Here is a 56,474-nt window from a genome sequence, read left to right as displayed (position 1 = left end):
GCATCCGCGCCGACAGCCGGTTGGCGGCGATGGCGGCGAGCAGCCCGGCGTCGTGCTCACCCTTGCTCGCTTCTTCGGCCTGATCGAGCCAGCGGAAGTTCTCCTCGACCGGGATCGTCCCGATATGCGGCAACGCCAAGGTGACCAGTCCCCTGGCGAGCAGCGCCTGCCGCCTGCCGAGGTCGGCGGCGCCCAGTTCGATCTCGAGCCTGCCCGCTTCGACCTTGCCCACCTGGTTGATCAGCACCTGGCCGAGGTGGACCCGGATCTCTCCCCGCGCGGCCTTGCTCAGCGGCCATTCGCGCAGGATCTCGCGCAGCAACCGGACCGTTCCGGCGTGGGCGATGCTGCGCGGCAGTTCCCTGCCGAGCCGGACGGCGAACGATTCGCGCGCGGTCCGCGGCAGCTCCGTGTCCCGCAACGCGGTTTCGAGCAAACGGCTCGCTTCCTCGGTGCGGCCGTCTTCGATGGCGTTGTCGACCGCGACGCCGGTCCACTGTGTCCACGCGGTGAGGTCGCCTGCCAGCCGCGCGTGCCGGGCGATGAGTGACGCGAAAGGTTCGGCACCGGCGGCGAGCCGGGAGGCGGCGCGGCCGTGCATCGCGCACCGCTGCGGGCCGGGCAACAACGCGTAGACCGCTTCCGCGAGCAGGGGGCTTCCCGAGACGTATCGGCCACAGCCGAGATCCCGGAGCAGTCCCGCTTCGACCGCTTCGGTGACCGCGCCGGAGGTCTCTCCCGACGATCTCGCCGCTACCGCGCCCAGCTCCGGTTCCCCCGCCGGGGAACCCAGCACCGCGGCCGCGCGGACGACGTCCCGGGCGGCCGGGCCGAGCGCCGCCATCAGCTCGGCGACGCGGCCCCGCACGATCGGCGGCACGGTCGCCGACGCCAGTCTGTCGGCCGAAAACGCCTCGGCCGTGTCGCCGAGGCTCCGCACCAGCGCCATCAGGTCGACGGCTATCCCGGACGTCCGCCGGTGCACCGCTTCGGCGAAATCCGGCGCACAGCGGCCGAACGAGGTGTCCAGCAGCTTGCGCACCTGTCCGGCGGTGAACGCCGGAAGCGACAGGCGCGCCGCGATCTCCCGCATCGGCGGGAACCGCCGCGGTCCGCACGCCACGGAACTGACCACCACGCTCAGCGGGATCGCCGGTGACGCCGCGAGTCCGCGCACGAACTCCCACGTGTCGTCGTCGGCGGCGTGGACGTCGTCGAGGACCAGTACCGCCGGGCCGCAGCCGGTCAGTATCTCGCGCACGGCGCGGAACTCGTGCTGCCGGACGGTCTCGGCGTCCGCGTTCTCCGGGAACGGTGGCAGCCATGGCGACCACTCGGGGATCAGCCGCCGCAGGACACCGGTGACCGGCGAGAAGCCCGCCGCGTGGGCGGCGGCGACGTCACTCTTCCCGAGCAGCGCGTCGACCAGCGGGGCCAGCCGGCACGGGCGGACGAAGGAGCCGCAGCGCGCGGACCAGACCACGCGTGACGCGATCCCGGGATGGGCGACCAGTTCTTCGAGCAACCGGCTCCGGCCAACACCCGGTTCGCCCTCGACGACGGCGACCGACGGCGGGCTCGAGGTGACGCGCACCAGTTCGGCCAATGCGGTGTCGCGGGCCACGAACACCGGTGCCGCACCGAGCGTCGGCATGGTCACCGACCATACCGATCGGACACCCGCCGAAAGGCGGGAATACGGACAGTGACCGCCAGCGGTCCGTATCCGTCGCGCCGACCTGCGCGACCTGATCCACCGCACGCGCAATACGGACCCTTACGTATTGCCTCACGCCTTGCCACGGATGCCACCAGAGGGTGAATCTCATTCTGTTCGCAGTGCTCCTCTGTTACCTCGCCACAGCACAAGTCCCCCGCTCGCGCCGGACGGTCACCCGGTCGGGTAGCCGCGGTCCCCATCCGACCCTTCGGGTAGCCGCCCGCGCGTGCTTCGCGTTTCGACCATCCAGTTAGGAGTGTCCCCACGGTGAAAACCTCATTCAGGCGCGGGCTGGCCACGGCCTGCGCCGGTGTCGCCGCGATGGTCGCCCTGCAGGCGCCCGCCGCCGCGGTCCCCACGATCACGGCGGCCACCACGATCCCGATCAAGATGCAGGCACAGGAGAAGAGCAACTGGTGCTGGGACGCCAGCGGCAACACGATCGCCGCCTGGTGGGGGCACACCCTGTCCCAAACGAAGTTCTGCCAGGTCGCGCACAACGAGTCCGGTACGGACTGCGCCAACAACCAGGGCTACCTCAGCGATCAGCAGCGCGTGTTCCGCTGGCTCGGGTTCGGCAACGTCGGCACCTACAGCTCCTCGGGCCAGACGTTGAGCTTCGCGTCCATCAAGGGCCAGGTCGACGCGCGGCAGCCGATCGGCACCCGGATCGGCTGGCGCAACGGCGGCGGCCACATGCACGTGCTCTACGGCTACGACAACACGAACGGCGCGACGACGGTCTACTACGGCGACCCGTGGGGCTCGAGCCCCCGCTACAACCAGATGAACTACAACGCCTATCGGTCCAACAACTCGTTCACCTGGACCCACACCGTCTACGGGATCAAGGACTGAAACCATGAAGCGAACCTTCCTCGGCGCCACGATCCTCGCTCTCGGCCTGTCGCTCGCGCTCGGCGGCCAGGCGTCCGCCTCCGACGCGCCCAGCGGCGCGCCCACCGCGACCGACCTCGCCGCGGTGTCCACAGTGGTCACCAGCGATGCGACCACCCAGCGGCTCGCGAAGGCGGTGTTCCCCGGGGCCGCCCAGGCCGACGCGGCCGTCGCGGCCCGTACCGCCAAGGCCGATCCGCGTACTCCGGTAGCGGTTTACCAGCCGACCGCGGCCTTCCTCGCCGGAAAGCCCGGTGCCCCGGCGGAACTCGCCTACATCGCCACACCCGCCACCCTCGGAAACGGTGCCGCGGCGACCGTCTGGTCCCAGCGTGAAGGCACCGGCTGGTCGGTGTTCAACGTCGCATCGGGTGACGTCGAGAAGCGCCTCGCGGCGTTGACCGGCAAGGGATATCTTCTGAGCGAGCCGCAGGCAGGCGCCTGGTACGCCGTCGACGGGGACACCGTGACCGTCCTCGACGGCTCGTCGGTGGCGAAGACCGGCGAGAAGATGACGCTCGCCGCCTACCGCGAGGCCCTGCAGAGCCGTTACGGCGACAAGCTGCCCGGCTCGACCTACGACCGCACCGGTGCCGCCGGTGGTTACGGTGCTTCCCCGGTGGACGACACCTCGGTGCTGTGGTGGCCTTACGCGATCGGCGCGATCTTCCTCGCCGCGGCGGGCGCGGTCGTCACGCTCCGGCTACGCAGGCAGTGACCACAGGGTGCCGGGATCGCGCGGGATCCCGGCACCCGTTTCCCTACGCGAAGGTGTAGTCCTCGACGGGGAAGCTGCCCGCCTCCTTGATGGCGTTCAAGGTCGAGGACGGGCGGAGCAGGGTCGCCTCCCCGTGCGGGTTGAAGTAGTAGCTGTTCGCCGGAGCGCAGTTCCCGAGGGTGAAGATCGAGTCGCCGAGGCGTTCGGTCATCCGGTCGAGAAACGCGTCGTTGGCCTCCTGCGTGACCTCGAACTCGGTCGCGCCGCGTCGTCGCATCGCGGTGAACAGCCGGTCCATATGCCGCATCTGTGTCTCGATGGTGGTGAAATAGGACAGACCCGAGTAGGAATACGGGCTGTTGAGCGAAATAAAGTTGGGGAATTTCGGGATCGCGACCCCCTCATAAGCCTGGAAGCGGTTCTCCCGCCACCACTTTCCGAGGTTCCGGCCGTCGCGGCCGATGATCTCTATCGCCGGGAAGTTCGCCTCCCACAGGTCGAACCCGGTCGCGAGCACCAGGACGTCGATCTCCTGCCGCGCGCCGTCGGCCGTCACGATCCCGGTTTCGTCGATCCGCGCGATCGACGTCGTCTCCAGCCGAACGTGGTCCTTGGTGAAGGCCGGGTAGTACTCGTTGGAGAACGTCGGGCGCTTGCAGCCGAACGAATACCGCGGCGTCAGTGCCGCGCGCAAACCAGGATCCCGCACCTGACGGCGGAGATGCGCCTGGCACCACAGCTTGCCGAGCCGGTTCGCCATCGGCAGCTGCTTGTAGTGCAGGACGCCGGAGACCATCATCAGTTCCAGCACCGCCGTGCCGGTCAGCCGGGCGATCCGCTGGGTGAGCGGGACGGCGGCGAACGCGCGGCGGACCGCCTTGGGCACCGGGAAGTCCAGTTTCGGGCTCACCCAGATCGGGGTGCGCTGGTACACGGTGAGTTCCCGCGCGATCTTCGCGATTTCCGGGATCAACTGGACGGCGGTCGCGCCGGTGCCGATCACCGCCACGCGTTCGCCCGCGAGGTCGTAGTCCTCGTCCCAGGCGGTGGTGTGGATGACCTTGCCACCGAACGAGTCGATTCCGGTGATTTCGGGTTTCTTGGGCTGGGACAGAAATCCGGTCGCGGTGAGGAGATACTTCGCGGTGACGGATTCACCCTCGGCGAGGGACACCGTCCAGTGCGCGTTCGTCTCGTCCCAGACGGCGCCGGTGACCACGGTGCCGAAACGCATGTAGCGCCGCAGCCGGTACTTGTCCGCGACGTGTTCGGCGTACCGCTTGAGTTCCGCCCCCGGCGCGAACAGCCGCGACCAATGCGGGTTCGGCTCGAACGAGTACGAGTAGGTGGCCGACGGGATGTCGACAGCCAGGCCGGGATAGTGGTTCACATGCCAGGTGCCGCCGAGATCGGACTCGCGTTCGAGGATGAGCAGGTTGTCGTAGCCGAGCCGGTCGAGCTGGATCGCCGCGCCCATCCCGCCGAAACCGGCTCCGACGACGACGGCGTCGTATTGCGCGTTCATGCGTTTTCCTCCCGATGGGTGTCCTGGTCGAGGCGGCTGCGATAGTCCGCGCGCTCAGGTGAGTCGGGGCGCAGGGCCCGATCGTCGCGCATCAGGCGGCGGAACGCGTTGAGCGCCGGTTCGGGCGTCACGCCCGCGAGTGCGGCGAGCGCGCCGACGTAACCGGGCACGGCGATCTCGGCGGCGCGGGTGCGGACGGAAGTCACGACGGCGTCGGCGATCCTGCCCGGTTTCACTTTCGGGATCGGCCGCATGTCGAGCCCGGCAGCGAGCGCGGTCTCGACCGCGGACGGCAGCACGGCGGAGACGCTGACTCCGTGGGGCGCGTATTCCAGCCGCGTCGCCGCGGTCAACCCGACGACGGCGAACTTGCTGGCGTTGTAGATCGCTAGCCCCTTGACAGGGAACTTCCCGGCCAGCGACGCGACGTTGACGATATGTCCGCGCCCGCGTTCCAGCATGCCGGGCAGTGCCAGCCGCATGCCGTGGACGACGCCGAAGACGTTGACCTCCATGGTCGCCCGGTTCAGCGCGTCGGAGAGGTCGAGGAACCCGCCGTTGGGCATGATGCCGGCGTTGTTGACGAGTACCGCGAGCGGTCCGCTCGCCTGTTCGGCGTCGCCGAGAAAAGCGGCGAAAGAAACCGGATCGGCGACGTCGAGCCGATAGGCCGTCCCGCCGATGTCCGCGGCGGTGCGTTTCGCGGCTTCGAAGTCGAGGTCGCCGATGGACACGCGCGCGCCGCGAGCGGCCATCCGTTCCGCGATCGCGCGGCCGATGCCCTGCCCCGCGCCGGTGATCGCCACATGTGCCCCGTCGAGGTCGAGGGCCGGGTACTTGCTCACGCGCGCACTCCTTCTCGTGCGAAGGCGGCGGCGACCAGGTCCGGCGCCGTCCTCACCGCGGTGGCGAGCACATGCTCCCGCCGCCGCCCGTCCATGAAGTTGGCGCCCATGGCGGCCAGATCGTCCGGAGCCGGTTCGATCCTGACCACCCGCACGCCCGCCGCGCGCAGCCGTCGCACCTCGTCGTCCACACGCCGGGTCATCGCGCTCCGCAGCAAACGTTCCAGCCTGGTCAGGCCGCGCGCCGGAGCCCCGCCTTCACTGCTCATCGGTGCGATCAGCACGACCTCGCCGACGTCGTGGCCGAGCAGGAGATCGGCCGAGGTCGGGGAAACCGTCCCGCCGTCGAGCAACGGACGTCCGTCCACGAGAGATGGAGGGAACCAGCCGGGAATGGCCCATGACGCCGCGATCGCCTCACCGAGCCTGGCGGGCGGCGCGCCCGGGGAACCGAGCGCGACCCGCCGGCCCGCTGGATCCGCGGCCACCAGCCAGGTCGCGGGATGCGGGACCCAGCCATCGGGCGCCAGCGCGTCCCCGAGGTCACGGAGCCAGCCCGCGTCTCCCCTGCCCTGCGGAAGCAGCCCCGCGAGGCCGGCGAGCGTGTCGACGTCCCGGCGCACCGCGGCCCGCACCAGTCCGGCGGCAGGCCACCGCGGGTACGGCACCGGCGGGAACCGGTTCGGCACTCGCTGGACGTGAGCCGCGACGACGGGATCGCCGTCGGGCGTGCCGGCCAGCGCCCCGAGGATCGCCTTCCCCGGGATACCCGTCCCGAGCATGGCCACCGCCTCGGCCCCTGCCGAGGTCCCGACCAGGACGTCCGCCTCGCGCGGGTCCCAGCCGGCCCGTGTGTGCAGCGCGTCGAGGACCGCCGCGGTCCAGCCGAAGCCCAGGGTGCCGCCGCAACCGAGCACCAGAGCCCTCGCGGAATGACGTGTCATTTCCGGAACGGTATGTCATTCGAACGCGTCAGGCAATAAGCTGACCGGCATGACGACGGAGACCCCGGTCAGCAGGGCCGCACGGAAGAAGCAGGAGCTACGGCGCGAGATCGTGGAGACCGCGTTCGACTGCTTCGCCGAACGCGGCTACCACGCGACCGGTATCGCCGACATCGCCGCGCGGCTGGGCATCGGGCACGGCACCTTCTACCGGTATTTCCAGAACAAGCGGGACATCGTCGACCACGTCATCACCGACCTGGTCGAGAAGGTGGTCGCCTCGCTGGCGGCGGACAATGCCCCGGACGCGGTCAGCAGCCTGGCCGAATACCGCAAGCAGAGCGCCAGGATCGGCGACGCGCTCGCGCAGATTTTCGGCAGCGATCCCCGGATGGCCCGGTTCCTCCTGCTCGAAGCCGCGGGTATCGACGCGGAGATGCGGGAGCGGGTGCTGGACTTCTACGAGACCGCCGCCGACCTCACCGCGGGCTACCTGCACCACGGCGTCCACCTCGGCTACCTGCACGCGGATCTGGACGTCGACGCCACCGCGCGGGCGATCAACGGGATGATCCTCGCGTCGATCCTCTCCGGGCTGCGTGATCCGTCGCCGACGGGGCAGGCGGCGATGAGCAGGGCCGTCCGCCGCGTCATGTACGACGGGATCGCGTCACGTCACGACCGGACAGGAGAAGGATGACCACCCTCCCCCGCACCGGCCACGCCGTCGCCGCCGATGGCACGCGACTGGCCTACCAGTGGCGCGGCACGGGAAGGCCGCTCGTGCTGCTGGCCGGGCAGGCGAACGACCATACGTGGTGGAACCGCACGCGCGGGGACTTCCCGAGCACGATCACCATGGACTACCGCGGCACCGGCGCCAGCGACGCGCCCGATGTTCCTTACTCCACAACGGGTTTCGCGGACGACGTGATCGCGGTCCTCGACGAATTGAGGGTCACCGAAGCCGACGTCTACGGCACCTCCATGGGCGGGCGCGTCGCGCAATGGGTCGCCGCCCGGTATCCCGGCCGAGTTCGCCGACTCGTCCTCGGCTGCACCTCGCCGGGTGGGAAGCACGGCATCGAACGCTCGAACGACGTCCGGCTGGCACTCGCGAAACGGCATTCGACCGAAGCGCGGGAAGCTTTGGAGGACATGATGTACAGCCCCGCCTGGCGGGCCGCGAACCCCGGCCCGTACACCGTCCTCGGCGCCCACGGAATGCTTCCGCACGCCGTCCGCGGTCACCTCGTGGCGAGCAACACGCACGACGCCTGGGACGCCCTGCCCCGGATCACCGCTCCTACCCTGGTCCTGCACGGAGACGACGACATTCTCGCGCCGCCCGCGAACGCGCCCTTGCTGACCGAGCGGATCCCTGGCGCGCGGATGCACGTCTTCGCCGGGGCACGGCATGCGTACTTCGACGAATGCCGTCCTGAGTCGAGCGCGCTGGTGAACGACTTCCTGAAGTAAGCCCTAGCGGCCGTCGCCATTCCCCGGCGACGAGGTCCATCCCCGCCTTTGCAGACCACGCACGACACACCCCCCCTCGACGAACGCCGACCCCAGTCGAGCGCGCTGATAAACAACTTCCTGAAGTAAGCCCTAGCGGCCGTCGCCATTCCCCGGCGACAGGCTCACGACGATGGTGGTTGGACGGCTTTGCGTGCGGGTCCGTGACGCCATCCCCGACGCGCGGACACGCATCTTCGCCGAGGCACGGCACGCCTCCTTCGACGAACGCCGTCCTCGCACCGCGCGGGAACGAGACTCGCACCACTCCGAGGGCTACCGGCCGTCGCCGGTTCCCGGCAATAAGCCTCAGAACGGTGGTGGTTCCTCGCCGGGCGGGGTGTGTGTGCGGGGTTCGTGGAGAGGTGGTGGTGTGCTGTCGTAGGTGTGTCCGGTTGGGGTGGTGACGGTCAACGTGCCGTCAGCCGCGAGCCGGTAGGTCCAGCCGGGTTCGTCTTTGAGCCGGTGATCGCGGCGGCAGAGATCGACCAACTCGTCGGCGGCGGTGTGGCCGCCGAACTGCCACGGCACCACATGATCCAGATCGCACGCCTGCGCCGGACGCCCCCACCCCGGTCTTCGACATTCACGATCCCGCACCCGCACAAACTCACCCAACCCCGCCGTAGGCCGATACCGACCCCGCCCCAAATCCAGCACCTGCCCCGACAACGGATCACTGATGATCCGCCGCAACACCGCGTCCGACCCCGTCACGATCCGCCGCGCCAACCCCGCCGGAACATGCCCATGCCCAGCCAACTCCGCCGGATCATCGTTGAGCCCGAGATAAGTGAACAGGTCCATGTACAGGAACACCTCCGCACGTTCACTCGTCCCGCCCTGCCCACCCAGCAGCAGATCAAGCGCGACATCCGCACGGAGCTGATCCAACGTCCGGGTCTCCCCACCCCTCCGCAAAGCACGGGCCTCACGATCGATCCGCCGGTAAGCCGCGGTCACCTTCTCCACGGGCCCGCCTTCGACCTCAATCGACGCCACACCCGTCTCACCCTGCCGCACAGTGAGCCGACGCCCTTCCCGATGATGCGCGGTACGTTTGCCCGCACCGTCACGGTCGACGGCGATCGCCGCATGGCTGGCCGCTTTCCGGATCTGATCGGCATTCTTCTCCGGTAACCGATCCTCCACCACAGCATCCGCGGCCCGCGCGTTCTCATCCGAGAGCCACGCCGTCGCGGCGGCGACCTTCAACGCACCGAAACCACACACCTTCCCCTGATCCATCAAACCCAGGGTGCGCGGCAGACGTGTCGCCAACGCCTCCGCCGCGGAGACCATCGCACCCGCGTGATTGTCCACAAGAGACAACTCGACCGCGACCTCCTGCACCACACTCCGCGCACCCCCACGATGCCGACTCAACTGCGCCAACGCCCGAAACCGCACCGCCTCCAACCGCGCGATCCCCACCGACACCGCCTGTGCCACCGCCACCGAATCCTTGGCATCCAACGAATCTATACAAGCATTGACCAACTCCAACACATCAGGATCCGAAAGTTCTTCCAAAAGCGCCACCGAAGCGGCCTTGTGCGTTTCCACGCCAAAAACCGTACAACCAGCCACCGACAGTTCTGGATCAGGCGAACACCACAGCCGTTACCGAAATCCGGCGACAATCCTCCAGGCAGAAACGCCGCCGAAACGCGACAACGACATCCCCCAAGAACGCCGAGAAAACTCCAACGATCGACCACGGCACCAAGTACAGGCACTGATCACGGCGGAACCGACCTCCGAACGAAAACGGACGTGAACCCTCTTACCGCAACCCGGCACCGAAACCCCAGAGCCGACACTCCAGCACCCCCAAGGAATCTCACCGGACAAGAGCGTCATCGTGCGAATCAAGCAGCCCAGCAGCCCCACCTTCGAGCTGTCGAGCGATCTCGACCGACCGCGGCACCATCGTCTTCTCATAGGCCGCAACACCTTCGCCGATCGTGGCGGAACCAGCCAACGCGAGAGCGAGTTCGCAAGCGTCGAGCATGGCCAGATTGACACCGACGCCCAGGGGCGGCATCAGGTGGGCGGCGTCGCCGAGCAAGGTCACCGTCGGCCTGTGCTCCCACGTATGCGGCACGGGCAGGGCGAACAACGGACGATCGACGTAGGGGCCGTCGTTGTCGGTGATCATCCGGAGCATGCTCGGCGACCATTCGGCAAAGGCGTCGAGCAGCCGTGAACGGATGTCACCGGGATTCAGCCGGGCCGCGGCGATCCAGTCCACGGGCAGCCGCTGGATGATGTACACGCGGATATGGTCTCCGCTGTTCCGTTGCGCGAACACGCATCGGTCGCCGTCGGCGGCCATGGCGCTGCCCTGACCGACGAGGGCGGCGAGGTCGGGGTGCGCGTTCTCGACGTCCTCGAACCAGGCTTCCAGGAAAGTGATCCCGGTGTACTCCGGGACGGCCGCCGACACCGCCGGGCGAACCCGAGAGAAGGCGCCGTCGGCCCCGATGACCAGGTCCGTTTCGACCGTCGCCCCATCCGTGAAACGCAACCGGCTCTCGCCTTCGACTCTCTTCAGGGTCCGGCCCCAGTGCACGGTGCCCGGTTCGAGTGAGCCGAGCAGCAGATCACGCAGCTGGCCTCGGTCGATCTCAGGTTTGAAGAACTCGCCTTCGGCCGGGAAGTGCCGTTCCAGCAAGCGGCCCTCTGGATCCAGCTTGCGCGTCTCCTGGCCTTCCGGCCGCGCCAGGGCGAGGAACTCTTCGGTCAGGCCGGCTTCGCGCAGGGCCAGTTGCCCGTCGTCCGCGTGGAGGTCGAGGGTGCCGCCCTGATCGCGCGCGTGAGGATGCGGGTCCCGGTCGTAGACCGTCACGGGGACGCCGTGCTTCTGCAGGATGCGGGCGCAGGTCAAGCCGCCGGGGCCCGCGCCGATGATGCTGATTCTCGAAGTCATGACCCCAGAAAAGCAGAACGAGTTAAAAAGTGCAACGAGTCAACTTAGTGACTCCGACAACCACTGCGCTAGAGTGCGTTCATGGAGACACTGGGACGGCGCGAACGCAAGAAGGCCGCGACCCGTCAGGCACTCGCGGACGCCGCGTTGGAGCTGTTCCTCGAGCGGGGCTACGACCAGGTGAGCATCCGTGACATCGCCGAGGCGGCCGACGTGTCGACGACGACGCTCTTCAAGCACTTCTCCGGTAAAGAGGCGTTGGTCTTCGACGAGGCTCAGGACCGCGAAGCGAACCTGATCGCCTCAGTGCGGCAACGCGAGGAAGGGCAGAGCGTGGTCGAAGCGCTGCGCGAGTACGTGCTCGCCTCGTGGCTTTCCATAACGGCTCATCCGCGGTACACCGAATTCACCGCCTTGGTCAGCGGCACCCCGGCACTGCGGGAGTACGGCGAGCGCATGTGGACCCGGCATGCCAAAGCCCTCGGCGCGGCCATCGCCGAAGACGCCGGCGTCGACTCCGACGACATCGCCTGCCACGCGCTCGCGCGCTTCGTTCTGGACATTCCGGCGCTCACCAGGGGAAGGCCGGATCCCCGTGAGGACGTCGAGCGGATCTTCGATCTCCTCACCCACGGCTGGCGTTAGTCCTCTTCGGGGCGGGAGCCGCGTAGCGAACCCGGATGTGCTTTGGCGGTGGGATTTTTGCGGGTCTTGAGCAGGCTCGCCACCGTCACCACGACGAGGATGCCGATGATCACCGCGAGACTCACCGGCGTCGAGATCTCCGGAACGCTCTCGTCGATGTCGACGTGGGCCCAGTGCAGGATCAGCTTGATCCCGATGAACCCGAGGATGATCGCGAGCCCGGCCGACAGGTACACCAGACGGTCGAGCAGGCCCTTCACGAGGAAGTACAGCGCGCGCAGGCCCAGCAGGGCGAAGGCGTTGGCGGCGAAGACCAGGTACGGCTCGTCCGTGACACCGAAGACGGCGGGGATCGAGTCCAGGGCGAACAGCAGGTCGATCCCGCCGATCGCGAGCAGCACCACCACCAGCGGCGTGCCGACCCGCTTCCCTTCGACGCGGGTGACCAGCTTGCCGCCGTCGTATTCCGTGGACAGCGGCAGCAGGCGGCGTGCCGTCCGCACCACCACGTTGTTCTCGACGTCCGGATCCTCGTCGCGATGCCGGAACAGCTGGATGCCGGTGTAGATCAGCAGCAGGCCGAACAGCAGGAACATGAAGGAGAACAACGAAAGCAGCGTGGCGCCGAGCGCGATGAAGATCGCGCGCATGATCAGCGCGACGACGATGCCGAACGTGAGCACCTTGTGCTGGTGCTCGTCGGGCACCGCGAAGGTGGTCATGATGATCACGAAGACGAAGAGGTTGTCGACCGACAGGCTCTTCTCCACGATGTAGCCCGCGAAGTACTGCTGCCCGAAGTCCCCACCGTGCGCCAGCGTCAGCCAGACGCCGAACGCCACCGCGACCAGGATGTAGCCGACCGACCAGGCCACCGCTTCACCGAAGCCGACCTTGTGCGGCCGCACGGCCGCGAGGATGAGGTCGAGTGCCAGCAGGGCGAGCACCAGCCCGATCGTGACGGTCCAGGTCAGGCCATCGATCTGGAGCATTCGCGCCCTGTCTTTCTTTCGACGGCTGGTTTCCCAGATCCTACGGGCGCATTCCCTGGTCCGCATTCGCATGCCGGGGGGCCGCTTCCAACAGGGCCGCGAGGACGGTCTTGAGCAGCGGGTGATCCGCGCTCCCCAGCCGGACCGCGGCGAACACGCGGCGCAGCGGTGGCTCGCCACGCAACGGGACGGCGACCGCGCCGGGCACGGCGGTGAAAGCGTTGCGCGGCACCAAGGCCACCCCTTCCCCCGCGGCGACCAGGGTGGTGATCGCGTGGAAATCGTCGGAGACGTGCCGGATCTCCGGATTGGCGCAGGCGATTGTCAGCACGTCGCGGCAGGGGTTTCCCGGTTTGGGCGCGATCCACTCGTCGTCGGCGAGTTCGTCGATGTCCACTTCGGACGATCTGGCCAGCCGGTGCGCGGTGGGCAGCACGACGTCGAACGGCTCCACGTACAACGGGAACCGGCTCAGCCTGCTTTCATCCGTTCGAGGCGAGAGCCGGTACTCCTCGGTGATCGCCAAGTCGATCTCTCCGTCGAGCAGCAGCGGGATGCTCGCGTGCCCTTCGACGTCCTGCACCCGCACCGAAACGCCGGGCGATCCGGCGCGCAGCGCGGCGATCGACGGCGCGACGACCATGGTGATCGCCGAAGCGAAGCTCGCCAGCCGCACCTGCCCCTGAACCCCGGAATCCAGCGCCGCCAGGGTGGCCTGCGCCCGTTCCAGTTCGGCGGCGACGGCGTTGGCGTGCACCACCATCAGCTCACCCGCGGAGGTCAGTGAGACCCGCCTGCCCCACCGCCTCAACAGCTGCTGGCCGCACTCGGCTTCGAGCGCGGCCAGCTGCTGGGAGACCGCGGACGGCGTCAGGTGCAGCGCGTGGCCCGCAGCCGTCACGGTGCCGTGGTCGGCGAGAGCGCGCAGTACCCGCAGCCGTCGCGGATCGATCATTCGTCCATCATGGACCTTGCGGTCACGAACGCGTCGACCGCACGGTGGATGTCCTCGATCGAATGCGCCGCCGACATCTGCGTCCGGATCCTGGCTTTGCCGTGCGGCACCACCGGGTAAGAGAAACCGACCACGTAGATGCCCTGGTCGAGCAGCAGATCCGCCATCTTGCCCGCCTTGGCGGCGTCGCCGATCATCACCGGGATGATGGGGTGCTCACCCGGGAGCAGATCGAAGCCGGCCTCGGTCATCCGGCGCCGGAACAGCTCGGTGTTGGCGCGCAGCTTCTCCAACAGCTCACCCGAGGAGTCCAGCAGTTCCAGTGTGGCGAGCGCGGCGGCGGTGATCGACGGCGCGAGCGAGTTCGAGAACAGATACGGCCGGGAACGCTGCCGCAGCATCTCGACGATCTCCGCGCGGCCCGAGGTGTAACCGCCGCTCGCCCCGCCCAGAGCCTTGCCGAGGGTGCCGGTCAGGACGTCGACCTTGTCCTGCACCCCGAACAGCTCGGGCGTGCCGCGTCCGGTCGGGCCGGTGAAGCCGACCGCGTGCGAATCGTCCACCATCACCAGCGCGTCGTAGCGCTCGGCCAGCGCGCAGATCTCGTCGAGCGGGGCGAGGTAACCGTCCATGGAGAACACGCCGTCGGTGGCGATCATCCGGTATCGCGCGCCGGAGGACTCCTTGAGCCGCTGCTCCAGGTCGGCGACGTCACGGTTGCGGTAACGCATCCGCTTCGCCTTGCACAGCCGGACGCCGTCGATGATCGACGCGTGGTTGAGCTCGTCGGAGATGATGACGTCCTGGTCGGTCAGCAACGTCTCGAACAGCCCGGCGTTCGCGTCGAAGCAGGAGCTGTAGAGGATCGTGTCCTCGGTGCCGAGGAACTCCGACAGTTTGGCTTCCAGCTCTTTGTGCGGTTGCTGGGTCCCGCAGATGAACCGCACCGACGCCATGCCGAAGCCCCAGCGGTCCAGCGCCTTCTGCGCGGCCTTGACCAGCACCGGGTGGTCGGCGAGACCGAGGTAGTTGTTGGCACAGAAGTTGAGGACTTCGCCGTCTGCGACACTCACCGAGGCCCGCTGTGGCCCCCGGATCACCCGCTCGCCCTTGTACAGCCCCGCTTCCCGGATCTCGGCGAGCCCGGCCTTGAGGTCGTCGCGCATCGCGCCGTACATCAGTTCTCCGTCCAATCCAGAATGACCTTGCCGCAACGGCCTTCCCTGGCCGTCGCGAACGCCTTCGCGTATTCGGTGTAGCCGAACCGGTGGGTGATCACCGGCGAGATGTCCAGCCCCGCCTGCAGCAGCACGGACATCGAGTACCAGGTCTCGTACATCTCGCGGCCGTAGATTCCCTTGATCTGGATCATCTTCAGCACGACGGCGGCGATGTCCACGGAGACGTCGGAGGCGGGCAGGCCGAGCAGCGCGACGCGACCGCCGTGCGACATGTTCGCGATCATGTCCCGCAGCGCCTCGGGCCGTCCGCTCATCTCCATGCCGACGTCGAAGCCTTCGGCCATGCCGAGCCGCTCCTGCGCGTCGGCGATGGTCGCCGACGAGACGTCCAGCGCGAGGTCGACGCCGACCTTGCGAGCCAGCTCCAGGCGGTGCTCACTGACATCGGTGACGACGACGTTGCGCGCGCCGGCGTGGCGGGCGATCGCGGCGGCCATGATGCCGATCGGTCCGGCGCCGGTGACCAGGACGTCCTCGCCGATGACCGGGAAGGACAGCGCGGTGTGCACGGCGTTGCCCAGCGGGTCGAAGATCGCGGCGATGTCGAGGTCGACTTCGCTGCGGTGCACCCAGGCGTTCTCCTCCGGCAGCACGGCGTACTGCGCGAAGGCTCCGTCGGTGTGCACGCCGAGCCCCTTGGTCCGAGCGCACAGGTGCCGTCGCCCGGCCTTGCAGTTGCGGCAGCTGCCGCAGACCAGATGCCCCTCGCCACTGACCAGGTCACCGACCTTGACACTCGTCACCGACCGGCCGATTTCGACGACCTCGCCGACGAACTCGTGCCCGATGACCAGTGGCGCGGCGATGGTGCGCGCCGCCCAGTCGTCCCAGGAGTCGATGTGCAGATCGGTACCGCAGATACCGGCGCGCAGCACCCGGACGGCAACTTCCCCGGGACCGACGGCGGGGTCCGGCACGTCGGTGAGTTCCAGCCCGGGTGCTCGGTCGGCTTTGACCAATGCCTTCATGGCGCGAAGTCTTACCGGTGCCCGCTGTGCGGTCCATCGCGAGTTTCTGAAATCCCTCGTTAGCGTGGCTTCACAAGGACTCCGTCCCCCGCGATGCGCAGCGCTTCCACCAGCTCCCGGTACAGCGTGTCCGTGGCGAGCAGGTGTTCATGGGTTCCGCTCGCCCGCACCCGGCCTCCCTCCATCACCACGATCGTGTCCGCGTCGATCACCGTGGACAGCCGGTGCGCCACGGTGACCACGGCGCCCTCGCGCGCCCGCCGCCGGATGCAGTCGTGGATCGCGCTCTCGGTCCGGCCGTCCACCTGCGCGGTCGCCTCGTCCAGCAGCACGACGTCCGGTGTGCGCAGGATGGCCCTGGCCAACGCGATCCGCTGGCGTTCCCCGCCGGACACCGACGTCGACGACAGCGGCGTGTCCAAGCCTTCGTCGAGGGCGGCGATCTTGTCGCTCAGGCGGACTTCACCGAGTGCTCGCAGCACCTCCTCCTCGGTCGCGTCCGGATGGGTGAAGAGCAGGTTCTCCCGGATCGTGCCCGGCACGATCGGCGTCTCCTGCTCGACGTAGGCCAGCCGTGTCCGCACCGAGGCGTAGGGCAGGTCCGCGTACGGCCGCCCGTCCAGCAGCAACGTTCCCGACGACGGCTGGACGAAGCGCATGATCAGCGACAGCATCGTGGTCTTGCCGGCCCCGGACGGCCCGACGATCGCGGTGTGCCCGCGTCTCGGGATCTTCAGCGAGACGTCCCGCAGTGCCGGTTCGCCGCCGTAGCCCGCGGTCACGCCGCGCAGTTCCAGTACCGGGCCGTCGTGCTCGCCTGCCGGATCCGGCGGCGTGGACACCTCGTCCTCCTCGACCTCCAGAGCGTCCATCTCCCGGATCCGCCCAGCGGCGGCGATCCCCGCCTGCAACGCGGTCATGTTCTGGCTCAGTTCGGTGATCGGCTCCATCAGCGCGAACGCGTACAGCAGGAACGCGATGAGGCTCGACACTTCGAGCAGGCCGGCGTCGACGCGCCAGGCGCCGAGGCCGAGGATCACCAGGATCGCGCCCTGGATGCCCGACCACGCCACCACCCAGGCGACGGCCTCGCGCCGCACCGCGCGGACGCCGTGCACGGTGGCCGCCTCGGCGTCGACCAGGACCCGCTCGGACTGGCGGGCTTCGGTGCGGCTGGCCTTCACCGTGCGGATCGCCCGCAGCGCGCCCTCCAGCACGCCGCCGAGATGGCCCACCCGGTCCTGCGCCTTCTCCTGTTCCTTCGCGATCGCGGGCATGAGCCACGCGAACAACGCGATCACCACGACCACGGCGGCGACCGTCGTCCCCAGCAGCACCGGGTCGAGCACGCTCATCAGCACGAGCGTGCCGACGAGCATCACCACCCCGTTGATCAGGCCGATCACGCTCGACGAGGCCGCCTCACGCAGCAGGACCGTATCCGAGGTGACGCGCGTGACCAGTTCTCCCGTCGGCCGTTGGGTGATCGCCGGGATCGTCGCGCGGAAGAACCGCCGCACCATCGATTCCCGCGCCTTCAGCACCACGCGCTCGCCGACCGTGCCGAGCAGGATCCACTGCCCCAGCCAGACCACCGAGCCAGCCAGGATCAGGCCGAGCAGCGCCAGTATTGGTCCCGCCAGCGACGCCGACGAACCGAGCGAGTCGAGCACCCACTTCGTGACCATGGGCGTGGCGAGACCGGTCGCGGAGCCGAGCAGAGCGAGCACCAGGCCGATCGCGAGTGCCCCCTTGTGCGGTCTGGCGAAAAACCACAGCACCTTCAATCGTGGAGTATCCATGGTTCCCAATGGAACACGTGTGTTCCAAAATCGTCAAGCGAGTTCCGAATCGGGGAGCGAGGTACGGTACGGCCATGAGTGAGGGTGTGGTCACCGAGACGGGTGTCCGGGCGAGGACCCGGCGCGCGATCCTGGACGCGGCCATCGAAAAGTTGACGAAGCAGCCGAGCGCGACTCTGGCCGACATCGCGGCGGCCGCGAACGTCGGGCGCACCACCGTGCACCGCTATTTCCCGGAGCGCTCGGATCTCATCGACGCCATCAGCCTCGACGCCCTCGACAAGATCTCCCAGGGCACCAGGCGGGCCCGGATCGACGAGGGCCCCGCCCCGGCGGCGCTGGCGAGGCTGTGCCAGGAGTACTTCGAATTCGGCGACATCTTCCAGTTGCTCTTCACCATGCCGGATCTGGTGACCCGCCCGGAATGGCAGGAAGAGAGCGACGACGACCGGTCGCTGCTGAACCTCGTCGAGCGTGGGCACCGCGAAGGCACGATCGACCCGGCGATGCCGAAGGAATGGCTGCTGCAACTGCTGTGGAGCCTGCTCTACACGGCGTGGGAAATGACGCGCGAGAAGACGCCGAAGCACGAGGCGCTCGGTTTGTGCCTGCGCAGCTTGGAAAAGGTCATCGCGGTCGGCTGAAGTCCTCCGAAATGATGACGCGGGCCAGCGCCGCTTCGATGATCCTTTCCTGGTGATGAAAGAGACCGGCGTCCGGCCTGGCGCCACCCGATGGATACTCCTCGGCGGACTCGCGGCGTTCGTCGCCGCCCCCGCGCTCCTGCTGGCGACCGGACACGACGTGCTCAAACCGTCCGCCGATTCGGACAAGGAACTTTCCCTCGCGGGCGCGCTGATTCCCGCACTGGCGGGAATCCTGCTGATCCGCGGGCTCCCGCTCCACGCGCCAAAACTGCTTCCCCAGGTGGACGACCGGCACGCCCTGCGGAGACAGGCGATGGCCTTGGCGCTCATCGCGTTCGTCTGGCCCTTGGCGTTGTTCCTGGTGTCGGCGGCGGGACAGCAGGGGCTGGTCCGCGACATCTGGGGACTCGCGAAGCCGCTCGTGTTCCTGGCGCTGCCACTGATCCTCCTGCGGGCTTTGCGCCCGCGAGGGGAACAGGATCCGTTCCGCCTCAGGCACCTCTGGTGGCCCCGGCGGACTTGGCAATGGCTCGCACCCGTTCCGGCGGTGCTCGTGTTCGGCTGGCTTTACGTCCTCGGCCCGCTCGCGCCACCGCTACCCACCACGGAGGACTACCCCGACCCGGTGTACCTCGCGGTGGTCGCGACGCTGACCTTCTTCACCGCGAACGTGCTCGAAGAGGTCTTCTTCCGCGGCATGCTGCAGACCCGGCTTGAGGCGCTTTTCGGGCGGTGGCCCGGGATTCTGCTGGCGTCACTGCTGTTCGCCTGGCTGCATCTGCCGACCCACGGACAAGCAGGCTCACCCTGGGCCGGACTTCCGCTCACCTTGGGCGCGATCGTGGCCTTCCAAGGGTTTTTCGGCCTGTTCACCGGCTACCTGTGGTCCCGCTACCGCAACCTGGTGGCGCCGATCGCCGCGCACACCGCGATGAACACCCTGCCGTTGCTGCTGATGTGAAGCGGCGGCCGGTCCGCCCACGGGAAGACCGGCCGCCACAAGAGAAGTCACGCGCCGATGGTCGCCGCGTCGATGACGAACCGGTAGCGGACGTCGCTGTTCTCGACCCGGTCGTAGGCCACGTTCACCTGGTCGGCCGAGATCGTTTCGATCTCCGCGCCGATGCCGTGCTCGGCGCAGAAGTCGAGCATCTCCTGAGTCTCGGCGATGCCGCCGATCATCGACCCGGCGAGCACCTTGTTCCCGCCGAGCAGCGAGAAGGCGTTGTAGGACAGTGGTTCGCCGGGCGCGCCGACGTTCACCATCGCGCCGCCGACGCGCAGCATGCCGAGGTAGGAGTCGACGGGCAGCGTCGCCGAGACGGTGTTGAGGATCAGGTCGAAGCGGCCACGCAGGGTCTGGAACGTCGACGCGTCACCGGTCGCGAAGTAGTCCTTCGCGCCCAGCTTCAGGCCGTCCTCCTGCTTCTTCAGGCTCTGACTGAGCACGGTGACCTCGGCGCCCATGGCGACCGCGATCTTGACCGCCAGGTGGCCGAGCCCGCCGAGGCCGACGACGGCGACCTTCTTGCCCGGTCCGGCGCCCCACCGGTTCAGCGGGGAGTAGGTGGTGATGCCCGCGCACAGCAGCGGAGCGGCCACATCGAGGCCGATGCCCTCCGGGATGCGGCAGACGAACGCGTCCTTCACGACGATCTGGCGGCTGTAGCCGCCATAGGTGTTCTCGCCGTCGAAGCCGACGCCGTTGTAGGTCTGGATGTTGCCCTTGAGGCAGAACTGCTCGGTGCCCGCGAGGCAGTACTCGCACTCGCCGCAGGAGTCGACCATGCAGCCGACCCCGACGCGGTCTCCCACCTGGTACTTCGTCACGCCGGATCCGACCGCGGCGACGACGCCGGCGATCTCGTGTCCCGGCACCATCGGGAAGATCGCGGTGCCCCAGTCTTCCTTCACCTGGTGGATGTCGCTGTGGCAGATCCCCGCGTACGCGATGTCGATCAGCACGTCGTCCGGGCGCAGGTCGCGGCGCTCGATGGTGGTCGGCGACAGCGGGGCGCCCGGGGACGGCGCGGCGATGGCGTGCGTGGTCGTGCTCATGAAACCCTCCGAGAACAGTGAGACCATGTAAGAGGTCACTTACCCTGACGTAAGAGGGCTCTTACATATTCCACCACCTGGGGTGTGATCCACGACATGGGCGGCAAGTACCACCACGGCGACCTTCGCGCGGAACTCGTGCGGGTCTCCCTCGATCTGATCGCCGAGCAGGGACTCGCCGCCTTTTCCGTGGCCGAGGTCGCCCGTCGCGCGAAGGTGAGTCCCGGCGCGCCTTACCGGCACTTCCGGGACAAGGAAAGTTTGATGGCCGCCATCGCCGCCACGGTGGCCTGCCAACTGGCCGATCGGGTGCACGACGCCATCGAGGCCGAAGCCGATCCCGTCACCGCGCTCGCCGCGGCCGCGGGCGCCTACACGGCCTATCTGATCGAACGCCGCGCCGGGATGAACGTCATCTACGCCGACGGCCTTCAAGGACCGGAACACACGACCTTGCACGAACAGACCCGCCGCCTGACCGACCAGTTCCTCATGCTCTGCCTCACCGTCGCCGACCGGCCGCAGGACGGGCTCGAACTGATGGAGCAGCTGTTCACGCAGGCGCACGGTTACGGCACGTTTTACCTCGACCGGGTCTTCACGAAGCAGGGCTATTCCACGGAAGTCGTCGTCCGGAAGTCGGTCGAGGCCGCCCGCGCCGCCATTGAAGGCCGCAAAAAGATGTGACGCGCTTCCCGGCGCCGCCTGAGACGCGGTCAGTTCCGGGAGTGCTTACCACGTACGCGGGGAAGTGCTTCCGGACAACCGCCGTCACAGCGGATATGCGCCCAGACGAGCTTCCCGCCGCGCACCGACTCACGCCGGACGCCCCATTGCACGGCCACTCCGTCGACGACCAGCAGCCCACGTCCGCGCGGATCCTCGATCTGCGAACGGCGCGCCCGAGGCTGTTCGACGCTGACATCCGCGACCTCGATCCGGATCGCGCACGGCGACACGCCGCGCCACAGCTGGATGTGGCGCGCGCCACCACCGTGCACGTAGGCGTTGGCGACGAGTTCCGTCGCGGCGAGCAGGACGTCGTCGCGGTGGCCCTCGCCGAGGTCGGGCAGGCATCTGACCACCCAGGCCCGTATTTCCGGCAACGCACGCGGCGTCGTCGCCCGCAGATCCAGCACCCAGGTTCCCGGAACCGGATGCTCCGCGATGCTGATCATGGAGACACCCTTCCGTCGCGCGGCCTCTGCCGAAGACGCACGATCGGGTTACCCAGAACTCACGCCGATCAACCCGTGAACCGCCGTGGCGTATCCGGCCGCAGGTCAGCGGGCCGCGATCCCCGTCAGCACCGTCGCGACCACGGCGTCGACCGCGGGCGCGGTGACCACCTTCGGACCGTGCGGGAACAGGCCGGACAGCACGGTTTCGTGGCAGACGCCGACCAGCATCGCCGTCGCTGCCCCGACATCGCCGGAAATCCTGCCGAGTTCCTTTTCCGCGCCCAGATACCCGGCGAGGCGATCCCGCCAGTTCGCCCCGTCCCCGGTCAGTTCCCCGAACCGCGCGAGCACGGCGGGGCGGGCGAGGAGCCCGGCGAACGCGGGCAGGATCTCCTTGTGCAGAGCCAAACCATAGGTCAACTGCGCACGCAGATTGGCCTCGACGGTACCTGAACCAGGCTCGGGCAGCGCGCCTAGTCCGCGTTCGACGGCCCGGACATGCTCGGCCAAGGCGTTGGCCAGCAACTCCTCCTTGTCGGCGAAGTGGTTGTACAGCACGCCATCGGCGACGCCTGCCTCCCGGGCGATCGCCCGCACCGTGAGCTCCGCGGTGCCTCGCAAGGAAATCAGGTTCGCGGCCGTGGCGATCAGATGCTCACGAAGGCTTCGGCCGTCTTCACTGTCGCGCAGGGCCGCCGCTTTCCTGGGGGACATCCGGGCTCAGCGTTTCGCGGACGCCGTGACCGACCACGCCGCCCCTCGCAAGCGGACCCCATCCGGCCCTTCGAACGGTCGGAGCACAGCCGAAAGTGCTTCGCGCGCGCCATCCGCGGCTTCGGCGCTCGCTTGGTCGAGGTGATACTTGACCGGCCCCCAGTCCGCGATGAAAGCCGTCGCGTCGACGACGTCGCTTCCCCAGACCTGGTCCGCCTCGACGCGGGTACAGGTGACATCGGTGAATCCGGCGTCCGTGAGCACCGAACGGATCCGCGCGGGATCGGCGAAGGACGTGGGGCCGGTACCGTCCTCGCCGGTGGGCGTCGGCAGGAACGGTGCCAGAGCACCGAAAACGACACCGAGATCGGTTCCGCCGAGTTCGGTCATGCAGAGGAACGCGAGCCGCCCTCCCGGCCGCAACGCGCGACGCACATTGGCGAAGGCCGCGACGGGATCGGCGAAGAACATCACCGCGAACCGGCTGAGCGCGACGTCGAAAACGGCTTCCCCGAACGGAAAGACCTGGACGTCGCCCTGCTCGAACGTCACGTTCGCGACCCCCTCGGCCTCCGCGCGGGCCCGCGCGGTGGCGAGCATCGGCGCGGACAGGTCGACGCCCGTCGCGCTCCCGAGCGGGGCACGGACGGCGGCGAGCCGGGTGACCTGACCGTTTCCGCAGCCGATGTCCAGCACCCGGTCCCGTTCACCGATACGGGCCGCGGCGAACAAGGTTTCGTTGAATCCCTCGTTCACGGCGTCGTAGCGCTCGTGGTGAGCCGCCCAATGCCGTCCCTCGTAGCCGTTCCACGCTTCCGCCTGCGCGGTGTTGACGATGCCGGTCATGCCAGACCTCCTCGGTTATGAACACACGTTCATGAACACGCGTTCATAATGATGGAGACCAGCACGGACGTCAAGGCGCAGCAAATGCCGGGATCGGTTTCCCGGCGGGGTCGTGAGTGATTTGGGTCGTTCTGGCGAACCGTCTCTTAGATACCTACTCGTGGCCTGCGGCCTTGCTGGCGTGAAGTACGCGATGGCCCCCTTCCTTGCGCTAGGCGCAAGGAAGGGGGCCATCACGTACTGGGGAAGGTGGACGAGGAAGCCTTCGGCTCACCCGCTACCAGCCCACGCGATCGCCACTCACGGGCAATGGGGCGGAAGCCAGCCCGGCGTGGTCACCATCTGCTCGGGTGTCACCGTCATCTGCGACGTCTTCGACCCGAAGCTGAAGCCGACGAGGCCACCAGGACAGACGCGGACCGCGCCAGGACCACCCTGGGTCCGGGATTCCCGCCAGGCGACGGGATCGAGGCCGACCCGCCACACCTTCCAGAACGGCGCGCCGTCCCGGTGACCGGTACAGGAATCGTCGGCGGGCAGTCCTTCGACCCGGCAGACGTAGCGGGAATCCCCGTATGGCCCGCTGCCACTCCCGAGACGCACATCGAGCCCGGAGCGCTCGAGCGCGGTCCGCGCGTCGCCGGGCGAGCCGGCCACACAGCGCACGAGGACTTCGGGGCGGCCTGCCCCTTTGAGATCGACGGCGACAGTCACCCCTTCCGCTCCTTCACAGGCACCCACGCGAGAAACCGGGTCCACGGCGGGAAAAAGAGCCACCAGGCTGAGAAGCACAGTCAAGATCGACACCCTCGGATACTACGGGTGTCACCCCGGATACCACAGTAGGACTTTTACGGAAGGCCGACACAGATCACCCTCCGTTTCGGCGGCACCTGACTTGTGGTGCCGGGGAGCTTGACCGAACAGGACGTTTCATCGGGATTTCATGGCGCCTCCTTACCGTTCAGCGGCGGACCGCTGGTCCACGAGGAGGCGTGCATGAGCCCGGCGAGCCGGACCCCGTACAACACGGTGGTGCCCAGGGACGACCGGCCGAGTCCCGGGGAACTGGACGGGGTCGTCGGACCGGGTTGGAGCTGGACGGCGTTCTCCACGCCGTGGGCCACCGGCCGCCCGGCGCCCAAGTACCGGTGGACGCTGTTCGAGACCGCCGCCCACGCCGTCGACGACCTCCGGCGCTGTCTCGACGACGGAGCCGTCAGCAGGCGCGGTGCCCTGTGCGCGTCCGTACTCCGGAAACGCGGGGCACCGCGGGAACTGGTGCTGTGCGACGGCGCGGACTGGGCGTGCGTCGTCCACGAGGTCCGCCCCGGAGTTCACCTGACCGACGCCGGTGACACTTACTTCGCACGCTGGCGGGCGACCATGGAAGGACACCGCTTCACGATCATCAACGCCGGCGTGCCGACTGTCTGGTGAGGTCCAGACCTTCCAGCGCGAGGGTGCGCTGGAGGGCGTCGCCGTCGGGTCCTATGGTGGTCAGCACCCATTCGAAGTGCTCCCTGGCGGCCACCGGATCACCCGCGGCGAGATGGGTGCGGCCGAGCCGGTTGCGGATCTCGGACTCCATCCCGGCGATGGTCTCCTCGGTGACCGCGGTCAGCGCCCGCCGCTGGAGTTCGAACGCCTCGTCGAGGTTCCCGAGTTCCAGTTCCGCCGCGCCCAGCCGGGCGAGGCTGGTCGCGGTCAGCAGGCCGTCGGTCGTCTCCTCGGCCAGTTCGACGGAACGCCGCAGATCCAGCGAGGCTTCGGCGAACCTCCCGATTTCGAGACGGACGGTGCCGCTGTGGCACAGCACCCGCGCCAGCATTCCGGCGCTGCCGATCTCCTCGCTCAGGTCGCGGGCGCGGGCGAGGTGCTCCAGCGCTTCTTCGTACTCGCCCCGCGTATAGGCGAGATAGCCGAGCGCGGACAACGACCGTTCGGCGAGCCAGCCGTCGCCCACCTCGTCGGCCATGGTCGTCACCCGCCGCATCCCCGGCGTCGCGAGGTCGTGCCGTCCGGCGATCAGGTCCACCATGGTGAGCCCGCCCAGCGCCCGCGCCTCCACCCCGCGGTCGCCGCAGGCCTGGCCCGCTCGCAGCGCGTCGTCGAACCAGCCGCGCGCCCGGTCCAGCTGCCCCTGCATGGCGTAGGCGTAGCCGAGGCAGAACCGCAGCGACGAGACCAGACGCTCGTCTTCCGCCCGTTCGGCCAGTGGCAGCGCGACCTGCAGCGCGGTCCGGCATTCGTGGTACCGCTGCTGGCGCGCGAGGTAGTCGACCAGCCCTTCGGCGATCGAGCAAGCGACGCCGTCTAGCCCCGCTTCGGCGGCTTGAGTGACCACTTCGGGCAGGTCGCCGACGGCGTCGAGCCAGACGGAAGCGTCCCGCTGTCCGGTGAACGGCCCGGCTCCCGACTCCACCGGGAACCGCGCGACTCCCCATTCGCTCGCCCGGCGAGCGGCCTTGAGGTACAGCCCGTACACGCGGTTCCGCGCGGCTTCGACGACGTCGTCCGGCAGCTCTCCGGCGAGCCGCCGGGCGTAGACCGCCACCAGATCGTGCAGCCGGTAGCGGCCGCTCGCCGGTTCCTGCACGAGACTCGCGTCGACGAGGTTTTCCAGCCGACGCTCGGCTTCGGCAGGCGAGCAGTCCAGCAGGGCCGCCACCGAAAGGCTGTCGAACTCAGGCGTCGGCGACAGTCCGAGCGCGCCGAACGCGCGTTTCTCGGCGGGCCGCAGCTGCTCGTACGACAGGCTCAGCGCCACCTCGACGCTGCGGTCCTCGGCGGTCAGTTCGCCGAGGCGCCGTTCGTCGTCCGACATCCGGTCCACCAGGTCCTTGAACGTCCACATCGGACGGTTCTGCAACCGGGCACCCGCGATCCGCAGCGCGAGCGGCAGCCGTCCGCACAGCCCGGCGAGCGCGCGCACGGCGAACCGCTCCCCCTCGGCCCTCGGTGCGCCCACGATGCGGCTCAGCAGCCGTTCCGCGGCTTCGAGCCCCAGCGCGCCAAGGGAAACACGTCGATCGGCGTCCAAACCGGACAGACGGCGGCGACTGGTCACCAGCACGCGACTGCCCGGGCCCGCCGGCAGCAAAGGCCGTACCTGCCCGGCGGATTCGGCGTTGTCGAGCACCAGCAGCAACTCGAGCCGTGCGGTCGCCGCCCGCCACGACGCGGACAGCTCGTCGAGATCGTCCGGCATGGCGATGTCCTCCACGCCGACCGCTCGCAACAGCCGCCGCAGTGCGCGTTCCGGGGTTACCGGCTCGCGGCCTTCGGTGTATCCGTGCAGATCCACGAACAGCGCACCGTCGGAATAGGACTCGCGGAGCCGGTGGGCCGCGCACACCGCGAGCGTCGTCTTCCCGGAGCCGGGGACACCGTCGACGGCGTCGACCGAGACCGACTCCGGATCGCCTTCCGCGACGAGCAGCGCGAGTTCCCGGTCCCGCCCGACGAGTTCGCCGGTGGTGGCGGGCAGTTCGTTGCGGGCCCGGCGCGGCGCCTCCCGGCGCTGTGCCTCCCGGTGCTGTGCTATGCCGAGCAACGCGTCGTCACCACGCAGTACCGATTCCTGAACCTGCCGTAATTCCTCGCCCGGCTCGACCCCGAGTTGCTCGATCAACCGCTCGCGGACGTCGGTGAACACCTCCAGCGCCTCCGCCTGCCGACCGCCGCCGTAGAGGGCGCGCATCAGCAGGGCGGCCAGCGGCTCACTCGGCGGGTCGGCGGACACCAGCGCCGACAACTCGCCGATCACCTCGTCGAACCGGCCGAGTTTCAGCTGGGCGCCCAGTTTCCGGCGCAGCAGCAGAAGTCTGCGTTCCTCCAGCCGTCGCCGTTCGCCCTGCACGAACGCGCCGGGCAGCCCCGTCAGCGGCTCGCCGTGGAACAACCGGAGCGCGTCGGCGAAGGTGTCCACCGCGGTGACAAGGTCGCCTGTCTCCTCGGCGGCGGCCGCGACGGCGGCCATCTCCTCCAGTCGCGCCACGTCCAGCCGCACCCCGGCGCTGGCGAACCGGTAGCCGCCACGGTCGGACACGATCACCGAGTCCCGCGGCCGCTGCCCGGAAGTGTCCAGGCACTGCCGCAGCCGTCGGACGTAGACCGGCAGCACGTTCGACTCCGGCGGCCGTTCCCAGAGCCCGTCGGTGAGTTCGTGATGGCTGACGGTCACATCCGGGCGCAGCACCAGCGCGGCCAACACGGCCTGCTGCCGGACCGGACCGAGATCCAGCCGAGTCTCCCCCTGCCAGGCCCGCAACGGGCCGAGCACCTCGAAGCGCAACGAGTCCGGCATGGTCATCCCCCCTTCGTTTCCCATGGCTAGCCCGGCACCACGATCCCGTGGTCGAACGCGTAGACGATCGCCGCCGCCCGGTCACGCAGCTGGAGCTTGGTGAAGATCCGGCCGATGTGGCTTTTCACGGTCACCTCCGAAATCACCAGCGTCGCGGCGATCTCCGCGTTGGTCAGCCCGCGGCCGATCGCCCGGAGCACGTCCTGCTCCCTCGGGGTCAGCAGTTCGGGTGAACGTCCGCCGCTGCCGGTCCCGGCGGCCTGCCGGTAGGCGGCGAGCACGCGGCCGGTGACGCCGGGGTCGAGCCAGGCGTCGCCCGCGGCGACCGCGCGCACGGCCCGGATCAGATCTTCGGCCGGGGAATCCTTGAGGACGTATCCCGCCGCCCCCGCCCGTAGCGCGTCGGCGAGCAGGTTGTCGTCGTCGAAGGTGGTCAGCGCGAGCACCGGCGGATGGCCGCCGGAGCGCCGCAACCGCCTGGTCGCCTCCACGCCGCCGACGTTCTTCATCCGCAGGTCCATCACGATGACGTCGACCTCGTTCGCGGCCAGCGCCGCGGGCACTTCCGAACCGTCGCCGCATTCCCCCGCGATGACGAACCCGTCGCGACGCCGCAGGATGCGCCGAAGTCCGGACCGGACCAGCTCCTGATCGTCGACCAGCAACACCCGGATCTCCGTGGCGGTCACGGCTGCACCGCCCTGGTCTTCGGCACGGTGACCTCGACGATCCACTGCTTGCCCTTGGGCCCGGCGCTGAGTTCCGCGCCGAGCTGGGCCGCGCGGACGGCCATCCCGGCCAGCCCCGACCCGTCCTCCGACGTGCGCCGGACGGCCGTGGGCAGGGTGTTGCTGACGATGAGTTTCGCGCCCGACCGGCCGGTGTCCAGCCGGACCTCCGCGGTCGCGCCGGGGGCGTGTTTGACGACGTTGACGAGTGATTCCTGCACGATGCGGTAGAGGCCCAATCCTTCCGAGGCGCCTACCAGACCGAGGTCGCCTTCCTGTGTATAGCGCACCGCCAAACCGGCGACCCTGGTGCGTTCCACCAGCGTCGCGATGTCCTCCACGCCCGGTAACGGGGCGCTTCCGGACGGTGTGTCGGCGAGCAGGCCGACCGTGCGGCGGATGTCGGCCATCGCGGCGCGTCCCACCTGTTCGGCTTCGGTGAGCGCTTCGATCGCCTCGTCGACGTCGCGGTCCTGCTGCAGCGCGCGCCGGGCACCGGTCAGATGCAGCAGCGTGATGCTGAGCGAATGGCCGACGACGTCGTGCACCTCACGCGCGATCCGCTGCCGCTCGGCCAGCAGCGCCTTGTCGCGGGAGGCGTCACGGTTGCCGCGTTCGGCGTCCAGCACCCTGGTGTACCAGCGGACCATGAGCCCGCCGCTGAGCCCGAGCAGGATCGCGACCAGGTAGACGGGCACGCCGATCAGCCCGCCCCAGACGCCCGCGACGATCAGGACCGCCTCACACGTGACGGTGACGATGGCGATCCCCATCGTCGTCCGCAGGACACTGCCCGCTTCGGTGGCCGCGACCAGCAGCAGCAACGGCGCGAAATCCGGGAGTACCGGTTCGAAGAGCAGGACCGAGGCGGCGGCGATCAGCGCCGCCATCCGCACCCACGGCATGATCCAGGCGGTGGTCACCCAGATCAGCGACGGCGCGATCACGATCAGCCCGGCCAGCGCGATCGGCTCCGGCGGCAGCAGCGCGTCCCGCTGCACCAGCGCGACCAGCGTGAACACCAAGCTCACGCCGGTCGCGCACAACGCGCCCCACCACGGCAGGGTCAACCCGGCCCGGGTGAGGCTCACCTGCACCCGTGCCCGGAATCGGTCCCGCAAGATCACCAGCACCGCTTCAGCCTAGGAAGTCCGGGGCGGCGCGTCATCGTGCGGCGGGCGGCACCCGTCTCCGCCCACGGTAGGAGGCCGGGCGAGCACGGACCGATGAAATCCGGATGAAACGCAGGCCGTTCATTCCTGGCTGAGCGCGACCCACTTCAGCTTCTCCTGCTCCCGCTTCGGCAGGCCCGCGACGACGAGGTCGTAGGAGTCCTCGATCAGCTCGCGGACGAAGTCGCCGGTCAGCGAACCGTCGAGTTCGACGGTGTTCCAGTGCTGCTTGTTGAGGTGGTAGCCGGGGATGATCGCCGGATGCTCGGCGCGCAACCGGACCGCCAGATCGGGTTCGCATTTGAGGCTGATCCGCAGCGGTTTCGCCTTGAGCGCGCTGAGCGCGAACATCTTGCCCGAGACCTTGAACACACTGGACCGTTCGTCGAACGGGAACTCCTCGCGGGCACCGGGGAAGCCGAGGCAGATCTTCCGGAGAGCGGCAGGCGTCATCCGGTCAGGCTAACCCCCTCATCCGACAGAAATCTGTCCTGTGCCGCGCATTGACCGGCGGTCGGTGATTCACCGACGATGAGCGGAGCCGACTGGGTGGAGGCGTGACGACATGCGACCGAACCGTGTCTTTCGAAGCGAGCATTCAGGAAAGCGCTTACTGGCGGCGGCCGTCCTGCTGCTGGGCGTCGTACCGGGCGCAGTGGCGGCGGCCCCGGCGAGCCAGGTGGAGGGCACCACCACGAGCGGATGGGTGGGCACCTGGGCGGCGGCACCCGCGGCCGGGGTGGCCGGGACCGACAACGGCTACCCGAACTTCTCGATCCGCAACATCGTGCACATCAGCGCCGGCGGGCACGAGGTCCGCGTGCGGCTGTCCAACGCTTTCGGCCGGACGCCGGTGCTGTTCGGCCGGGTGACCGTCGCGGTCGCCGCCGGACCGGACACCCCGCAGGCAGTCCCCGGCACCATGCGCGCGCTCACCTTCGGCGGCAACCGCGAGATCACCGTGCCGCCGGGCGCCGACGTCGTCAGCGACGGCACGGCGCTGAACGTGCCGAGGGACAGCGACCTCCTGGTGACCACCTACACCCCGACGCCGTCCGGCCCGGTCACCCATCACCCGCTGGCCATGCAGAACTCGTACTTCACCCGTGACGGCGACAAGGCGGCCGACGAGTCGGCGGCGGCGTTCCCGGAACGGACCGCCGTGTGGCACTACGTGTCCGGAGTGGACGTCCGCGGCCATGGGCTGCGGGGCAGCGTCGTCGCGATCGGCGACTCGATCACCGACGGGGCGAACTCGACCTGGGGCGCCAATCTGCGCTGGCCCGATCAACTCGCCGACAAGATCAGCCGTCACCTCGGCGTGCTCAACGCGGGGATCAGCGGGAACCGCCTGCTGCTCGACGGCGGCAACTACGGCGTCAACGCGCTGGCGCGGCTCGACCGGGACGTGCTGAGTCAATCCGGCGCGCGCACGGCGATCGTGTTCGAGGGCATCAACGACATCCAGCAGACGCCGCACCAGGCCGATCCGCACAAGATCATCTCGGCGCTGAAGCAGATCGCCACTCGGGCACGCGACCGCGGTCTGCGGGTCCTCGGCGCGACGATCACACCGTGGAAGGGTTGGCATTCCTACACCCCCGAACTCGAAGAGACCCGGCAGGCGGTCAACCGGTTCATCCGGACCAGCAGGCTGTTCGACGGCTACGTCGACTTCGACGCGGTGATCCGCGATCCCGCCGACCCGCAGCGGATGAAACCCGAGTACGACTCCGGCGATCACCTCCACCCCGGGGACAAGGGCTTCACGGCGATGGCGGACGCCGTCCCCTTGCCTCGGCTCGGGTAGAGATTAAGGGCTGCGCGTGGCGGTTTCGTCAGGCACGATGAGTTGATGGCGATCAATGATGGCTGACAACGACAGCGGCATCCGAGCGACGGCGCGGTTGGTCCGGTTCGCCGAACACGAAGCGCGCACGGAGACTCTCCGTGCGCAACTGGCCGGTCTCCACGGCACCATCCGGCTGGCGAAGCGGACGTCGAACCTGTTCCGTGCGCGGACGGCGACCAGTACGCCGGGACTGGACGTCTCGGGGTTCACGCACGTGCTCGATGTCGATCCACTGGCCCGAACGGCGGACGTCGAGGGCATGGTCACCTACGAGCAACTGGTGGACGCGACCCTGCCACACGGGCTGATGCCACTGGTCGTGCCGCAGCTCAAGACGATCACCCTCGGCGGCGCGGTCACCGGCCTCGGCATCGAATCCTCGTCGTTCCGCAACGGTCTCGTGCACGAGTCGGTGCTGGAGATGGAGTTGCTCACCGGTGACGGCAGGGTCGTCGTCGCGCGGGCGGACAACGAGCACAGCGACCTGTTCCACGGCTTCCCGAACTCGTACGGAACGCTCGGCTACGCGCTGCGGCTGAAGATCGAATTGGAGCCGGTCAAACCGTACGTGCGGCTCGACCACATCCGGTACGACGACACCGAGGAGTACTTCACGGCGCTCGGTGAAGCCTGCCGCAACGGGTCGGCCGACTTCGTCGACGGAACGGTCTTCGGTCCCGGCGAGCAGTACCTGACGCTGGGTACGTTCACCACCTCCGCGCCCGCGACCAGCGACTACACCTGGCTCGACATCTACTACCGGTCGATCCGCGAACGGGAGACCGATCACCTGAGCGTCCGGGACTACCTGTGGCGCTGGGACACGGACTGGTTCTGGTGCTCGCGGGCGTTCGGCGTGCAGCACCGGCTCCCCCGGCTGCTGCTGGGCAGGCGGCTGCTCCGGTCGTCGGTCTATTGGAAGGCGGTGGCGCTCGACCGCCGGTTCGGGATCGCGGCGAAGCTGCTCAAGCTGCGCGGTCTCCCGCCGGAAGAGACCGTCGTCCAGGACATCGAGGTACCGCTGTCGCGCGCCGCGGAGTTCCTGGACTTCTTCCGCCGCGAGATCCCGATCAGCCCGGTGTGGATCTGCCCGCTGAAGCAGCGGCCAGGTGGCGTGAACTCGCCGCTGTACGAATTGGATCCCGAAACGCTGTACGTCAACTTCGGCTTCTGGTCCGCGGTCCCGCTGGACCCCGGCGAGGAGCCGGATACGCACAATCGGCTGATCGAAGCCGAAGTGACGCGGCTCGGCGGGCGGAAATCGCTGTACTCCGACAGTTTCTATACCGAAGAGGAGTTCTGGCGGCTGTACAACGGCGACGCCTACCGGAAACTCAAAACGGCCAACGACCCGGACGGCCGCCTGCTCGACCTGTACGCGAAATGCGTGCGGCGGCGGTGACCCCGGGCCGGGAAGAAGAGAGAGAACATGGCTGAGAACACGACCGTCGGGAAGATCTTCGAGCGGTTGCTCGGCCCGAGCGCCCAGGTGTCCATCACCGCCTACGACGGCAGCTCGAGCGGTCCGGCGGACGCGCCGGTGTCGATCCAGGTGCGCTCGCCACTGGCGCTGACGTACCTGATGTCCTCGCCGGGCGACCTCGGTCTCGCGCGCGCCTATGTCGCCGGCGCGCTCGACGTGGACGGTGACCTCTACACGGCGCTGCGTGCCCTCGTGGCACAGGTCGATCAGCTCAGCGCCGCGGATCGCCTGTGGCTGCTGCGCGAACTCGGCCCCAGGCATCTGCGCCGGGTCGCCCCACCCGCCGAAGAACTGCCAAGCCGCGCCAAACGCGTCTTCGACGGGCTGCGGCACTCGAAAGCCCGCGACAGCAACGCGATAGCGAACCACTACGACGTCTCGAACCGGTTCTACGAACTGGTTCTGGGTCCGTCGATGGCCTACACCTGCGCCGCGTTCCCGTCCGCCGAAGCGTCGCTGGAAGAGGCACAGGAGCACAAATTCGACCTGGTGTGCCGGAAACTCGGCCTCAAACCGGGGATGCGGCTGCTGGACGTCGGCTGTGGCTGGGGCGGGATGGTCGAGCACGCGGTCGCGAACTACGGTGTCGAGGCGCTGGGCGTCACCCTCTCGCGCGAACAGGCGCAATGGGCGCAGAAGGACATCGTGACCAAGGGCCTCGCCGACCGGGCCGAAGTACGGCACCTCGACTACCGCGACGTCACCGAAACCGGCTTCGACGCCGTGTCGTCGATCGGGCTCACCGAGCACATCGGCGCGCGGAACCTGCCGTCGTACTTCCGTTTCCTCGCCGGGAAACTGAAGCCGCAAGGGCGGTTGCTGAACCACTGCATCACCAACCCGGACACCTCCGTCCCGCACCGGTCGCGCGGTTTCATCGACCGGTACGTCTTCCCCGACGGCGAACTGGAGTCCGTCGGGGAGATCGCCACCGCGATGCACGACAGCGGGCTCGAGGTGCGGCATTCGGAGAACCTCCGCGAGCATTACGCCACCACCCTCGGCGCGTGGTGCGCCAACCTCGACGCGAACTGGGACGCGGCCGTCGCCGAAGCGGGCGCCGGCCGGAGCCGGGTCTGGGCGCTGTACATGGCCGCCTGCCGCCTCGCGTTCGAACGGCGGGAGATCGAACTGCACCAGGTGCTCGGGGTGAAGGTCGGTCCGGACGGCGACTCGGGCATGCCGTTGCGGCCGGACTGGGGCGTGTAGCACTCAGTGGCGGAAGGCCTCGGCCAGCCACCACGAGCCGCCGTCGTCGGCGATCTTGGCGTCGACGACGAGTGGCGCGTCCCGTGGTCCGCCGAGCCACTCCGTGACGGCCGTCAGATCCTCGGCCGATCGCACGGTGACGCCCGCGCAGCCGAAGCCGCGGCCGATCGCCGCGATATCGGTGTCGGGGAACCGGACCGTGGTCATGTCCGCGTCGCCGAAGTGGTGGATCTCGGCGCCATACGCGGCGTCGTTGTAGACGACGACCACGAGCGGCATCCTCAGCCGTACGGCGGTTTCCAGCTCCGAGAGGGCCATGTGGAACCCGCCGTCGCCGATGGCGAGCACCGGTAGCCTGTCCGGCCTGGCCAGTGCCGCGCCGATCGCCGTGCCGAAACCGAGCCCGACGCATTGGAACGCCTGAGTGAAGCAGAAACCGTTCTCGTCGGGAACGGACAGATACGCGCTCGGGTAGCCCATGAAGTTGCCGGAGTCGACCGAGACCACGCGTTCGGCGGGAAGGATCTCGTCGAGCCGGCGGCTGAGCGTGCGCGGATCGATCCTCCCGTCGCCGGATAGGTCGTTATACGGCACGTCATTCCACCATGTTCCCGTGACGACTTCGCGACTCGCGCCGTGGCCACGCCTGGTGAGTTCGGCGTGGACGTCCTCGGCGGTGCTGGTGACGTCGCCGACGACGCCCAGGTCGATCGGGCGGTGGGCGCCGAGCGCGGCCTGCTCCACGTCGACCTGGACCAGGCGGGCCTCCGGGCCTAGGAGGGTGCCGTGCCGTGTGGTCCACATGTTCAGCGCGCAGCCCCAGCCGACCACGAGGTCGGCGTCACCGATGAGGTCCGCCGTCCTCGGGGACGAAAACCCGCCCGCGATCCCGATCGAGAAGGGATCGTCGTGGAAGAGGCCGTGCGCCACCGCGGAGGTCGCCAGCAGCGAGCCGGAGACCTCCGCGAGTTCTCGCAGGGCCACGGAACTCCCTCGCGCACCGCGACCGGCGATGAACATCGGCCGCCGGGCCTGGGCGAGAAGATCAGCCAGTTTCGCGACCGCCTCGACACTCGGCCGGATCGGCGCCGGGCCGTCGATTTCCGGAACCGGGACCGCTTCGGGTGCTTCCTGGGCTTGGACATCGAGCGGCAGGTTGAGCAGGACGGTCCGGCGTTGCTGCCAGGCCGTCCGGTAGGCGCGGACGGTGTCGGCGACCGCGGTCGCCGCGCTGTGGACGCGTTCCGGTACGGCACCGACGGCCGTCGCGAGCGCGTCCTGGTCGATCCGGAAGTTCGACAGCACCGCCGAGGCCGCGGTGTCGGCGGCCAGGACGATCATCGGTGTCCGGCTCTTGGCAGCCTCGGTGATCCCGGTGATCGCGTTGGTCAGCCCGACGCCCTGGTGCAGACTCAGCACCGACATCCGGCCGCTAATCCGCGCGTACGCGTCGGCCATACTCGCCGCGCCGCCCTCGTGCCGCGCGGCGACGAAGCGCACTCCCCCTGCCCGCAACCCGTTGGTGGCCTCGAAATTGCCGCTGCCCACGACCCCGAACGCGGCACCCACGCCGAGTTCCGCCAATGTGCGTCCGACCAGCTCCGCGACCTTCATGCCCGCTCCACCAACGCGTAGACCCGGGCCGGGCTGCCGGAGCCACCGACGATCGGGAGCGGACTCACGATCAACAGCGATCCGGTCGGCGGCAGGCTCGCCAGGTTCCGCAGCTGGGTCAAACCGTGCTTTCCCGCCCCCAGCATGAGTTCATGGCAGGGGAAGGCCGGTTCGAGAGCCAGCGCCTGTCCGGCGTCCGTGCCCACCGTCTCCACGCCGAACCCGGTGATCGGCGCCTCCTCGGCGAGCCAGCGAGCACAGTCAGCCGAGATCCCCGGCGTATGCGGGCCGTTCTCGTCGTTGTTGAGGAACGTCTCCTGCTCGTGCGAACGGGCATCCCAGCCGGTGCGGTAGAGCAGCCATCCACCGTCCGGAAGCGACCCGTGCTCACGCTCCCACTCGCGGATGTCGTCGACGGACAGCAGGAAATCCGGATCTTCGGCCGCACGGGCCGACGCGTCGAGCACCACCGCCGGGGCGACCAGCGTCCGCAGCGGGACCTCCGAGACGTCGTGGCCGTCCTTGCCCGACAACCAATGCACCGGGACGTCGAGATGGGTTCCGGTGTGCTCGCCCGTGTGGATGTTGTTCCAGTACCAGCGCGGCCCGCGTTCGTCGTAGCGGCTGATCTCCTCCAGACCGAACGGGATCGTGTTCGCGAACGGCTCCGGCAACCGCAGGACGGGCGTGCTCGCGCTCAACGGCGCGGTGAGGTCGACGACCTCGATCGCGCCGGTGGTGATCGCGGTGTTCAGCTGGGCCAACAGCGACATGCGTGCCTCCCGGAGTGACTGCGGTGTCTCGGTCACTTTAGGCCGGTTTTCGGTGTTGGGGCGAGGAAGTCCGTGAAGGCCTCCTTCCCTGCTCTCAAGGTAGGAAAGGAGGCCTTCACGACGTGGGTCTGGACTGGTCGGTCGCGAGTGATGATGAGCGTTATTGAGGGGTAAGGCCAGGTTGTCGTGGCCGGCACCGCTGCGGTGCGCGTCCCCGCGAAGCCGGGGCCCTCTGCTCGTGTCGCAAACTTTCCCTATCTCTCAATAAGGGAGCTCCCCAGCCTCGTGACTATTCACTCGATGGAGTAATTTCAGCATTATGGAACGTGAAGTGCATTCATTACACCTTTGAGTACTGGCATTCCGAGGTCGAATGTGTGTTCGATTCGGTGGTACTATGGCGGGGTGTCCAGCCGACGAACTCTCGAGCCGCCGCAGGAGTTGTGGCGGGCTGGTGCGCGGGAGCTCGCGCATGGTGTGGTGGAGCGGTTGTCGCTGGCACGTCAGGCGTTGGCGGAGGTGGGGCAGTTTCTGGTGGAGATCGAATCGCGGGGTCCGATGGAACTCTACGGGCATGGTTCGACGGCGGGTTGGTTCGCCGAGACGGCTCGTGTCAGCCTGAAGGAAGCGCGTGACACCGTGGCGCGGGCGGTGGCGCTGAACGAGGGCCGGAATCTGGACGGCACGCCCGCGCCGGCGTCGGCGCCGATCGCGGGTGCCGCCGCGGCCGAGGGCGACCTCGGGCATCAGCAACTGGACCCTCTTCTGGCGGTGTTGAAGAAGATCCCCGCCGCAGTGTCGGCCGAGGATCGGCCGGGGGCGGAGCAGATCCTGGTCGATCTGGCGCGGCGGGCGGGGCCGCGGGAGATCCTTGACGCGGGTGCGGACCTGCTCGCCCATCTCGATCCCGACGGGACCGAGCCGAAGGACGAGGACCTCACGCCCCCGTCCCGCGAGGTGTACTTGCGGAAACGCGAGGACGGGTGGTGGCGGCTGACCGGGCTGCTGGACCCGGAATTCGGGGCACGCGCGAACGCCCTGTTCGAAACCTGGGGGCAACGAAGACCCGTCGACACCGACGGCAACCATGATCCGCGCACCCCCGCCGAACGTCATGGTGACGCCCTGTTCGACGCCATCCACTACGCGATGACCAACGACAAAGCCCCCACCTTGTCCGGCGACCGGACGACCATCGTGGTCACCATTCCCCTGGAGACTTTGTCCTCAGGGCTCGGATCCGCGTGTGTGGATGGGGTCTCCCGGATCACCGCACGGCACGCCCGGATGCTCGCCTGCGACGCGAAGGTCATCCCCGCCGTCCTCGGCACCGACAGCGAACCACTCGACATCGGCCGCGCCGCCCGCACCGTCACACCCGGACAACGCCGGGCGTTGAACCTCCGAGACCACGGCTGCGCCTTCCCCGGCTGCCACCGCAGGCCGAAACACTGCGAAGCCCACCACATTTTGCCGTGGGGCCAACTCGGCGACACCGACCTCAACAACCTCTGCCTGCTCTGCCGCTACCACCACATGGTCATCCACGGCCAGTCCGGCTGGACAGTCCGCATGGCCACCGACAGGCGCCCCGAATTCATCCCGCCCCACTATCTGGACCCACTACAAGAGCCTCGCCGCTGAACCCGAGGAGCCCGCCGACCACCACCGGCGACGGGCCCTTCGGCATGGCCACGCTCAGTTGAACCAGGTACCGAACATCGAGCTTTGTGACCGCCCCGCCAACCGCTTCCCGAGGTCCACCGCCTGGACCTCGGTGAGCAGGCAGATGTAGTCGGTGACAGCCCGAGCACAGCGAGCCTCCTTGTTATCGTCGAAGGTGCCTTCCGCCTCACTGTCACGCTTGATGTCGCGGTAGAGCACGCGGAGATGGAGCGGGATCTTCGGGCTGTTCGGCGACTTCTCCAGACACATGAGCAACCGGTCGAAGAGCGAACCGATGATCCTCTTCTGGCCTTCCTGCTGGATGGCCAGCGGCGGCCTGTCGATCACGTAGAACCACGTGAGTTCCTTGAGCGCGGCGACCCGGTATTGACTCGTCTCGTCGACCTCCACAAAGGGCGGTTCGTCAACGAGCCGCACCGCCTCCACGAGCCTGGTGAGATGACTGCTGGTGATCATGTTCATCCGAACCCGGTTTTCCCGGGTGTCCCAGCACTGTGACTTGAGGTTTTCGCCGAACTCGTCGACGATCACGTCGATCTGCTCCCGAAAGCGGTCTTCGTTGAAGCCGAAATCCCCCTTCAGCCTGCGTCGGCCATGCTTCAGGATGCGCTTCTTGTCGATCTCGATATTGTGCAGGGGGATCAGACCTGCCCGGAAATAGTCCTCGAGATCATGCGTCGCGTAGCTGATGTCGTCGGCCCAGTCCATCAAAATCGCGTTCGCGGACCTCAGCTCACCGCGGCAGGACTCCCTCGCCCACTCGAAGTCCTGCCGTTCGGTCTGATAGACGCCCCATTTCTCACCGTAGCCACGGTTGGTCCACAACACCTGGGCCTTGGCCGAATCACGCGGCTTGAGGCGTGGATACTTGAGGATGGCGTCCAAGGTAGCCCGAGTCAGGTTGAGCCCCATATGTTCCGTCTTCCGCCGCGCGAGTTTCGTCACCACGCGGAAAGACTGCGCGTTGCCTTCAAAGCCTTCCAGCCCCGCGACCTGGGCAAGACGCTGGCCGAGAACCTCTTCGGCGACGTGACCGAACGGCGGATGTCCGATGTCATGCGCGAGCCCCGCCGTCTCGACCACATCTTCGTTCAAATCCGATTCCGGCGGAAATCCCGCCTCCGGATCGGGCAATTGGCAGCGCAGGTTCTGCACGAGTCTTCGCCCCATCTGCGCGACCTTCAAGCTATGCGTCAGCCGGTTGTGCAGCACCAATTGCTCACTGACCGCGGCAACCTGAGTCACCCCGGCCAGCCGCCGAAAGGCGGATGAATAGAGAACTCGATCCCGGTCGCGCTGATACGCGTCCCGATAGGTCTCCTTCTCCGGCACTTTGTGGCGCCGAGCTCCTCCGAGCGTCCCCTCCGACATTGCCGCCTCCTCGTCGTTTGCTCCAAGAGCTTCGAAAAGAAGGCGGACCGCGACAGGAAACCGTTAACAGCCGCGACCGAATCGCAACCCAACGATCAATCCAAAACCACCGGATCCAGCCCCCGTAACCGGTCCCGGTCCGCGATGACGTCGATCTCCCTGATCTACGAGCCACCGTGTCGACACCGCGCAGGGGGTCCGGCGAACATGTCGTCCAGGACGAACGCGCGGCGGGGGCCAGTGTTTCCAAGACCACCAGCATCACGAGGCCGCCGGTCCTATTCAACGACCCGCGGGAAGCGCCGGATGTGACCGGATGTGACCGGGTCAGCAACCGCGCGTGCCGTCGGTGAACCGCACGCCCGACGACCGGTACGACGCGGCGCGCTCGGCGGCCGCTTGAGGTGTGAGGACCTCGTTCTTCGCGTAATAGACCCAGTCCACCTGTTCCAGGTAGGTGCTCGTGCCGCCGGCGTGCTGCGTGAGGTCGATGAACCACTGGTTGAAGTTCAGTGACATGTCCTGTCGCGGATACACGTCGAACGGGCCACCGCGGTCGTGGTCGGCCACCAGTGCGCCGTCGACGTAGTAGCGCACATGGCCGTCGGACACGGTCGCCGCCACGGAGTGCCAGCCGTCGATGCTGCGACGCTGCGCGTCACTCTTGTTCTCGGCGTACCAGGGGTCCGGTGTGTAGGTGTGCCAACTGGTCTGGAAATTGACCGGGCCCGCCTCGCCCCATCCGCCGTTGGGCAGGTACTCCGAGAAGTCCAGCTCGCTGTAGATCGGGTCGTTGTCGTAGCGAAGCGGGCTGATCGTGAAGAACGTCTGGTTGATGCGGTCGCCATCGGGGCCGGACGCCGGCGTGTCGGAGAACCGGATCCGCGCCGCATAGGTCCCCTCGAAGAACCGCCGGTCCGGCTGCATGATCTCGGTTTGTGTCGTACCCGCGGGCGTGCCGTCGGTGGCGGAAGCCAGCTGCAGCACCTTGTCCCCGCCGGACGTCGGGAACGTGATGCCTTCCGGAGCCCACCGCGCGCCCGCGACGCCGGGTCCGCCGCCACCCGAACGTACCTGCCAGCCGTGCTGCCCGAGAAGCCCGTCGGTGTGCGAGGCGTAGTGGAAGTCGTCGAACAGCGCCCCGCAAGCCGTCGCCCCGCTCGCGGTACCCGGCACCGCTGCGAGCACTGCGACCGAGAGGGCGGTGACGGCCAAGGTGGTGAGCCGGAACTTCGGCATCGCTGCCTCCTTTACCACTGGTCAGTTTTTATCAAGGTCGCCCGCCGAAGTGGTAAAGTCAATAGGTCTAGACAAGTTGTCCACCAGCGGATTCAGGACAACCACTGGCTAAGCTGTGGTCATGCGGCGCACAGAGGTCAAGGAACGACTGCGCAAGCTCATCGAGCGGCGGCGGCCGGGTGAGGTCCTGCCTTCGGAACGCGCGCTGAGCATGGAAATCGGCGTCTCGCGCCCCACTTTGCGGGCGGCGATCGACGAACTCGCGCGGGACGGCCTCCTCGTCCGCGAGCACGGGCGCGGCACGTTCACCGCGCCGCGCAAGATCTCCCAGGATCTCCTGCCCGCCACCGGCGGCGACCAGTTCGCCCCGCCCGCCGAGGGCGAGTGGACGAGCCGGGTGGTCGACTTCGCCATCACGACGGCGGGCGCCCGGCTCGGCAAACGGCTCGAGGTCTCCCCCGCCTGCCCGCTGGTGGCGGTCACGCGCGTCCGAATCGTCGAAGAAGCACCGATGGCGATCGAGCGGATCCTGGTCCCACGGGGCCTGGTGCCCGACATCACGCGCGCCGACTTCGAATCCGGCTCGTTCTACGAATTGCTCCGCACGCGGTACGAGGTCTTGCCCGCGACGGCCGTGCAGGTCACCGAACCGACCGTCACCGATACCGACGAGTCCGGGCTGCTCGGCGTCCCGCAGCACTCCCCCGCGTTGCTGTTCGAACGCACCACCCGCGACCCCGGCGGCCGGGTGATCGAGTACACCCGCTCGATCTACCGGGGCGACCGCTACCGGATCACCTCACATCTGAAGTTCGACCGCACCTCCGGCTGACTCCGGCGCGCCGGGACCGTCCATCCGGGAGTCCGTGCGAGACTCCCGGGCGATGTACACCCCGTCCGATCTCGCCGACCTGCTCGAATGCGAGCACCGCAGCGTCCTGAACCAGGCGCTGGCCGCCGGTCTCCCGGGAGCGCCCCGGCCGGGTTCCGGGCCGGATCGGCTGGCGGTCACCCACGGGCGAGCGCACGAGGCCGCGACGCTGGACAAGCTGCGCGGCGAGCGGAGTGCCGTCGTCGAGATCGACGAACGCGACCCGGTCGTCGCCGCGAAGGCCACCGAAGAAGCGCTGCGGGCCGGTGCCCCGGTGATCTACCAGGCAGTCTTCCACGACGGCGAGTTCTCCGGCCGCGCCGACTTCCTGATGCGGGACGACGAAGGCCGCTACGAGGTCTACGACACGAAGCTCGCCAGGCACGCGAAGCCCGCGGCCGTGGTGCAGTTGACCGCGTACGCCGACGCCCTGCGCCGGGCGGGCTGGCCCAGCGGTCCGCGAATGCACCTGCTGCTCGGCGACCACAGCGCCCGCTCGCTCCGCGTCGACGACTTCCTCCCGCTGGTGGATCGGCTCCGCGCCCGGCTGGAGAACCGGCCGCCCACCCTGCCGGTCCAGCTTTGGGCCGACGAGCGGCCCGCTTGCGGCGGCTGCTCGTACTCCGCGCACTGCGCGAGCGCCCGCGAGGCCGATCGCGATCTGTCGCTGGTCGCGGGGATGCGCGGCGACCAGCGGCGCAAACTCGTCGCGGCGGGCCTCGGCACCATCGACGCGCTCGCGGCCGCCACGCCGGAGGACCGGCCGCGCGACATCTCGGTGACGTCGTTCACCACGCTGCGCGCCCAGGCCGCGATCCAGGTGCGTCAGGACGCCACCGGCGAGATCGCCTACGAGATCATCGATCCGGACGCGCTGGCGGAACTGCCGCCACCCGCGCCCGGCGATGTCTTCTTCGACATGGAGGGCGACCCGTACGCCCTGGCAGGCGAGGGACTCGAATACCTCTTCGGCGCGGTGACCGCCGACGAGGACACGAAGTTCACTCCGTTCTGGGCACACAGCCGGGCACAGGAGAAACGCGCTTTCGAAGAGTTCATCGACTTCGCCACCGCAAGGCTCGCGGAGCATCCCGGATCGCACGTCTACCACTACGCCCCGTATGAGGTCACCGCGATCAAACGGCTCGCGGCCGTGCATGGGACCCGCGAGGACGCCGTCGACCATCTGCTCCGCAGCGGCGGGCTCGTCGATCTGTACTCCGTGGTGCGCAAGGCACTCCGGGTCTCGCAGCGGTCGTACTCGATCAAGTACCTCGAACCGCTCTACATGCCGGAAGCTCGCGACGGCGACGTGAAGACGGCGGTTTCGAGTATCGAGGCCTACGAGGACTACCTGTCGCTCACCGCCTCCGGCGAGACCGGTCAAGCGGACGAGATCTTGCGCGGGATCAGCGACTACAACGAATACGACTGCGTCTCCACGCTGCGGCTGTTCGAATTCCTCCACAAGATCCGCGCGGAAGAAGGGATCCCGCTCGCCGAGCCGCCGGAAGAGTCCGATGTGGACGCTTTGCTCCGGGAGACCGAAGAGGACGTCGCCGCCCGGAAACGCGCCGAACGCGCTGCCCAGCTGGCCGCGCTGGTCGATCCGCTGCTGGACGGTTTGCCCGACGATCCGGCCGAGTTCACCGCGGAGGACCGCGCCCGCGCGTTGCTCGCCGCGTCCGTCGGTTATCACCGCCGCGAGACGAATCCGGCGTGGTGGGAGTACTTCCGCCAACTGGCGGCACCGCTGGGCGATCTGGAAACCGACAACGCCTGCACCGTCCCGGTGGCCATGGAGGCCGGGGAATGGGTGCCGCCTTCGGGCCGGGTCCGCAAGGCCAAACGTTCGCTGACGCTTCGCTGCGACCCGGATCGGCCGCATCCCTTCGCCCCCGGTGACGACGTCCGCCTGCGCTACGGGGCCGCCGCACGGGACGCCAAGGTCGTCTCGGCCACCGCTGTAGAGCTGACCCTCGAAGAGAGCTGCGCGCCCGACGAGACCACCGCGGACCGGCCGGTCGCGGTACTGCCGGGAAGTCCGGTGCGGCCCTCCCCCAAGGACGACGCGGTCGCGGACCTCGCCCGGCTCGTCGTCGACGCGCTTCCGACGCTACCCGCTCACCCCGGTGTCGACCTGCTCCGGCGCACGCCGCCGCGGCTGCGTGACGACCGAAGCCTCCCCGAGCCCGGGACGGACCTGGTGAGCACGGTGATCGACGCCGTCGAAGCACTCGACGGCTCGACGCTCGCCGTCCAGGGGCCGCCAGGCGCGGGCAAGACGTACCTGGCAGGCAGGCTGATCGCGAAGCTGGTGCGCGCGGGCAAGACGATCGCCGTCACCTCGACCAGCCACAAAGCCGTGGAGAACGTGCTGTCCGCCGCGCTGAAGAACGCGCCGGACCTGCCGTGCGCCAAGCGCGCCAAGCGGACTCCGGATCCGGCGGCGCCGTGGGAGCAGCCGAAGACGAATCCCGCGCTGGTGAAATGGCGCGAGGAGCACGACACCGGCCATCTGGTCGGCGGGACCGCGTGGACGTTCGCGAACGCCGCGATCCGTGAAGAGCCGTTCGACCTGCTGATCATCGACGAGGCGGGCCAGTTCGCCCTCGCCGACGCGCTCGCGGTGTCGATGTGCGCCAAGAACCTCCTGCTGCTGGGCGATCCGCAGCAGTTGCCGCAGGTCGTGCAGGGCACGCATCCCGCCGGCGCCGAGGCGTCCGCGCTCGGGCATCTGATCGGCGAGGCCGACATCATCCCGGCCGAACTCGGCTACTTCCTCGACGAGACCCGCCGGATGCATCCGGCCGTCTGCGCGCCGGTGTCGCGGCTGTCCTACGCGGGCCGCCTGCACTCACATCCGTCGGCGGCCGAACGGGCGATCGACGGCGTCGAGGCCGGGCTGTACCTCGCCGAAGTCGACCACCACGGCAACACGACGCGTTCGGTCGAAGAAGCCGAAGCCGTCACCGCCATCGTGGCGGATCTCCACGGGCGGGCCTGGACCGACCACGGCGAGCCCCGGCCGCTCGGTGACGAGGACATCCTGGTCGTGGCGCCGTACAACCTGCAGGCCCGGGTCGTGGCCCGCGCCCTCGACCAGGCGGGATTCCCCGGCGTGCGGGTGGGCACCGTCGACCGGTTCCAGGGGCAGGAGGCGCCGGTGGTGATCACCACGATGACCTCGTCGGCGGCGGTCGATCTGCCGCGCGGCCTGGACTTCCTGCTGTCCCGCAACCGGCTGAACGTGGCACTTTCGCGGGCGCAGGCGCTCGCGATCGTGGTCTGTTCGCCGCGACTGGTCGAAGCCGACATCCGCACGGTCGACCAGATGCGCCTGGTCTCGGGCATGCTCGGGTTGATGACCGAAGCCGTGCCCTGGCACGAAGGACGGAGTGGACGATGAGTGAGAAAGACCCGGACAAGACGCCGGAAGTGATCGACGCCGAGATCGTCGAGGAGGCTTCTGCGGCCCCGGTGGAGGTCCCGGAGCCGGATTACAGCGAGTCCGGGGTGCCGTCGTTCGACCACGTGCGCGACCGGATCGAGCAGCGGTACACCACCTCGTTGGGCTCGACCGAACTCGCCGGCCTCGGCGGCAAGGAGGACGTCGCCTCCCTGGACAAGAAGATCGCCGACCGCGACAAGGCAGCCAAGGACAAGCTGGCCGAGATCCGCCGCGCGATGCGCGAGAAGTGAGCTATCGAGGGTAAGGCGAACGTGGGGTTGTCGAGCTTCTGCCGCGTAGGCGCTCCTCGCTGGCACCAGGATGGAGAGAGACCGTCGCGACGTGGGCGGGGGTTACCCCGTCCTCACAGCGGCCGGTAGTGAAGGCCTCCTTCCCTACCTTTCAGGGTAGGCAAAGAGGCCTTCACGGACCAGGCGAACGCGATGCCCCGCTCATGACCCCTGGCGTGCCGCGGCCGCCCAATGCGGCGAGCCCGCCTTCACCGCGATGACGTGTGCCTGCCGGTAATGCGCGGTGGCCGCTTCTCGCAGGTCGAGGGCGGTGGCCAGCTCGCCGAGGTAGTGCGCGACCGGCCGGAGGGTGAGCATCCCGCTCCCGGCCCCGGCGATCTCTCCGGCGGCGGGCAGGAGTTCGGCGTACAGCCGCTCCATCGCCGTCCGGTCGCCGAGTTCGAGCGCGACGACGGCGTGCAGACAGGTGCGGGCTTCGTAGAGCAGGTCGCGGGGTGAGTCCGGGATCGGGAGCACCGGACGGCACCAGTTTTCGTAAGCGCCGTAACTCTCTTCGCGCGCTTCACGGGGCAACCCTCGCTGGAGCCGGTCGCACAACAGCGCGAAGGCGAGGATCCCGTTGTCCACTCCGGACATGGACGTCCCGGCGAGCCCGGCCGCCGCGGCACGATAGGCGGCTTCCCCGCCGGGACCGGTCATCGCGGTCCGCATCGCGCGATACCACCGGGTGAACACGCCGACGAGCGGAGTGCCGTACTTCTCCCCGAGTTCGTCCGCCGACGCGGCATGCCGGTCCGCGGCGGCGAACTCCGCGAGCGCGCTTTTCGCCTGCATGAGCACGAGATGTCCGAGCACCTCGAACGTCACCAGCCGGTGCCGTGCGGCGAGTTCGACCAGCTCCTCGCCGATCTCGGCCCGCCGCGGCGCGAGCCCGGCCCGGTCGAAGGATTGCAGGAACCGGGCGTTGAGCGCGAAGGCCAGCAGCGCTGGGTCGCCGAGGCGTCGTGCGAGCGCTTCGGCTTCTTCGGCCGCCGCACGAGCCCGTCGCCCGCCCGCGTTCCGCAGCTCGACGGCGAGCGTCGCCAGCAGACGGCAACGCTCGGCCTCCCGGTCGGCGGGTAACGCGACGAGGGTCCGTTCGACGGCGTCCGTGATCCGGGAGGCCAGTCCCGGGTCGTCGTTTTCGGTCCAGATCGCGGGGACGTCGAAGGCACCGACCACCCGCGCGGTCAGGAGCGGATCGTCAAGTTTTCCCGCCAGTTCCAGCGCTTCGGCCCGATACCGCCGGGCCTGACCGAGCCCGCCGGACACGGCCGACGCACGGGCCTTGCCCATGATGAGCTCCAGCCGCGTCTCCGGGTCAGAGGCGCCGGACCGGTCGTACGCGGTGAGCGCGGCGTCCCACAGCTTGGCCGCTTCCGTCGAGGCGAAACGACTTTCCGCCCGTTCGGCGGCGGCCCGCGCGTAGTGCGCGGCGCGATCGGCGTGCTTTCCGGACAGCACGAAATGGTGCGCCAAGGCGTCGACGTCTTCCGGGCGCAGGCTTTCCAGCGCCTCTGCGATCTCGCCGTGCTCGCGGGCCCGCCGCGAACGAGAGAGGTCGTGATAGAGCGTGTCCCGAACGAGAGCGTGCGCGAAGCGGAACCGATGCGGCGCCCTCTCGGTCAGGAAACCGCGCTGCGCCGCGCTTTCGACCGCGTCGAGCGCGGTTTCCCCCGTCAGGGTTTCGAGCACGTCCAGGTCGACGTCCGTGCCGATCACCGCGGCGCGGCGCACCACGTTCCGCACGGCTTCCGGCAGGGTCTGGACCCGGTGCCGGACGACGTCGCGGACTCCCGGCGGTACCGCGTTTAGCGCGGCCGGGCCCTCGGCGGCCAGCAGGCGGGCGAGTTCCCGCACGAAGAAGGCGTTTCCGCCGGTGCGCCGGTGGATCACCCTGGCGGTCTCGTGGTCGACCTCCTCGCCGGTCGTGGCGCGGACGAGGTCCGCGATCTCGGTCTCGGGCAGACCACCGAGGTAGATCCGGGTCGGCTCGGTGCGAGCGGCCCGGCCGAGGAAATTCGCCAGCGGGGCGGGCAGGTCGGTCCCACGATAGGTCGCGACGATCAGCGAGGGTCCACCGCCGGGCTCGACGAGCACCGACGTCAACAAGGCCAACGTTTCTTCGCCCGCCCAGTGCAAATCGTCGAACACCAGCAGGAGTGGCGCGGCACCGGCCAGATAGGAGGCGACCGCCCGATGCCGGCGCCAGCGCGCGGACACGGGATCCTCGGCACCCTGGTCCGCGGTCGGCGCGGCACCGTATCCGGCGTCGGCGAGCGTGGCGAGGATCCGGGTCCATGCCCAGGCGGGTGGCAGGCCCTCGTCGTCGGGATTGCTCCCCCACGCGGTGGTCCAGCCCCGCGCGGCGAGGCGGGCGGAAAAAGCCTCGGTCAACGCGGTCTTCCCCACCCCGGCGTCACCTGAGATCAGCACCAGCCGGGACCGTGTCGCGGCTTCCTCCAGCCTGGCCAGTTCCGCGTGCCGTCCGATCAGCGGCCGTTCGACCGGCTTCGGCACGGACGGCTCCAGCCGGGGTGCCTGCGCCAGGATGTCGGCCTCCAGGTCACGCAGGCCGGCACCAGGATCGATACCGAGTTCGTCGGCGAGTACTTCGCGCGCCGTTCTCAACGTCGCCAGCGCGTCGCCTTGCCGTCCGGACCGGTAGAGCGCCAATGCCAGCAGCCGGGAACCGTTCTCCCGCAACGGATGTTCGCGTACCTGCGCTTCCAGATCGGGAATGACCTCGGCCGCCCTCCCCAGCGCCAGAAGGGCTTCGGCACGCAATTCCCTTGCCTGCAGCCGGAGTTCGGTAAGGCGGGAGATCTCGCCGCGTGCCCAGCCCTCCTCGGCGAACTCGGCATAGGCGGGCCCGCGCCACAACGCGAGCGCCCTGTCCACTTCCGACAGTGCGGCGTCCGGGCGGCGGACGTCGATCTGCTCGCGGGCGGCGGTCACGGCGGCCTCGAACTCCCAGGCGTCGACCGATTCCACACGCAGCGCGTAACCGCGGGCGACCGTGACGAGCAGTCTCGCGGGTTTACGCGGCGCGCGATCCGGCTCCAGCGCGCGGCGCAGGGCTCCGACGAAGGTCTGGACGGCGCCGACCGCTCCTTCGGGCGGGCGCTCCCAAAGGTCGTCGACCAGGCGTTCCACCGGCACGACGCGGCCGCGGGCGATCAACAGCCGCGCCAGCACCGCCCGGTGCCGCGGCCCCTTGAGCCCGACCTCGCCGCGCTCGTCGGCGGCCACGAGCGGACCGAGCACTCCGAACCGCATCCTCACCTCCCTCACCGACGGTGATCATCGTGCCCGGAGCGCTCGTTCGGCGCTGACCGGGTGCTGATTCGCCCCGGGGACGCTGGCCTGACAGCGAACGACCAGGAAGGTTCTCATGCGCATCACCGGATTCGACTACCAGCGCGTCCCCGTGGCGGACGGCGTGGCACTCAACGTCGCCGTCGCCGGGAGCGGCGACCCGATCGTGCTGCTGCACGGCTTCCCCGAGACCCACCTCATGTGGCGCCATGTGGCCGCGGAACTGGCGGCGGACCACCTGGTTCTATGCCCTGACCTGCGGGGATACGGCGAGAGCGACAAACCGGCCGACACCGGCGAGACCTACTCCAAGCGCACGATGGCGGCCGACGTCGTCGCCGTCGCGAAAGCGTTCGGCCACGGCCGGTTCGCGCTCGCCGGACACGATCGGGGCGCGCTGGTGGCCCTGCGGGCCGGACTCGACCACGCGGACAAGGTGAGTCACCTCGCGATCCTCGACGTGCTGCCGACGCTGGACATGTGGGACGTGCTGCACGGCACCAGCGCCGCCGTCGGCTTCCACCTCTACCTGATGGCGCAACCGCCCGGCCTGCCGGAAACCCTGATCGGCGCCGCGCCCGACGCGTTCTTCGGGCACTTCCTCGACGCGTGGACGCAGCGCGGCGACGCGATCCCCGCCGACGTCCGGGCCGCCTACCTGGAGGCGTCACGCGACGCCGTGACCTCGATCGTCGCCGACTACCGCGCGTCGGCGGGCATCGACGTCGCCCACGACACGGCGGACCGGGAAGCGGGCAACCGGCTCACGATGCCGCTCACTGTGCTCCAGCAGGACTGGGGCGCCGCACTCGGCTATGACGCCGTCGCGCTCTGGGAGGCGTGGGCGACCGACCTGGACCACCGGACGGTCACATCGGGCCATTTCATGGCCGAGGAATCGCCGTCGGAGGTGGTGAAGGCGATGCGGGACCTGCTGACGCGCTAGCCGGCGTTCGTCGTCGGTACAGGTGGTCGTGAGTGGCGATTCGGGTTAGAACCCGAATCGCCACTCACGACCCGTTACGGAACCGACGCCCGATCTGAGCCGAACGGCCCAATCCGCACCCCCACCCGCCCCAATCCGACGTACGTTCGTGTTTAGCCCTGCCCCTGCGGGGTATCGGTTCTTCGCACCACCGACGAGGGGCCCGACATGAAACCCAGTCCCAGACGGGCGCACACCATCGCCCGCGATCTCCTTTCACTCACCAGATCGGGCGAGGCCGACCGGCTCGCCACCGCGCTGGTGTCCACCGCCTCATCCACCCGGCGAGGACCTGCTCTCGACGACGTCGTCGGACGGCTGGTCGACACGTTCTCCTTGGCCGCCAAGGATCGCCGACGTTCGCTGCGGATCCGTGAACCGTTCACCCTGCGGCTGCGCGACCCGGCGGGGGTGACGGTCCGGCCGGACAAACTCGACCCGAGGGTGGCGGCGATCGCCCGCGCCATCGCCGCCAGCGTCCGCGACGACACCGACACCTGCGCCGATCAGATCGGCGAAGCCTGCGAGAACGCCGATCTCGCCCAGCGGATCCGGGTACTCGCGCACTGCCTCGTCTGGACGTCGGATCTCCTCAGCGCCGACACCACCGCCTATCCCCCGGTCCTGTCCTGCCTCGACGGCTCGCATCCGCATCGTCCACAGTAGACATTGCGCGGTTCGGATGACTTCTCTTCGAACCGGTGGACATCCCTTGGGCGGCACGGCAAGCTGGATCACCGCGCACGAAGTCCCGGCCCCCGATGACGGGCGCACCCCTTTTCGGCGAGTTTCCCCGAACCTGGAGTGCAGACTTGGACGAGGTAGCGCCATCGACGGTACCCGCGGACTCCCGTGCCGCCGCGACGGCGGGACGGCTGCCGAACCCGGACAGCAGGCTGGTGCGCGCGGCCGTCGCCGGTGATCCGGACGCGGTCCGGGAACTGGTCGGTTTCCTTTCCCCGCACGTGTTCCGTTACTGCGCCAGAAGGCTCGGGAACGCCGGAACGGGTGCTTGCGACGCGCAGGACTGCGCGCAGGAAGTATTGCAGGCGGTCCTGATCGCCCTGCCCCGCTACCGGTATCGCCCGGACCGGTTCCTCGCGTTCGCCCTCGGGATCGCCGGGCACAAGGTGGCCGACCTCTACCGGCGCCGCTCCCGTGAACCGGTCGCCTCGGTCCCCGAGATCGGCGACGGGATGACCCAGTGGGCCCGCCGCGACCCCGACGAGATCGAACGGCTTGAGCACCGGATGCAGGCCGGGCTCCTGCTGGCCAGACTGCCGATGCCGCACCGGCAGGTGCTGGCCCTCCGGTTCGTGTTCGGTCTTTCGGCCGAGGAGACGGCGGAGCGGCTCGGCCTGCCGAGCGCCGGTGCCGTCCGCGCGGCCCAGTTCCGGGCGCTCGCGCGGTTGCGCGTGCTGCTCACCGAGCGGAACGCCCGTTACGCGGCCGATGTCCGGGACATCGAGCAGGTCGCCGCACCGGAGCTCGTCCCGGTATAGAACCGTCCACTTCGGACCATCGAACACTTGTACGCCGCTTGTACGCGCGTCCTCCATCCTGGGAACACATCTGGGGAAACCACTGGAGGACGAAGATGAAGATCCGATCGAGGATCGCCAGAGGCGCCATGGGCGTGCTCGCGATCGCCGGAGCGGTCATGCTCGGCGGCGCGGGCGAGGCACTGGCGGCGACGGGCACCGTCAACACCGACTCCGGCGTCGCGGTGACCGTCCGGTCGAGCCCGAACACCGGGGCGAGTTCGGTCGGCACGATCGCGAGCGGCACCGCCGTCACGATCGACTGCCAGACGAACGGCTCGACAGTGACCGGCAAGTACGGCACCACCGACATCTGGGACTACGTGCCGTCCAAGGGCGGCTACATCAGCGACGCTTACGTCTACACCGGTTCGGACGGCCGGGTCGCCCCGGACTGCGCCGGCAGCACCCTCTCCTGTTCCACCGCGGGCACCGGCAACCCGCGGACCTGCGCCGAAGCCATCGCCTGGGCGAAGGCGCACGTGCACACCCACAACGACCCGGACTACTACCGCTGGTGCGACCGGATCAACGCGTGGGCCTACGGCTGGAATGCGAGCGGCTCGGAAACGGCCTACGTCCACTGGACTCAGATCCCCGGTTCGTTCAAGCACCCCGGTGACACCCAGGTCCCCGCGGGCGGGCTCGCCTTCTTCAGCAACGGCGGCACCGGGCACGCGATGTTCTCCATCGGCGGCGGCAAGTTCCTGTCGAACGACATCCACGGCCCCGGCAGCTTCACCGAGACCACGATCTCGGAGATCAAGAGCACGTGGGGCTACACCTATCTCGGCTGGTCGCAGCCCTGGTTCAAGATCAACCACTGATCGCGCGCGTCGCCTCGAAACGCTGCCGGACGAAGGGGTCCTCGTCCGGCAGCGTTTCTTCCGCCCGCCAGGAGAAACTCCCGGCGGTGAGCTCCGAAAAGATCCACCGGCGCCGGACACCGTCGGTGTCGGACTCGATCTCGAAACCGTCCTCGGTCCGCTTCCCGAGGAAAGGGATCACCCAGCCGTTGCGCGGGCCGAGCCAGGTCGACCGGAACGCGTCGATCTTCTCGTCGTAGAAGCGCAGGCTCATCCCCCATTCGCCGTCCACGCCGTCGCCTCGGCTCACCCGTGCCGGGCTGATCCACACGTCGGTCACCGCGCGGCCGTCCAGCGCCCAGCCGAAATGCCATTCCCCGTCGACGGTCCGGACACTCCCGTCCTCGCCGTAGTTGTGCACCACCAGGTCCCAGCTGCCGATCAGCGGCTCGAACACGCCGAGCCGGGCGGCGAGTTCGGGGCGTGGCCCGGTGGCGGTGAAGACAGCGGCGATCCGCTCGGTAACGTCCATGCGGCCAGGATCACCATTTTGACAGTATGCTGTCAACCATGACCGATCTGGTGCGCGACTACCGGCTGCTGATCGCCGACGTCTACGAACTGGCGGGCTTGAGCCGCCGGATCAGCGAGCGGGAAGCGGCGGAACAGGGCACGACGGTGGCCCGCTGGCACGCGCTGAGCGTGGTGTCGGAGGAACCGGCCACCGTTCCCGCCATCGCGCGACGGCTCGGCCAAGTCCGTCAGGCCGTCCAGCGGGTCGTGGACGACCTCACCGAAGCCGGCCAACTGCGGACGGAGCCGAATCCCGCGCATCGCCGCTCACCCCTGTACGTCATCACACCCGAGGGTTCACGGCTGCTGGAACGGCTGTGGGATACGAGCGCGTCACGGCGCCTCGGCATGCTCGATGACAGCGGTGTCAGCGTCGAGAACCTGCGACAGGCCCGCGACACGCTGCGCCGGTTGTCAGCCGCGCTCAGCACCGGAAAGCACCCTTCCGTCGCATCGTGACAAAAAGCGGCCGGTTCGTCGGGTGAGAGTTGGCGAATGGGCACTGAGGCTCTCGCTACTGTGTGCGGCCGCGAGTCGTCGTGGCGACCGGCAGGGTCACCTCGGGATTCGCGGATCTCGTCCACTGTGGACGGCGCCCGGCCGCGGACAGGACGATGTCCGGATGCGGGGATCGCCGTCCGGGCCGCCATCGTGATCTCCTGGCGTCGAGATCGCGGATCACGTTGCCGTGCAACGAAAGCAACGCGGTGACGTCCGCGACCGCGGCGCGGAGTTCGACATCGGTGATGGAATCCGAGTACGCGCCGATGTCCAGCGCGCGGGGATCGCTCGGGTCCGGCGGCACTGAGTTCCTTTCCGCTCGGGGGGAAGTCGTCCGATGGTGGTCCCGCTCACGTTGTTCCCGGGAACCCCTTCCCCAGTACATGAAGGTCCCCTTCCTTGCGCCAGGCGCAAGCAAGGGGACCATCACGTACTTCACGCCGACAAGACCACAGGCCACCGGTAAGTACCACTCACGAGCCCCAGCACCGCCGCCCTGGGCCCGCGACTTAACCGAAGTACCTGCCTGCCCCGATATGGGCACCGGCGGCCTGCCACCATCCGGCGTCGCCGGTCGAGTCGATCCCGTCCGCGACCACCGTCGCGCCCGCCATGGTCGCGGTCTCGATGAGGCTCCGCAGCGAGCGTTCGGCCAGCGGATCCGTGCGCCGTTCGGCCAGCTGCGGAGCGATCCGGACCGTCCGCACGGGCACGTCCACGAGGCAGATGACGTCACCGGCGGCGCCGAAGTCCTGCAGTTCGGCGTCCACGCCGATCTCGGCGAGGAGATGCAGGTTTTCGACGGTCTCCCCGAGGTCGCCGAGCACGGCACCGGCGGGAAAGCCCAGCCGCAGCCGAGACGGTCCGAGGCCGGTCGCGGTGAGCATGCCTCGTATCGACCCGAAGAGGTCCGGGTCCGCGGCCTGGTGCGGTGTCAGTCCCACCACCATCGGCAGCCTGTCGTCCGCCTCCTCGCAAGCGGTGCGAATGAACCATTCGCCGAGCGGCACGATGAGGCCGGTCTCGTTGGCGAAGCGGACGCAGGTGTCGTGGCCGATCCGGCCGTGGCGGGGGTGGTTCCACGCCAATCTCGCCTCGATGCCCGCGGGAGTACTGTCCGCCAGCCAGGTCAGCGGCCGGAAGCCGACTTCGATCTCGCCGGTCTCCCAAGCGCCCGCCATGGAGACGGCCAGGCCGAACTCGTGCCGCTCCCTGGTGTCGAGCACGGAGTCGGACAGCGCCCACTGCCGGTAGCCGTTGGCCTGCGCCCGGCGCAGTGTCATGCCGGAGACGCGCAACAGCTCGGTCGGCGCGATGTCCCGCGGCGGCCGGTGCACGACCCCGACACACGCCGAAACCGCCACCCCGCTCCCGCCTTCGAGGTAGACCGGTTCGGAGAGTTCCTGGTTGATCATGCCGATGACGGTGGCGACGTCCGGGCTGGCGGCGGTGTTCTGGATGAGGATGCCGAACTCGTCTCCGCCGATCCTGGCGACCAGCGCGTCCTCGCCGCCCACGACGGCTCGTAGTTTCGCGGCGACGTTCTTCAGCAGCTCGTCGCTCTGTTTCTGGCCGAGCCCGCCCGCGATCAGGGAGAACCCGTCGAGATCGAGGTGGTAGACCGTGACGCCGAAGGCCGGGTCGGCATGCCGTAGCGCCCGTTCCAGGCGGGTGCCGAAGAACTGCCGATTCGGCAGGCCGGTCAGCGGATCGTGCAGAGCCTGGCGGCTCAGCTGCCGTTGGAGCAGGGAGACGTCGGTGTCGCCGTCGATCAGGGTGATCAACTGCCGGGCTTCGCCTGCCGGATCGCGGATCACGGCGCCGGTGAACCTCGCCCACGTCGCTTCCTCGTCGTCGGCGACGAGTCTTCGTGACAGTTCGAGTCGCTGGCGCTCGCCTTCGAGCAGCTTCCGGTACCCCTCGCGCAGGCCGTCGGCGTCTTCCGGATGGACGAGTTCGTAGAGGTTGAGTCCGATCAGGTCCGCGACGGGCCGGTTCAGCATTTCGGCGAACGCGGGGTTCACCCGCTGGACGCGACCGTCCACCCTGGTGATGGCGACCCCGGTCGCCGAGCCGGTGAACAGCTGCTCGAAGCGGGCCTGCGAGAGCACCAGCTCGCGTCTGGTCTCGCGTTCGAGGGTGACCAGCGTGCGGCTCAGATCCTCCTGCTGGGTCTGGATGTTTTCTCGCAGGGCCTCTCCGTAGCCGGAGGCGAGCGCTCCGAGCACCTGCAGCACCCTTTCGGGTAGCGGCCTCACGCCCTGCAATTCCGGTTCGTGCAAGAGCCCCTTGCCGAGGACCTCCATCGTGCGGCGCAGGCTGTCCGGACCGACGCATCTAAGCGCGACGAGCCGCGCGCCGGCTTCGGTCGCCTGCGGGGGCTCGGCCTCGTCACTCAGCACTGCCGCGAACACGTCGTCCAGCAGGGCGGCGAAATGCTCTTCGATCTGGGCGTGGGTATACGGAAGGTACGCCGTACCGGTGACCAGATAGGCCCACTTCCTGGCCAGCGTGGCGCGGGTCGGTGCGGCGTTCTTCCTCTTGGGCGTCGCGGACGACGAAGTACTCTTCGGGGCGTCAGGCGATACCAGATACTCATCGCCGTTCGGAAATGGGGCAGTCACGTCTGCCGGTCCTGGGGTCGTTTTCGCATTCCGTCGTGGAGGAACATCCTCCACGATTCTCGGGTCGTACTCACGATTTACTGATCACCCGAACGGGTGGTAACCCTATGGTAGTACAACACCGACCTTATCCCTCAACCATAGACGTGTGGCGTCCCGATACTCGGACGCGTTGCGATGTAACGCCACCGAATGTCCGGCACCGGACAGAACATACGTGGAAAGCTCCGCTTCGGGCCGATAGTACGGCGCTTCCGCCGGAAGCAGCCTCTCCGCGCTCGAACAGTCCCGAAGCGCGAACAAACCGCAGAACAGGATGTCCTTCTCCCCGACAACCTGGAAAACCGGCACCCTGATCGCCTTCGTCGTCGGCAGTACGATGCCGAACACGGCGACCGTTCCCATTCCCGGAACCGAAACCTGGTCCTTGGTCGCTTCATCCGCCTCGATGACGCGCGGGTCGGCATTTTCCGTCGCGTAGAACAGTCCGGCACGCGCTCCCGGTTTCGTCGCGAAATAGAGCGGATCGCTGCCGAGTGAACCGAGCCGGTCGTCCACGAACGCGGGCTGCAGGCCGAAAAGCACACCGAAGGTCAAGGCGGGTACCGACGGCAGATGCGTGATGCCGGTGAGGATGACGCCGTCGACGTCCTGATACGTCGACGCCTCGGCCGCGACGATGCCCGAACCGACCGAATGCCCGACGATCACGACCTTTCCGAACGGCGTCCCACCGACCCGGCCGGCGCGCAGATGCCCGACCACCTCGTGCATCGACCGCGCCAGCACCGGTAGGAGGAGCGGAAGGCTGAGCGGTTTGCTGCTCCGGCCCGAACCGAGCTGATCCGCGGCGAAGGTCGCGTAGCCGTGCTTGGCCATGTCGCGCTGGTACGAGTAGCGATCCGGGTCGTAGGGCAGGTCCCAGTAGGC

At 68.7% G+C, this 56,474-nt stretch carries 50 protein-coding genes (2 of these 50 cut by a window edge); 21 read left to right on the top strand and 29 right to left on the bottom strand.

The window, feature by feature from the left end; translation table 11 throughout:
- On the bottom strand, positions 1 to 1,654 hold the 5' portion of the coding sequence (locus ACZ54P_RS29200) for a LuxR C-terminal-related transcriptional regulator (protein ID WP_465464780.1). Its footprint begins 1,187 nt before the window's first position; 1,654 of the gene's 2,841 nt are visible here — the first part of the coding sequence; the start codon lies at positions 1,652 to 1,654; its stop codon lies off the left edge, out of view.
- A 333-nt stretch (positions 1,655 to 1,987) separates the two neighbouring features.
- Between ACZ54P_RS29200 and ACZ54P_RS29195 the strand changes: the two genes are divergently transcribed.
- Both ACZ54P_RS29195 and ACZ54P_RS29190 read left to right on the top strand, forming a co-directional pair.
- Entirely contained in the window at positions 1,988 to 2,578 is a 591-nt protein-coding gene (locus tag ACZ54P_RS29195; protein ID WP_465464779.1) for a papain-like cysteine protease family protein, read from the top strand.
- Positions 2,579 to 2,582: 4 nt separating this feature from the next.
- Positions 2,583 to 3,335, top strand: a complete 753-nt coding sequence (locus ACZ54P_RS29190; protein WP_465464778.1) for a hypothetical protein — start codon at positions 2,583 to 2,585, stop codon at positions 3,333 to 3,335.
- Between the two features lie 43 nt (positions 3,336 to 3,378).
- Here ACZ54P_RS29190 and ACZ54P_RS29185 read toward each other — a convergent pair whose 3' ends face one another.
- The 3 genes from ACZ54P_RS29185 to ACZ54P_RS29175 are packed head-to-tail and all read right to left on the bottom strand — an operon-like array spanning position 3,379 to position 6,649.
- Entirely contained in the window at positions 3,379 to 4,860 is a 1,482-nt protein-coding gene (locus ACZ54P_RS29185) for a flavin-containing monooxygenase (RefSeq protein WP_465464777.1), read from the bottom strand.
- A complete protein-coding gene (locus tag ACZ54P_RS29180) occupies positions 4,857 to 5,705 on the bottom strand; it encodes an SDR family oxidoreductase (RefSeq protein ID WP_465464776.1) in 849 nt (282 codons plus the stop codon). Before ACZ54P_RS29180 ends, ACZ54P_RS29185 begins: the two co-directional genes overlap by 4 nt.
- Positions 5,702 to 6,649 (bottom strand): patatin-like phospholipase family protein, encoded by a 948-nt coding sequence (locus tag ACZ54P_RS29175; protein ID WP_465464775.1) that lies wholly within the window; start codon positions 6,647 to 6,649, stop codon positions 5,702 to 5,704. Before ACZ54P_RS29175 ends, ACZ54P_RS29180 begins: the two co-directional genes overlap by 4 nt.
- A gap of 49 nt (positions 6,650 to 6,698) precedes the next feature.
- On the opposite strand from ACZ54P_RS29175, the gene ACZ54P_RS29170 reads away from it, so the two are divergent.
- Positions 6,699 to 7,349, top strand: coding sequence for a TetR/AcrR family transcriptional regulator (locus tag ACZ54P_RS29170; RefSeq protein WP_465464774.1), 651 nt, complete (start codon positions 6,699 to 6,701; stop codon positions 7,347 to 7,349).
- Positions 7,346 to 8,128, top strand: coding sequence for an alpha/beta fold hydrolase (locus ACZ54P_RS29165; RefSeq protein ID WP_465464773.1), 783 nt, complete (start codon positions 7,346 to 7,348; stop codon positions 8,126 to 8,128). The genes ACZ54P_RS29170 and ACZ54P_RS29165 overlap by 4 nt, the downstream gene beginning before the upstream one ends.
- 348 nt (positions 8,129 to 8,476) lie before the next feature.
- On the opposite strand, the gene ACZ54P_RS29160 is transcribed toward ACZ54P_RS29165, so the two are convergent.
- Together ACZ54P_RS29160 and ACZ54P_RS29155 are read right to left on the bottom strand one after the other, a co-directional pair.
- Complete coding sequence (locus ACZ54P_RS29160; RefSeq protein WP_465464845.1) at positions 8,477 to 9,673, bottom strand: HNH endonuclease signature motif containing protein; 1,197 nt, start codon at positions 9,671 to 9,673, stop codon at positions 8,477 to 8,479.
- A 337-nt stretch (positions 9,674 to 10,010) separates the two neighbouring features.
- Positions 10,011 to 11,099, bottom strand: coding sequence for an FAD-dependent oxidoreductase (locus ACZ54P_RS29155; protein WP_465464772.1), 1,089 nt, complete (start codon positions 11,097 to 11,099; stop codon positions 10,011 to 10,013).
- 81 nt (positions 11,100 to 11,180) lie between these two features.
- Between ACZ54P_RS29155 and ACZ54P_RS29150 the strand changes: the two genes are divergently transcribed.
- Positions 11,181 to 11,744 (top strand): TetR/AcrR family transcriptional regulator, encoded by a 564-nt coding sequence (locus ACZ54P_RS29150; RefSeq protein ID WP_465464771.1) that lies wholly within the window; start codon positions 11,181 to 11,183, stop codon positions 11,742 to 11,744.
- On the opposite strand, the gene ACZ54P_RS29145 is transcribed toward ACZ54P_RS29150, so the two are convergent.
- From ACZ54P_RS29145 to ACZ54P_RS29125, 5 genes are read right to left on the bottom strand one after another with little or no spacing between them, the layout of a single operon-like run.
- A complete protein-coding gene (locus tag ACZ54P_RS29145) occupies positions 11,741 to 12,736 on the bottom strand; it encodes a TerC/Alx family metal homeostasis membrane protein (protein ID WP_465464770.1) in 996 nt (331 codons plus the stop codon). The genes ACZ54P_RS29150 and ACZ54P_RS29145 overlap by 4 nt on opposite strands.
- 40 nt (positions 12,737 to 12,776) lie before the next feature.
- On the bottom strand, positions 12,777 to 13,691 hold the full coding sequence (locus tag ACZ54P_RS29140) for a LysR family transcriptional regulator (protein ID WP_465464769.1): 915 nt from the start codon (positions 13,689 to 13,691) through the stop codon (positions 12,777 to 12,779).
- A complete protein-coding gene (locus tag ACZ54P_RS29135; RefSeq protein WP_465464844.1) occupies positions 13,688 to 14,869 on the bottom strand; it encodes a glycine C-acetyltransferase in 1,182 nt (393 codons plus the stop codon). Before ACZ54P_RS29135 ends, ACZ54P_RS29140 begins: the two co-directional genes overlap by 4 nt.
- A complete protein-coding gene (gene tdh / locus ACZ54P_RS29130) occupies positions 14,869 to 15,900 on the bottom strand; it encodes an L-threonine 3-dehydrogenase (protein ID WP_465464768.1) in 1,032 nt (343 codons plus the stop codon). The genes ACZ54P_RS29135 and tdh overlap by 1 nt, the downstream gene beginning before the upstream one ends.
- Positions 15,901 to 15,959: 59 nt before the next feature.
- Positions 15,960 to 17,702 (bottom strand): ABC transporter ATP-binding protein, encoded by a 1,743-nt coding sequence (locus ACZ54P_RS29125; RefSeq protein ID WP_465464767.1) that lies wholly within the window; start codon positions 17,700 to 17,702, stop codon positions 15,960 to 15,962.
- Between the two features lie 74 nt (positions 17,703 to 17,776).
- On the opposite strand from ACZ54P_RS29125, the gene ACZ54P_RS29120 reads away from it, so the two are divergent.
- Both ACZ54P_RS29120 and ACZ54P_RS29115 read left to right on the top strand, forming a co-directional pair.
- Positions 17,777 to 18,346, top strand: coding sequence for a TetR/AcrR family transcriptional regulator (locus ACZ54P_RS29120; RefSeq protein WP_465464766.1), 570 nt, complete (start codon positions 17,777 to 17,779; stop codon positions 18,344 to 18,346).
- 55 nt (positions 18,347 to 18,401) lie between these two features.
- Positions 18,402 to 19,310, top strand: coding sequence for a lysostaphin resistance A-like protein (locus ACZ54P_RS29115; RefSeq protein ID WP_465464843.1), 909 nt, complete (start codon positions 18,402 to 18,404; stop codon positions 19,308 to 19,310).
- 47 nt (positions 19,311 to 19,357) lie between these two features.
- On the opposite strand, the gene ACZ54P_RS29110 is transcribed toward ACZ54P_RS29115, so the two are convergent.
- Positions 19,358 to 20,407: an NAD(P)-dependent alcohol dehydrogenase gene (locus ACZ54P_RS29110; protein WP_465464765.1), complete on the bottom strand. Its 1,050-nt coding sequence runs from the start codon at positions 20,405 to 20,407 to the stop codon at positions 19,358 to 19,360.
- A gap of 84 nt (positions 20,408 to 20,491) precedes the next feature.
- Here ACZ54P_RS29110 and ACZ54P_RS29105 point away from each other — a divergent pair, with 84 nt between their 5' ends.
- Positions 20,492 to 21,094 (top strand): TetR/AcrR family transcriptional regulator, encoded by a 603-nt coding sequence (locus tag ACZ54P_RS29105; RefSeq protein WP_465464764.1) that lies wholly within the window; start codon positions 20,492 to 20,494, stop codon positions 21,092 to 21,094.
- 29 nt (positions 21,095 to 21,123) lie between these two features.
- Here the strand turns inward: ACZ54P_RS29105 and ACZ54P_RS29100 are convergent, their stop codons facing one another.
- From ACZ54P_RS29100 to ACZ54P_RS29085, 4 genes are all read right to left on the bottom strand, one after another.
- Positions 21,124 to 21,585, bottom strand: coding sequence for an ATP-binding protein (locus ACZ54P_RS29100; protein WP_465464763.1), 462 nt, complete (start codon positions 21,583 to 21,585; stop codon positions 21,124 to 21,126).
- 105 nt (positions 21,586 to 21,690) lie between these two features.
- On the bottom strand, positions 21,691 to 22,302 hold the full coding sequence (locus tag ACZ54P_RS29095) for a TetR/AcrR family transcriptional regulator (RefSeq protein ID WP_465464762.1): 612 nt from the start codon (positions 22,300 to 22,302) through the stop codon (positions 21,691 to 21,693).
- A 6-nt stretch (positions 22,303 to 22,308) separates the two neighbouring features.
- A complete protein-coding gene (locus tag ACZ54P_RS29090; RefSeq protein ID WP_465464761.1) occupies positions 22,309 to 23,148 on the bottom strand; it encodes a class I SAM-dependent methyltransferase in 840 nt (279 codons plus the stop codon).
- A gap of 300 nt (positions 23,149 to 23,448) precedes the next feature.
- Positions 23,449 to 23,862, bottom strand: a complete 414-nt coding sequence (locus tag ACZ54P_RS29085; RefSeq protein ID WP_465464760.1) for a hypothetical protein — start codon at positions 23,860 to 23,862, stop codon at positions 23,449 to 23,451.
- Positions 23,863 to 24,147: 285 nt separating this feature from the next.
- Between ACZ54P_RS29085 and ACZ54P_RS29080 the strand changes: the two genes are divergently transcribed.
- Entirely contained in the window at positions 24,148 to 24,588 is a 441-nt protein-coding gene (locus ACZ54P_RS29080; protein ID WP_465464759.1) for a hypothetical protein, read from the top strand.
- On the opposite strand, the gene ACZ54P_RS29075 is transcribed toward ACZ54P_RS29080, so the two are convergent.
- From ACZ54P_RS29075 to ACZ54P_RS29060, 4 genes are all read right to left on the bottom strand, one after another.
- Positions 24,560 to 27,481: an AfsR/SARP family transcriptional regulator gene (locus ACZ54P_RS29075; RefSeq protein ID WP_465464758.1), complete on the bottom strand. Its 2,922-nt coding sequence runs from the start codon at positions 27,479 to 27,481 to the stop codon at positions 24,560 to 24,562. The two genes, ACZ54P_RS29080 and ACZ54P_RS29075, sit on opposite strands and share 29 nt — an antisense overlap.
- 2 nt (positions 27,482 to 27,483) lie before the next feature.
- Positions 27,484 to 28,146 (bottom strand): response regulator, encoded by a 663-nt coding sequence (locus tag ACZ54P_RS29070; RefSeq protein WP_465464757.1) that lies wholly within the window; start codon positions 28,144 to 28,146, stop codon positions 27,484 to 27,486.
- Positions 28,143 to 29,318: a sensor histidine kinase gene (locus tag ACZ54P_RS29065; protein WP_465464756.1), complete on the bottom strand. Its 1,176-nt coding sequence runs from the start codon at positions 29,316 to 29,318 to the stop codon at positions 28,143 to 28,145. Before ACZ54P_RS29065 ends, ACZ54P_RS29070 begins: the two co-directional genes overlap by 4 nt.
- Positions 29,319 to 29,438: 120 nt before the next feature.
- Positions 29,439 to 29,810: an MmcQ/YjbR family DNA-binding protein gene (locus ACZ54P_RS29060; protein ID WP_465464755.1), complete on the bottom strand. Its 372-nt coding sequence runs from the start codon at positions 29,808 to 29,810 to the stop codon at positions 29,439 to 29,441.
- Positions 29,811 to 29,922: 112 nt separating this feature from the next.
- On the opposite strand from ACZ54P_RS29060, the gene ACZ54P_RS29055 reads away from it, so the two are divergent.
- The 3 genes from ACZ54P_RS29055 to ACZ54P_RS29045 are packed head-to-tail and all read left to right on the top strand — an operon-like array spanning position 29,923 to position 33,901.
- Entirely contained in the window at positions 29,923 to 31,167 is a 1,245-nt protein-coding gene (locus tag ACZ54P_RS29055; RefSeq protein WP_465464754.1) for an SGNH/GDSL hydrolase family protein, read from the top strand.
- A gap of 58 nt (positions 31,168 to 31,225) precedes the next feature.
- A complete protein-coding gene (locus ACZ54P_RS29050; RefSeq protein WP_465464753.1) occupies positions 31,226 to 32,611 on the top strand; it encodes an FAD-binding oxidoreductase in 1,386 nt (461 codons plus the stop codon).
- 27 nt (positions 32,612 to 32,638) lie between these two features.
- Positions 32,639 to 33,901, top strand: coding sequence for a class I SAM-dependent methyltransferase (locus ACZ54P_RS29045; RefSeq protein WP_465464752.1), 1,263 nt, complete (start codon positions 32,639 to 32,641; stop codon positions 33,899 to 33,901).
- A 3-nt stretch (positions 33,902 to 33,904) separates the two neighbouring features.
- Here ACZ54P_RS29045 and ACZ54P_RS29040 read toward each other — a convergent pair whose 3' ends face one another.
- Together ACZ54P_RS29040 and ACZ54P_RS29035 are read right to left on the bottom strand one after the other, a co-directional pair.
- Positions 33,905 to 35,515, bottom strand: a complete 1,611-nt coding sequence (locus tag ACZ54P_RS29040; RefSeq protein WP_465464751.1) for a thiamine pyrophosphate-binding protein — start codon at positions 35,513 to 35,515, stop codon at positions 33,905 to 33,907.
- Complete coding sequence (locus tag ACZ54P_RS29035) at positions 35,512 to 36,288, bottom strand: cyclase family protein (protein ID WP_465464750.1); 777 nt, start codon at positions 36,286 to 36,288, stop codon at positions 35,512 to 35,514. Before ACZ54P_RS29035 ends, ACZ54P_RS29040 begins: the two co-directional genes overlap by 4 nt.
- Before the next feature lie 405 nt (positions 36,289 to 36,693).
- Between ACZ54P_RS29035 and ACZ54P_RS29030 the strand changes: the two genes are divergently transcribed.
- Positions 36,694 to 37,932 carry an HNH endonuclease signature motif containing protein gene (locus ACZ54P_RS29030; RefSeq protein WP_465464749.1) on the top strand — a complete coding sequence of 413 codons (1,239 nt, stop codon included), beginning with the start codon at positions 36,694 to 36,696 and terminating at the stop codon, positions 37,930 to 37,932.
- 54 nt (positions 37,933 to 37,986) lie between these two features.
- Here ACZ54P_RS29030 and ACZ54P_RS29025 read toward each other — a convergent pair whose 3' ends face one another.
- Both ACZ54P_RS29025 and ACZ54P_RS29020 read right to left on the bottom strand, forming a co-directional pair.
- Positions 37,987 to 39,306 carry a deoxyguanosinetriphosphate triphosphohydrolase family protein gene (locus tag ACZ54P_RS29025; protein WP_465464748.1) on the bottom strand — a complete coding sequence of 440 codons (1,320 nt, stop codon included), beginning with the start codon at positions 39,304 to 39,306 and terminating at the stop codon, positions 37,987 to 37,989.
- A gap of 366 nt (positions 39,307 to 39,672) precedes the next feature.
- On the bottom strand, positions 39,673 to 40,584 hold the full coding sequence (locus ACZ54P_RS29020) for a glycoside hydrolase family 16 protein (protein ID WP_465464747.1): 912 nt from the start codon (positions 40,582 to 40,584) through the stop codon (positions 39,673 to 39,675).
- A gap of 121 nt (positions 40,585 to 40,705) precedes the next feature.
- Between ACZ54P_RS29020 and ACZ54P_RS29015 the strand changes: the two genes are divergently transcribed.
- From ACZ54P_RS29015 to ACZ54P_RS29005, 3 genes are read left to right on the top strand one after another with little or no spacing between them, the layout of a single operon-like run.
- Positions 40,706 to 41,416: a GntR family transcriptional regulator gene (locus tag ACZ54P_RS29015; protein WP_465464746.1), complete on the top strand. Its 711-nt coding sequence runs from the start codon at positions 40,706 to 40,708 to the stop codon at positions 41,414 to 41,416.
- A 52-nt stretch (positions 41,417 to 41,468) separates the two neighbouring features.
- The gene (locus ACZ54P_RS29010; RefSeq protein ID WP_465464745.1) at positions 41,469 to 44,864 is read left to right on the top strand and encodes a TM0106 family RecB-like putative nuclease; all 3,396 of its coding nucleotides are present in this window, start codon (positions 41,469 to 41,471) and stop codon (positions 44,862 to 44,864) included.
- Positions 44,861 to 45,157: a hypothetical protein gene (locus tag ACZ54P_RS29005; RefSeq protein WP_465464744.1), complete on the top strand. Its 297-nt coding sequence runs from the start codon at positions 44,861 to 44,863 to the stop codon at positions 45,155 to 45,157. The genes ACZ54P_RS29010 and ACZ54P_RS29005 overlap by 4 nt, the downstream gene beginning before the upstream one ends.
- A gap of 201 nt (positions 45,158 to 45,358) precedes the next feature.
- Here the strand turns inward: ACZ54P_RS29005 and ACZ54P_RS29000 are convergent, their stop codons facing one another.
- The gene (locus ACZ54P_RS29000; protein ID WP_465464743.1) at positions 45,359 to 48,475 is read right to left on the bottom strand and encodes a BTAD domain-containing putative transcriptional regulator; all 3,117 of its coding nucleotides are present in this window, start codon (positions 48,473 to 48,475) and stop codon (positions 45,359 to 45,361) included.
- A gap of 115 nt (positions 48,476 to 48,590) precedes the next feature.
- Between ACZ54P_RS29000 and ACZ54P_RS28995 the strand changes: the two genes are divergently transcribed.
- The 4 genes from ACZ54P_RS28995 to ACZ54P_RS28980 all read left to right on the top strand — a co-directional run bounded on the left by ACZ54P_RS28995 (position 48,591) and on the right by ACZ54P_RS28980 (position 51,867).
- Positions 48,591 to 49,460 carry an alpha/beta fold hydrolase gene (locus ACZ54P_RS28995; RefSeq protein WP_465464742.1) on the top strand — a complete coding sequence of 290 codons (870 nt, stop codon included), beginning with the start codon at positions 48,591 to 48,593 and terminating at the stop codon, positions 49,458 to 49,460.
- A 207-nt stretch (positions 49,461 to 49,667) separates the two neighbouring features.
- The gene (locus ACZ54P_RS28990) at positions 49,668 to 50,165 is read left to right on the top strand and encodes a hypothetical protein (RefSeq protein ID WP_465464741.1); all 498 of its coding nucleotides are present in this window, start codon (positions 49,668 to 49,670) and stop codon (positions 50,163 to 50,165) included.
- Between the two features lie 146 nt (positions 50,166 to 50,311).
- Positions 50,312 to 51,001, top strand: a complete 690-nt coding sequence (locus tag ACZ54P_RS28985) for a sigma-70 family RNA polymerase sigma factor (protein WP_465464740.1) — start codon at positions 50,312 to 50,314, stop codon at positions 50,999 to 51,001.
- A 95-nt stretch (positions 51,002 to 51,096) separates the two neighbouring features.
- The gene (locus ACZ54P_RS28980) at positions 51,097 to 51,867 is read left to right on the top strand and encodes a hypothetical protein (RefSeq protein WP_465464739.1); all 771 of its coding nucleotides are present in this window, start codon (positions 51,097 to 51,099) and stop codon (positions 51,865 to 51,867) included.
- Here ACZ54P_RS28980 and ACZ54P_RS28975 read toward each other — a convergent pair.
- A complete protein-coding gene (locus ACZ54P_RS28975) occupies positions 51,857 to 52,378 on the bottom strand; it encodes a hypothetical protein (RefSeq protein ID WP_465464738.1) in 522 nt (173 codons plus the stop codon). The two genes, ACZ54P_RS28980 and ACZ54P_RS28975, sit on opposite strands and share 11 nt — an antisense overlap.
- A gap of 38 nt (positions 52,379 to 52,416) precedes the next feature.
- Here ACZ54P_RS28975 and ACZ54P_RS28970 point away from each other — a divergent pair, with 38 nt between their 5' ends.
- Complete coding sequence (locus ACZ54P_RS28970) at positions 52,417 to 52,878, top strand: MarR family winged helix-turn-helix transcriptional regulator (RefSeq protein WP_465464737.1); 462 nt, start codon at positions 52,417 to 52,419, stop codon at positions 52,876 to 52,878.
- Positions 52,879 to 52,933: 55 nt separating this feature from the next.
- Here ACZ54P_RS28970 and ACZ54P_RS28965 read toward each other — a convergent pair whose 3' ends face one another.
- The 3 genes from ACZ54P_RS28965 to ACZ54P_RS28955 form a co-directional block, all read right to left on the bottom strand.
- A complete protein-coding gene (locus ACZ54P_RS28965) occupies positions 52,934 to 53,224 on the bottom strand; it encodes a hypothetical protein (RefSeq protein ID WP_465464736.1) in 291 nt (96 codons plus the stop codon).
- A gap of 205 nt (positions 53,225 to 53,429) precedes the next feature.
- Positions 53,430 to 55,544, bottom strand: a complete 2,115-nt coding sequence (locus ACZ54P_RS28960; RefSeq protein ID WP_465464735.1) for an EAL domain-containing protein — start codon at positions 55,542 to 55,544, stop codon at positions 53,430 to 53,432.
- Positions 55,545 to 55,649: 105 nt separating this feature from the next.
- A protein-coding gene (locus ACZ54P_RS28955; protein ID WP_465464734.1) for an alpha/beta hydrolase crosses the window boundary here: on the bottom strand, positions 55,650 to 56,474 show its 3' portion. 240 nt of this gene lie beyond the right edge of the window; the window shows 825 of its 1,065 coding nt (coding positions 241-1,065); its start codon lies off the right edge, out of view — the gene reads right to left on this strand; it ends in the stop codon at positions 55,650 to 55,652.

The organism is Amycolatopsis sp. NPDC034160, assembly GCF_055575355.1.
This window is presented reverse-complemented; position numbering and strand designations above follow the sequence as displayed.

Excerpts from the sequence above, each read along its gene's own strand:
- ACZ54P_RS29120 (WP_465464766.1), top strand. The coding sequence starts at position 17,777 with ATGAGTGAGGGTGTGGTCACCGAGACGGGTGTCCGGGCGAGGACCCGG.
- ACZ54P_RS29165 (WP_465464773.1), top strand. The coding sequence starts at position 7,346 with ATGACCACCCTCCCCCGCACCGGCCACGCCGTCGCCGCCGATGGCACG.
- ACZ54P_RS29050 (WP_465464753.1), top strand. The coding sequence starts at position 31,226 with ATGGCTGACAACGACAGCGGCATCCGAGCGACGGCGCGGTTGGTCCGG.
- ACZ54P_RS29060 (WP_465464755.1), bottom strand. The coding sequence starts at position 29,810 with ATGACGCCTGCCGCTCTCCGGAAGATCTGCCTCGGCTTCCCCGGTGCC.
- ACZ54P_RS29090 (WP_465464761.1), bottom strand. The coding sequence starts at position 23,148 with ATGACCGGCATCGTCAACACCGCGCAGGCGGAAGCGTGGAACGGCTAC.
- ACZ54P_RS28995 (WP_465464742.1), top strand. The coding sequence starts at position 48,591 with ATGCGCATCACCGGATTCGACTACCAGCGCGTCCCCGTGGCGGACGGC.
- ACZ54P_RS29080 (WP_465464759.1), top strand. The coding sequence starts at position 24,148 with ATGAGCCCGGCGAGCCGGACCCCGTACAACACGGTGGTGCCCAGGGAC.
- ACZ54P_RS29125 (WP_465464767.1), bottom strand. The coding sequence starts at position 17,702 with ATGGATACTCCACGATTGAAGGTGCTGTGGTTTTTCGCCAGACCGCAC.
- ACZ54P_RS29055 (WP_465464754.1), top strand. The coding sequence starts at position 29,923 with ATGCGACCGAACCGTGTCTTTCGAAGCGAGCATTCAGGAAAGCGCTTA.
- ACZ54P_RS29000 (WP_465464743.1), bottom strand. The coding sequence starts at position 48,475 with ATGCGGTTCGGAGTGCTCGGTCCGCTCGTGGCCGCCGACGAGCGCGGC.
- ACZ54P_RS29185 (WP_465464777.1), bottom strand. The coding sequence starts at position 4,860 with ATGAACGCGCAATACGACGCCGTCGTCGTCGGAGCCGGTTTCGGCGGG.
- ACZ54P_RS29095 (WP_465464762.1), bottom strand. The coding sequence starts at position 22,302 with ATGTCCCCCAGGAAAGCGGCGGCCCTGCGCGACAGTGAAGACGGCCGA.
- ACZ54P_RS29075 (WP_465464758.1), bottom strand. The coding sequence starts at position 27,481 with ATGGGAAACGAAGGGGGGATGACCATGCCGGACTCGTTGCGCTTCGAG.
- ACZ54P_RS29020 (WP_465464747.1), bottom strand. The coding sequence starts at position 40,584 with ATGCCGAAGTTCCGGCTCACCACCTTGGCCGTCACCGCCCTCTCGGTC.
- tdh (WP_465464768.1), bottom strand. The coding sequence starts at position 15,900 with ATGAAGGCATTGGTCAAAGCCGACCGAGCACCCGGGCTGGAACTCACC.
- ACZ54P_RS29035 (WP_465464750.1), bottom strand. The coding sequence starts at position 36,288 with ATGTCGCTGTTGGCCCAGCTGAACACCGCGATCACCACCGGCGCGATC.
- ACZ54P_RS29015 (WP_465464746.1), top strand. The coding sequence starts at position 40,706 with ATGCGGCGCACAGAGGTCAAGGAACGACTGCGCAAGCTCATCGAGCGG.
- ACZ54P_RS29135 (WP_465464844.1), bottom strand. The coding sequence starts at position 14,869 with ATGTACGGCGCGATGCGCGACGACCTCAAGGCCGGGCTCGCCGAGATC.
- ACZ54P_RS29150 (WP_465464771.1), top strand. The coding sequence starts at position 11,181 with ATGGAGACACTGGGACGGCGCGAACGCAAGAAGGCCGCGACCCGTCAG.
- ACZ54P_RS28990 (WP_465464741.1), top strand. The coding sequence starts at position 49,668 with ATGAAACCCAGTCCCAGACGGGCGCACACCATCGCCCGCGATCTCCTT.
- ACZ54P_RS29100 (WP_465464763.1), bottom strand. The coding sequence starts at position 21,585 with ATGATCAGCATCGCGGAGCATCCGGTTCCGGGAACCTGGGTGCTGGAT.
- ACZ54P_RS29115 (WP_465464843.1), top strand. The coding sequence starts at position 18,402 with ATGAAAGAGACCGGCGTCCGGCCTGGCGCCACCCGATGGATACTCCTC.
- ACZ54P_RS29175 (WP_465464775.1), bottom strand. The coding sequence starts at position 6,649 with ATGACACGTCATTCCGCGAGGGCTCTGGTGCTCGGTTGCGGCGGCACC.
- ACZ54P_RS28970 (WP_465464737.1), top strand. The coding sequence starts at position 52,417 with ATGACCGATCTGGTGCGCGACTACCGGCTGCTGATCGCCGACGTCTAC.
- ACZ54P_RS29010 (WP_465464745.1), top strand. The coding sequence starts at position 41,469 with ATGTACACCCCGTCCGATCTCGCCGACCTGCTCGAATGCGAGCACCGC.
- ACZ54P_RS29110 (WP_465464765.1), bottom strand. The coding sequence starts at position 20,407 with ATGAGCACGACCACGCACGCCATCGCCGCGCCGTCCCCGGGCGCCCCG.
- ACZ54P_RS29005 (WP_465464744.1), top strand. The coding sequence starts at position 44,861 with ATGAGTGAGAAAGACCCGGACAAGACGCCGGAAGTGATCGACGCCGAG.
- ACZ54P_RS29190 (WP_465464778.1), top strand. The coding sequence starts at position 2,583 with ATGAAGCGAACCTTCCTCGGCGCCACGATCCTCGCTCTCGGCCTGTCG.
- ACZ54P_RS28975 (WP_465464738.1), bottom strand. The coding sequence starts at position 52,378 with ATGGACGTTACCGAGCGGATCGCCGCTGTCTTCACCGCCACCGGGCCA.
- ACZ54P_RS29045 (WP_465464752.1), top strand. The coding sequence starts at position 32,639 with ATGGCTGAGAACACGACCGTCGGGAAGATCTTCGAGCGGTTGCTCGGC.
- ACZ54P_RS29140 (WP_465464769.1), bottom strand. The coding sequence starts at position 13,691 with ATGATCGATCCGCGACGGCTGCGGGTACTGCGCGCTCTCGCCGACCAC.
- ACZ54P_RS29155 (WP_465464772.1), bottom strand. The coding sequence starts at position 11,099 with ATGACTTCGAGAATCAGCATCATCGGCGCGGGCCCCGGCGGCTTGACC.
- ACZ54P_RS29040 (WP_465464751.1), bottom strand. The coding sequence starts at position 35,515 with ATGAAGGTCGCGGAGCTGGTCGGACGCACATTGGCGGAACTCGGCGTG.
- ACZ54P_RS29170 (WP_465464774.1), top strand. The coding sequence starts at position 6,699 with ATGACGACGGAGACCCCGGTCAGCAGGGCCGCACGGAAGAAGCAGGAG.
- ACZ54P_RS29145 (WP_465464770.1), bottom strand. The coding sequence starts at position 12,736 with ATGCTCCAGATCGATGGCCTGACCTGGACCGTCACGATCGGGCTGGTG.
- ACZ54P_RS28980 (WP_465464739.1), top strand. The coding sequence starts at position 51,097 with ATGAAGATCCGATCGAGGATCGCCAGAGGCGCCATGGGCGTGCTCGCG.